Origin of the sequence: Bacillus sp. FSL W8-1202 (assembly GCF_038006165.1) — a bacterium.
In the GTDB taxonomy this organism is placed as follows: Bacteria; Bacillota; Bacilli; order Bacillales; family Bacillaceae; genus Bacillus; species Bacillus subtilis.
Map to the genome: position 1 here is coordinate 1,170,001 of NZ_JBBOUR010000001.1, position 56,054 is coordinate 1,226,054.

Below are 56,054 nucleotides of genomic sequence, written 5' to 3' on the forward strand. Positions count from 1 at the left end.
TTTATTCAGGACGCACTAAGCAGTTGGATGAAGCAGAAAGGACCTGAAAGTGACATTGTACTCAGCAGCCGCATACGTTTAGCAAGGAACTTTGAGCATATTCGGTTCCCTACGCGGTATTCCAATGAAGAAGCCTCATCCATCATACAGCAATTTGAAGATCAGTTTTCAGAGCAAGAAATTCCCGGAATCGGCAAATTTGTTTTGATTAGAATGAATGATGCACAGCCTTTAGAGAAGCGTGTACTTGTTGAAAAACATCTAATCAGTCCTAATCTGACAGAGTCTCCTTTTGGCGGCTGTTTGCTTTCTGAAAATGAGGAAGTAAGCGTCATGTTAAATGAAGAGGACCATATTAGAATTCAGTGTCTTTTCCCTGGATTTCAGCTTTTAGAAGCAATGAAAGCCGCAAACCAGGTCGACGACTGGATTGAAGAAAAAGTTGATTATGCATTCAATGAGCAAAGAGGATACTTAACCAGCTGTCCTACAAACGTAGGTACAGGTTTAAGGGCTTCGGTCATGATGCATCTGCCGGCACTGGTTTTAACTAGGCAAATAAATCGAATTATACCGGCAATTAATCAATTAGGCTTAGTTGTTAGAGGAATTTATGGGGAAGGCAGCGAAGCAGTAGGGAATATCTTTCAAATTTCAAATCAGATCACGCTTGGTAAGTCAGAGCAGGATATTGTAGAGGATCTTAACAGTGTTGCTGCTCAGTTGATTGAACAAGAACGATCTGCCCGAGAAGCGATTTATCAAACTTCTAAAATCGAACTTGAGGATCGGGTATATCGGTCTTATGGGGTCTTGTCTAATTGCCGGATGATAGAATCGAAAGAAACTGCAAAGTGCCTTTCAGATGTTCGGTTAGGCATAGACCTAGGCATTATAAAAGGACTTTCAAGCAACATACTTAACGAACTTATGATTTTGACGCAGCCAGGATTTTTACAGCAATACTCGGGAGGCGCTTTGCGTCCGAACGAAAGGGACATTCGAAGAGCGGCTCTCATCAGAGAACGGCTTCACTTAGAAATGAATGGGAAAAGACAGGAGGATGAATCGATATGATGTTTGGAAGATTTACAGAACGAGCTCAAAAAGTACTGGCGCTAGCACAGGAAGAAGCACTTCGGTTAGGTCATAATAACATTGGCACTGAGCATATTTTATTAGGACTGGTAAGAGAAGGAGAGGGCATTGCTGCTAAAGCTCTTCAAGCGCTTGGACTCGGTTCAGATAAAATTCAGAAAGAAGTAGAAAGTTTGATCGGGCGCGGGCAGGAAATGTCTCAAACGATTCATTATACTCCTAGAGCTAAAAAAGTCATTGAGCTTTCAATGGATGAGGCAAGAAAACTCGGTCATTCTTATGTCGGAACAGAACATATTCTTCTTGGTCTGATTCGTGAAGGAGAAGGTGTTGCTGCGAGAGTTCTGAATAATCTCGGTGTCAGCTTAAATAAAGCAAGACAGCAGGTGCTCCAGCTTCTAGGAAGTAATGAAACAGGATCATCAGCGGCAGGAACAAACAGCAATGCGAATACGCCTACGCTTGACAGCTTGGCAAGAGACTTAACTGCTATTGCGAAGGAAGACAGCCTTGACCCTGTAATCGGCAGAAGCAAGGAGATCCAGCGTGTCATTGAAGTGTTAAGCCGCAGAACGAAAAACAACCCTGTTCTCATTGGGGAACCAGGTGTAGGTAAAACGGCTATCGCAGAAGGTTTGGCACAGCAAATTATCAATAATGAAGTACCCGAAATTTTGCGTGATAAACGTGTGATGACATTAGACATGGGAACAGTTGTTGCCGGCACAAAATACCGCGGAGAATTTGAGGATCGCCTGAAGAAGGTCATGGATGAAATTCGCCAGGCAGGAAATATCATTCTATTCATCGATGAGCTCCATACATTAATCGGGGCAGGCGGAGCAGAAGGTGCTATTGATGCATCTAATATTTTAAAACCTTCACTTGCTCGTGGCGAACTCCAATGTATTGGTGCAACGACTCTTGATGAGTACCGTAAATATATTGAAAAAGATGCAGCCCTGGAACGCCGTTTTCAGCCGATTCAGGTTGATCAGCCATCTGTAGATGAAAGTATTCAAATTTTACAAGGTCTGCGTGACAGATACGAAGCCCACCACCGCGTTTCTATCACTGATGATGCCATTGAAGCTGCGGTTAAGCTTTCTGACAGATATATTTCTGACCGCTTCCTTCCGGATAAAGCAATTGACTTGATCGATGAAGCAGGTTCAAAGGTGAGACTGCGCTCATTTACAACGCCTCCTAACTTAAAAGAGCTTGAGCAGAAGCTTGATGAGGTTCGTAAAGAGAAGGATGCGGCAGTGCAAAGCCAAGAGTTTGAAAAAGCTGCTTCCTTGCGTGATACTGAACAGCGCCTGCGCGAGCAAGTAGAGGATACGAAGAAATCATGGAAAGAGAAGCAAGGGCAGGAAAACTCAGAGGTTACTGTGGATGATATTGCGATGGTTGTATCCAGCTGGACCGGTGTGCCTGTATCTAAAATCGCCCAAACTGAAACTGATAAGCTTCTCAATATGGAAAACATTCTTCACTCCCGTGTCATCGGCCAGGATGAGGCAGTTGTAGCGGTTGCAAAAGCCGTCAGACGTGCAAGAGCAGGATTGAAAGATCCTAAACGCCCAATCGGCTCATTCATTTTCTTAGGCCCTACAGGTGTAGGTAAAACAGAACTTGCACGAGCACTTGCTGAATCCATTTTTGGCGATGAAGAATCCATGATCAGAATTGATATGTCTGAATACATGGAAAAACACTCAACTTCAAGACTTGTCGGTTCACCTCCGGGTTATGTGGGATATGATGAAGGCGGTCAATTGACAGAGAAAGTCAGAAGAAAACCTTACTCTGTCGTGCTTCTTGATGAGATCGAGAAAGCGCACCCTGATGTCTTCAATATCCTTCTGCAAGTTCTTGAAGACGGACGATTGACTGATTCTAAAGGACGCACAGTCGATTTCCGCAATACCATTCTGATCATGACATCAAACGTCGGAGCAAGTGAGCTGAAACGCAATAAATATGTCGGCTTTAACGTTCAGGATGAAACTCAAAATCATAAAGACATGAAAGATAAAGTGATGGGTGAATTGAAACGAGCGTTTAGACCTGAGTTCATCAACCGTATTGATGAAATCATTGTCTTCCATTCACTGGAGAAAAAACATCTTACTGAAATTGTGTCATTAATGTCTGATCAATTAACGAAACGCTTGAAAGAACAAGATCTTTCTATCGAATTGACAGATGCTGCAAAAGCGAAAGTCGCGGAAGAGGGCGTTGACCTGGAATACGGTGCCCGTCCGTTAAGAAGAGCGATCCAAAAACATGTCGAGGATCGTTTATCTGAAGAACTCCTCAGAGGAAATATTCATAAAGGACAGCATATTGTTCTTGATGTAGAAGATGGCGAATTTGTCGTAAAAACGACTGCTAAAACGAATTAATATAGAAGACGGAAATGAGGCATACAGCATGTAAGTGTATGCCTCACTTTCATATCAAGAAATAGAACAAGGGAGAGGTCTTACACTATATATGGCTAAAACAAAATCGAAGTTCATCTGCCAATCCTGCGGCTACGAGTCTCCAAAATGGATGGGGAAATGTCCGGGCTGTGGTGCTTGGAATACAATGGTGGAAGAAATGATTAAAAAAGCACCGGCCAATCGGAGAGCGGCTTTTTCTCATTCTGTTCAAACTGTACAGAAACCTTCACCTATTACATCAATCGAAACATCAGAAGAACCCCGCGTCAAAACCCAGCTTGGCGAGTTTAACAGAGTACTCGGCGGAGGTGTCGTTAAAGGCTCCCTCGTTTTAATTGGCGGTGATCCTGGTATCGGAAAGTCAACGCTATTACTGCAGGTTTCCGCTCAATTATCAGGCTCATCAAACAGTGTCCTGTATATTTCGGGAGAAGAATCTGTAAAGCAAACGAAGCTGCGAGCAGACCGTCTCGGCATTAATAATCCGTCACTGCATGTTTTATCTGAAACCGATATGGAGTATATTTCGTCTGCTATACAAGAGATGAATCCAGCGTTTGTCGTTGTTGACTCTATTCAAACGGTTTACCAAAGCGATATTACATCGGCTCCAGGCAGTGTGTCACAGGTCAGAGAATGTACCGCTGAGCTGATGAAAATTGCAAAAACAAAAGGTATTCCGATTTTTATCGTAGGGCACGTGACGAAAGAAGGGTCTATTGCAGGTCCGAGACTGTTGGAGCATATGGTTGACACTGTTTTATATTTTGAAGGAGAACGCCACCATACTTTCCGTATTTTGCGAGCTGTAAAAAACCGTTTCGGATCTACAAACGAAATGGGCATTTTCGAAATGCGGGAAGAGGGGCTCACTGAGGTTTTGAATCCTTCGGAAATTTTCTTAGAAGAACGCTCTGCTGGTTCCGCAGGCTCGAGTATCACTGCCTCTATGGAGGGCACTAGACCGATTCTCGTTGAAATTCAGGCGCTCATCTCGCCAACAAGCTTTGGCAACCCAAGGCGTATGGCAACGGGAATAGACCATAACAGGGTTTCTCTGTTAATGGCTGTGTTAGAAAAAAGAGTTGGACTGCTGCTGCAAAATCAGGATGCTTATTTGAAAGTGGCTGGCGGCGTTAAGCTTGATGAACCGGCAATTGATCTTGCGATTGTGATTAGTATTGCATCAAGCTTTAGAGACACACCTCCAAATCCTGCAGATTGTTTTATTGGAGAAGTGGGATTAACCGGAGAAGTCCGGCGGGTTTCAAGAATTGAACAGCGTGTGAAAGAAGCGGCAAAGCTTGGTTTTAAACGCATGATCATACCCGCGGCAAATCTGGATGGATGGACAAAACCAAAAGGGATTGAGGTTATCGGAGTAGCAAATGTTGCAGAAGCGCTTCGTACTTCATTAGGAGGATAATAGATGGAAAAAGAGAAAAAAGGGGCGAAACACGAGTTAGACCTGTCATCTATATTGCAGTTTGTTGCTCCGGGTACACCGCTCAGAGCGGGGATGGAAAACGTCTTGAGAGCAAATACAGGCGGACTGATTGTTGTTGGATATAATGATAAAGTAAAAGAAGTAGTGGACGGCGGCTTTCACATAAACACGGCTTTTTCTCCGGCGCATTTATATGAGCTGGCTAAAATGGATGGAGCGATCATTTTAAGTGATTCTGGTCAAAAGATCCTCTACGCGAATACTCAGCTGATGCCAGATGCCACAATTTCTTCATCAGAAACAGGAATGCGGCACAGAACTGCCGAAAGAGTAGCTAAGCAAACTGGCTGTCTTGTAATCGCTATTTCTGAAAGAAGAAATGTCATAACGTTATATCAGGAAAACATGAAGTATACACTAAAAGACATAGGATTTATTTTAACCAAGGCGAACCAAGCCATTCAAACACTTGAAAAATATAAGACAATCCTCGATAAAACGATTAATGCACTGAACGCGTTAGAGTTTGAGGAACTTGTTACCTTCAGTGATGTCTTATCTGTCATGCATCGTTATGAAATGGTACTGAGAATCAAAAACGAAATTAATATGTATATCAAAGAGCTGGGGACAGAAGGGCATCTGATCAAACTGCAAGTCATTGAATTGATTACGGATATGGAAGAAGAGGCCGCTTTATTTATTAAGGACTATGTAAAAGAAAAGATTAAAGATCCGTTTGTTCTCTTGAAGGAGCTGCAGGATATGTCCAGTTATGATCTGCTGGATGATTCCATTGTGTATAAGCTTCTCGGTTACCCTGCTTCTACTAATCTTGATGATTATGTATTGCCGAGAGGATACAGGCTGTTAAATAAGATACCGCGTCTTCCGATGCCGATTGTTGAAAATGTTGTAGAAGCATTTGGAGTCCTGCCAAGGATTATTGAAGCGAGTGCAGAAGAATTAGATGAAGTAGAGGGAATCGGTGAAGTACGAGCCCAAAAAATCAAAAAAGGATTAAAACGCCTGCAAGAGAAGCATTATTTAGACAGACAACTGTGATTTCGGTTAAAACCTTATGAATACGGGTATATTAATGTTGGTTTTTGTTTATTCTGATATTCGTAGGATGCATAAGACTTTGTAAAATTAAAATGTTAAAAAAGGAGGTGGGGGTATGTTAAAACGAATAGTTCAGGCGTTCTTCATTATTTTTGGCGGCGTTGTTGGTATATTTTTGATACCTGAATTGTTTGTACTGTTAAATATACAGGACATACCTTTAATAACAAACGCATATACGTCTGCGGCAATAGGAGCAATTATCTTTTTTCTCATCAGTATATGGGGTACAGAATACGTTGTGAACTGGGTGAAGTGGATAGAGGATTCATTGTTAAAGGCGCCGGTTCCAGATTTGTTATTTGGAAGTCTTGGCTTAGTTTTTGGACTTATAATTGCTTATCTTATCGTAAATGTTATTCCTTTAGACAATATACCTTACCGCATATTCAGCACAATAATTCCTGTATTTTTGGCTTTCTTTCTCGGTTATCTCGGCTTCCAGGTGGGCTTTAAGAAAAAGGATGAATTGATCAGCCTGTTTTCCATTTCCGCCAGAATGCAAAAGAAAAAAGGAACAGCTGATGAAGAACATGAGGTTCAAGACAAGAAGCTGAAAATTTTGGACACTAGTGTTATTATTGATGGGCGAATAGCAGATATTTGTCAGACTGGTTTTTTAGAGGGAGTTATCGTGATTCCGCAGTTTGTCCTTGAGGAATTGCAGCATATTGCAGACTCTTCAGATGTTTTAAAACGAAACAGAGGACGCCGCGGTCTTGATATCCTGAACCGCATTCAGAAAGAATTAGACATTGAAGTTGAAATTTACGAAGGTGACTTTGAAGATATTCAGGAGGTTGACAGCAAGCTCGTCAAACTTGCTAAGCTGACATCCGGGGTCGTTGTGACGAATGATTTTAATTTAAATAAAGTGTGCGAGCTTCAGAAGGTAGCAGTATTAAACATTAATGACCTTGCCAATGCGGTCAAGCCTGTTGTGCTTCCTGGCGAGGAAATGAATGTTCAGGTCATTAAGGACGGGAAAGAGCATAATCAGGGAGTTGCCTACTTGGATGACGGTACGATGATTGTCGTTGAAGAAGGACGGAATTATATCGGCAAGCATATTGATGTACTCGTCACAAGTGTGCTGCAGACAGCAGCGGGACGAATGATTTTTGCGAAGCCTAAGCTGTTGGAGAAGGCGCTGTAAAGGGAGAAGAAACAATGAGTTATGATGTGGTGATTCCTGCAGCCGGACAGGGAAAGCGGATGAAGGCAGGGAGAAATAAACTGTTCATTGAGCTGAAGGGAGACCCGGTGATCATACACACGTTAAGAGTGTTTGACAGCCACCGGCAGTGCGATAAAATCATTTTGGTGATTAACGAGCAGGAGCGGGAGTACTTTCAGCAATTGCTGTCCGATTACCCGTTTCAAACTTCGATTGAGCTTGTTGCAGGCGGAGATGAGCGTCAGCACAGTGTGTATAAGGGGCTGAAAGCCGTAAAGCAGGAAAAGATTGTCCTTGTACATGACGGTGCCCGCCCATTTATAAAACATGAACAAATTGACGAACTGATCGCAGAGGCGGAACAGACAGGAGCGGCCATCCTTGCTGTTCCGGTAAAAGATACGATTAAACGCGTTCAAGATTTACAAGTCAGTGAGACGATTGAACGTTCAAGCTTGTGGGCTGTCCAAACGCCACAAGCTTTTCGTCTTTCTTTATTGATGAAGGCTCACGCTGAGGCCGAGCGCAAGGGATTTTTAGGGACGGATGACGCCAGCCTCGTTGAACAGATGGAGGGCGGTTCGGTCCGTGTTGTAGAAGGCAGCTATACAAATATTAAGCTGACGACGCCAGACGATTTGACGTCAGCTGAAGCTATCATGGAATCAGAAAGTGGGAATAAACATGTTTAGAATTGGACAAGGATTTGATGTGCATCAATTAGTGGAGGGCCGTCCTCTCATTATTGGCGGAATTGAAATCCCGTACGAAAAAGGGCTGCTTGGCCATTCTGATGCAGACGTATTGCTGCATACCGTCGCTGACGCCTGCCTGGGAGCTGTGGGTGAAGGAGACATCGGCAAGCATTTTCCTGACACAGATCCCGAGTTCAAGGACGCAGATTCTTTCAAATTACTTCAGCATGTCTGGGGAATCGTGAAACAGAAGGGGTATGTCCTTGGGAACATTGATTGCACCATCATAGCGCAAAAGCCGAAGATGCTGCCGTACATAGAAGATATGAGAAAAAGAATTGCTGAAGGCCTTGAGGCAGATGTTTCTCAAGTAAATGTAAAAGCAACAACGACAGAAAAGCTTGGATTTACAGGCCGGGCGGAAGGAATAGCGGCTCAGGCGACAGTACTGATACAAAAAGGCTAACTTGTTTTGATGCCGGGTCTATTTGGTGGTAGAATAGATTCATACATTTTTGCCTGAGGCCATACATGACATGAAAGGAAGTATTTGAAAATGGGAAACGAAGTACGCGTCCGTTATGCACCGAGTCCAACCGGACATTTGCATATTGGAAATGCCAGAACGGCGCTTTTTAATTATTTATTTGCCCGCAATCAAGGCGGTAAGTTTATCATTCGAGTTGAGGATACAGATAAAAAGCGCAATATTGAGGGCGGAGAACAAAGCCAGCTGAATTATCTGAAGTGGCTAGGTATTGACTGGGATGAGAGTGTGGATGTCGGAGGAGAGTACGGTCCATACCGTCAGTCAGAGCGTAACGATATCTATAAAGTGTACTATGAAGAGCTTCTTGAAAAAGGGCTTGCTTATAAATGTTACTGTACGGAAGAAGAGCTTGAAAAAGAGCGTGAAGAACAGATTGCCCGCGGAGAAATGCCTCGTTATTCCGGAAAACACAGAGACCTGACTCAGGAAGAACAGGACAAATTTATCGCTGAAGGCAGAAAACCAAGTATTCGTTTCCGCGTGCCGGAAGGAAAAATCATCGCCTTTAACGACATCGTAAAAGGTGAAATTTCTTTTGAATCAGATGGCATCGGCGACTTCGTTATTGTGAAAAAGGACGGAACGCCGACTTACAACTTCGCGGTAGCGATTGATGACTACTTAATGAAAATGACACACGTGCTGCGCGGTGAGGATCATATTTCTAACACACCGAAACAGATTATGATCTATCAAGCATTCGGATGGGATATTCCTCAGTTCGGACACATGACGCTGATCGTAAACGAAAGCCGTAAAAAGCTCAGTAAACGTGATGAATCCATTATTCAATTCATCGAGCAGTACAAAGAGCTTGGGTACCTGCCAGAAGCGCTGTTCAACTTTATCGGCCTGTTAGGCTGGTCACCGGTTGGAGAAGAAGAGCTTTTCACAAAAGAGCAGTTTATTGAAATTTTTGATGTAAATCGTTTATCTAAATCACCAGCTTTGTTTGATATGCATAAGCTAAAATGGGTTAACAACCAATATGTGAAGAAGCTGGATCTTGATCAGGTTGTTGAATTGACGCTTCCGCATTTGCAAAAAGCCGGCAAAGTTGGCACTGAGCTTTCTGCTGAAGAACAAGAATGGGTTCGCAAACTGATTTCCCTGTATCATGAGCAATTAAGCTACGGTGCGGAAATTGTTGAGCTGACTGATTTGTTCTTTACGGATGAGATCGAGTATAATCAAGAAGCGAAAGCTGTTCTGGAAGAAGAACAGGTTCCTGAAGTGCTCAGCACATTCGCAGCGAAGCTTGAAGAGCTTGAGGAGTTCACTCCGGATAACATCAAAGCATCGATCAAAGCAGTGCAGAAAGAAACTGGCCATAAAGGGAAAAAACTGTTTATGCCGATTCGTGTTGCTGTAACAGGGCAAACTCACGGTCCGGAACTGCCGCAATCAATTGAATTGATCGGTAAAGAGACTGCAATTCAGCGTTTAAAGAATATCTAAATAAATGATTGTTGACAGGGAAGAGTATAAAGCTTTAGGCCATTACAGAAAGGATCTCCATTGGCTGAGAGAGATCCATGAGCCGGGTTTTAGAAGTGCGCCCTTAAGACCTTTGAAGAACGTTTTTTGAAATCAGTATTCAAAGGCGGCCGCCGCCGTTACAGGCTGAAGTTGGGAGAGCAGAAGTCTGCTTTTCAAACAGAGTGGAACCGCGCGGTTAAAGCGTCTCTGTCATGTTTACATGCAGAGACGCTTTTTTTATTGGGTAGAGGAAATCAGATAGAGAAACGGGGGGAAGCATGTGTTTTTTAGAATGCTCAAAGAAGACATTGATACTGTGTTCGATCAAGATCCCGCAGCAAGAAGCTATTTTGAAGTGATTTTAACTTATTCCGGTTTACATGCTATATGGGCGCATCGGATTGCACATGCTTTATATAAACGAAAATTTTATTTCCTTGCACGCCTTATATCTCAAGTAAGCCGATTTTTTACCGGGATAGAAATCCACCCCGGCGCTACAATCGGGAGAAGATTTTTCATAGACCACGGCATGGGGGTTGTCATTGGGGAGACATGTGAAATCGGCAATAACGTAACCGTTTTTCAGGGGGTTACCCTCGGGGGAACGGGAAAAGAAAAGGGAAAAAGGCACCCAACGATTAAAGATGACGCATTGATAGCCACAGGCGCTAAAGTGCTCGGTTCTATTACGGTCGGTGAAGGCTCAAAGATTGGCGCTGGTTCAGTAGTGCTGCATGATGTTCCTGATTTTTCAACAGTTGTCGGTATCCCTGGACGGGTCGTTGTACAAAATGGCAAGAAAGTAAGACGCGATTTAAACCATCAGGATTTGCCCGATCCAGTTGCTGACCGCTTTAAGTCTTTGGAACAGCAGATTTTAGAGCTGAAGGCAGAACTTGAAGACAGAAAAGAAAGGATCAATCAAAAATGACAATCACACTTTATAATACATTGACTAGACAGAAGGAAACATTCGTTCCTCTTGAAGATGGAAAAGTGAAAATGTATGTATGCGGACCCACGGTTTACAATTACATTCATATCGGGAACGCGCGTCCGGCAATCGTTTACGATACGGTTCGAAACTATTTAGAGTATAAAGGCTATGATGTGCAGTATGTCTCTAACTTCACAGACGTAGACGATAAATTAATTAAAGCGGCAAATGAACTCGGTGAGGATGTACCCACCATTTCAGAGCGTTTTATTAAAGCATACTTTGAAGACGTAGGTGCGCTCGGCTGCCGAAAAGCCGACCTTCATCCGCGAGTAATGGAGAACATGGATGCCATTATCGAATTCGTAGATCAGCTCGTGAAAAAGGGCTACGCATATGAATCAGAAGGTGACGTATATTTCAAAACCAGAGCGTTTGAAGGGTACGGAAAGCTTTCTCAGCAATCAATCGATGAACTAAGATCAGGTGCACGCATCCGGGTCGGCGAGAAAAAAGAAGATGCTCTTGATTTCGCACTGTGGAAAGCGGCAAAAGAAGGAGAAATCTCTTGGGATAGCCCTTGGGGGAAAGGACGTCCGGGCTGGCACATTGAATGCTCAGCAATGGTGAAAAAGTATCTCGGTGACCAGATTGATATCCATGCGGGCGGACAGGATTTAACATTCCCTCACCATGAAAACGAAATTGCGCAATCTGAGGCGCTAACAGGCAAAACGTTTGCGAAGTATTGGCTTCATAATGGTTATATCAATATTGATAATGAAAAAATGTCAAAATCACTAGGCAACTTTGTGCTTGTGCATGACATCATTAAACAGCATGATCCGCAGCTTTTGAGATTCTTTATGCTATCTGTTCATTATCGCCATCCGATTAACTATTCAGAAGAGCTTCTGGAGAATACGAAAAGCGCGTTCAGCCGTTTAAAAACAGCGTACAGCAATCTTCAGCACCGTCTGAACAGCAGTACGAATTTAACCGAAGATGACGATCAATGGCTTGAAAAAGTTGAAGAACACCGCAAAGCATTCGAAGAAGCGATGGACGATGATTTTAATACGGCGAATGCCATTTCAGTCTTGTTTGACTTAGCGAAACACGCCAATTATTATCTTCAGAAAGATCATACGGCTGATCATGTGATTACGGCGTTTATTGAGATGTTTGACCGCATTGTTTCTGTCCTCGGTTTTTCGTTGGGTGAGCAGGAACTTCTCGATCAAGAGATTGAAGACTTAATCGAAAAGCGAAATGAAGCGCGCCGGAATCGCGATTTTGCATTGTCAGACCAGATCCGCGACCAGCTGAAAAGCATGAATATCATTCTTGAAGATACGGCTCAAGGCACTCGCTGGAAACGGGGAGAATAACAGATGCTTGAATTTGATACGATAAAAGATTCTAAGCAGCTTAACGGTCTTGCGCTTGCTTATATAGGTGATGCCATTTTTGAAGTGTATGTCAGGCATCACCTGCTTAAGCAGGGCTTTACCAAACCAAATGATCTTCATAAGAAATCAAGCAGGATTGTTTCAGCAAAGTCACAGGCTGAGATCCTATTTTTTCTGCAGAATCAATCATTTTTTACGGAAGAAGAGGAAGCGGTGCTGAAAAGAGGCAGAAATGCCAAGTCAGGGACAACACCTAAAAATACAGATGTTCAGACGTACCGCTACAGTACAGCATTTGAAGCGCTTCTGGGCTACCTTTTTCTAGAGAAAAAAGAGGAACGACTTAGTCAGCTCGTAGCCGAAGCTATACAATTCGGGACGTCAGGGAGGAAAACAAATGAGTCAGCAACATGATTACGTCATAGGGAAAAATGCAGTGATCGAGACGTTAAAATCTGATCGGAAGCTGTATAAGCTGTGGATGGCGGAAAACACCGTAAAGGGACAAGCACAGCAAGTGATTGAGCTTGCCAAAAAGCAGGGAATCACGATTCAATACGTCCCGAGAAAAAAACTCGATCAAATGGTGACAGGACAGCATCAGGGCGTAGTGGCACAGGTTGCAGCGTATGAATATGCAGAACTGGACGATTTATATAAAGCAGCCGAAGAAAAAAATGAACAGCCTTTCTTCCTCATTCTGGACGAGCTTGAAGACCCTCATAATCTTGGTTCCATTATGAGGACAGCAGATGCGGTCGGCGCTCATGGCATCGTCATTCCAAAACGGAGAGCTGTCGGGCTGACAACAACAGTGGCAAAAGCTTCAACAGGAGCAATTGAGCACATTCCTGTAGCAAGAGTCACCAATTTGGCACGGACGTTAGAAGAGATGAAAGAGCGGGGAATCTGGGTTGTCGGAACGGATGCGTCCGCGCGTGAGGATTACCGTAATATGGACGGCAATATGCCTTTGGCTCTAGTCATCGGAAGTGAAGGAAAAGGGATGGGCCGTCTTGTAAAGGAAAAGTGCGATTTTCTCATTAAACTCCCGATGGCCGGAAAGGTAACTTCACTAAATGCATCTGTCGCGGCTGGTCTTTTGATGTATGAAGTCTACCGGAAACGAAACCCTCTGGGAGAATAAAGACCCATGGATATCCTGTTAGTAGACGGGTACAACATGATTGGAGCCTGGCCGCAGCTGAAGGATTTAAAAGCGAACAGTTTTGAAGAGGCGAGAGACGTACTGATTCAGAAAATGGCGGAATATCAATCGTATACAGGAAACAGGGTTATTGTTGTTTTTGACGCGCATCTCGTAAAAGGGCTTGAGAAAAAACAGACCAACCATAGAGTTGAAGTAATTTTTACAAAAGAAAATGAGACGGCTGATGAGCGGATAGAAAAGCTCGCTCAGGCTTTGAATAATATTGCGACTCAAATTCACGTTGCGACCTCTGACTATACTGAGCAGTGGGCGATTTTCGGACAGGGGGCATTGCGGAAATCGGCCCGGGAGCTTCTGAGAGAGGTAGAAACGATTGAAAGGCGAATAGAGAGACGGGTAAGAAAAATCACTTCCGAAAAGCCGGCGGGTAAAATTGCTTTATCGGAAGAGGTTTTGAAAACGTTTGAAAAGTGGAGGCGGGGAGACTTAGATTAAGTTGACGCTTTTTTGCCCAATACTGTATAATATTTCTATCTACGTGCGCCGGGGGGATCGGAGTGAATCTACAGAACAACAAGGGAAAATTCAACAAAGAGCAGTTTTGCCAGTTGGAGGACGAGCAGGTCATTGAAAAGGTTCATGTTGGGGACAGTGATGCGTTAGATTACTTGATTACGAAGTACCGAAACTTTGTTCGGGCAAAAGCAAGATCCTATTTCTTAATAGGGGCGGACAGAGAGGATATTGTTCAGGAAGGCATGATAGGCCTCTATAAGTCTATTCGTGACTTCAAAGAGGACAAGCTTACCTCATTCAAAGCTTTCGCAGAATTATGTATTACCCGCCAAATTATTACCGCAATAAAGACAGCTACTCGCCAGAAACACATTCCTTTGAATTCCTACGTCTCATTAGATAAACCGATCTTTGATGAAGAATCAGACCGAACGCTGCTGGATGTCATTTCAGGAGCGAAAACCTTAAATCCTGAGGAAATGATCATTAATCAGGAAGAATTTGATGATATTGAAATGAAAATGGGAGAACTATTAAGTGATTTAGAGAGAAAAGTACTCGTCTTATATCTCGACGGGAGAAGTTACCAAGAGATTTCTGATGAACTGAACCGACATGTGAAATCGATCGACAATGCCCTTCAGCGTGTGAAACGCAAGCTGGAGAAGTACTTGGAAATTCGCGAAATCAGTTTGTAATAGGAATTTATGCTATATTGACAGTATTTTTCTGACTATGATATGTTACTAAAGATAAGAACTAATGTCTATTTAGAAAAAGGTGTAATGACATGAGAAAAAAGATTACGTTAGCATGCAAGACATGCGGAAACCGTAATTATACGACAATGAAGAGCTCTGCATCAGCGGCTGAGCGATTAGAAGTAAAGAAATACTGCAGTACTTGCAATTCACATACAGCTCATCTTGAAACAAAATAGTTTTTGCGCTTTTAAATTGTGGAGGTCTTTTACATGCGTATTATGAAATTCTTTAAAGATGTTGGGAAAGAAATGAAAAAGGTAAGCTGGCCTAAAGGAAAAGAGTTAACGCGTTATACCATTACGGTAATTTCAACAGTTATCTTTTTTGTTATCTTTTTTGCCCTCCTTGACACAGGAATTTCTCAATTAATTCGTTTAATAGTTGAATAATGATCAGCAATACGTGCTATAATAGATCATAATATTACTTGCCAAAACCCGTTCAGCGGGTTTTTTATTGTGGCTTAAAATGATAGTTATCATAGGCTTGCCGCCTATTTTTTGAAGCGTTATGGTAATTCACTAAAACCAAATGCGGGGAGGGAAGGACTGGACAGTCCTGAATAGAATGGAAAAGAATTGGTATGTTGTTCACACGTACTCTGGTTATGAGAATAAAGTAAAAGCCAACTTGGAAAAACGTGTTGAATCAATGGGGATGCAGGATAAAATTTTCCGTGTAGTCGTACCCGAAGAAGAAGAAACGGATATCAAAAACGGCAAGAAAAAAGTCGTGAAAAAGAAAGTGTTCCCTGGTTATGTGCTTGTTGAAATTGTAATGACAGACGACTCTTGGTATGTTGTCCGAAACACGCCGGGCGTTACTGGATTCGTAGGATCTGCCGGGTCAGGTTCAAAACCGACGCCGCTTCTTCCGGGGGAAGCAGAAACCATTCTGAAGAGAATGGGCATGGATGAACGAAAAACTGATATTGACTTTGAACTGAAAGAGACAGTGAAAGTAATAGACGGACCTTTTGCTAACTTTACAGGATCAATTGAAGAGATTGATTATGATAAAAGCAAGGTCAAAGTTTTCGTTAATATGTTCGGCCGGGAAACGCCGGTTGAGCTGGAATTTACCCAAATCGATAAATTGTAATGTGAAAAAACTTGAAATTGCTATATATAAATGATAATATAGCAAAGGTACGTCTTGGACTTATCCAAGGCAACTAGCATGATATTTCGTCATTCATATAAAGAATGAAACCTTGAGTGGGAGGGTTTACCCTATTACCACATCACGGACTTAAGGAGGTGTGTCTCGTGGCTAAAAAAGTAGTTAAAGTTGTAAAATTGCAAATTCCTGCTGGAAAAGCTAACCCAGCACCACCAGTTGGACCTGCACTTGGTCAAGCCGGTGTTAACATCATGGGATTCTGTAAGGAGTTTAACGCTCGTACAGCTGACCAAGCTGGTTTAATCATTCCTGTTGAAATTTCGGTTTACGAAGACCGTTCATTTACATTTATTACAAAAACTCCACCTGCTGCAGTATTGCTTAAAAAAGCAGCTGGAATTGAGTCTGGTTCTGGTGAACCAAACCGTAATAAAGTGGCAACCGTTAAGCGCGATAAAGTACGCGAAATCGCTGAAACGAAAATGCCTGACTTAAACGCAGCAGACGTTGAAGCGGCAATGCGCATGGTTGAAGGTACTGCCCGCAGTATGGGTATTGTAATCGAGGATTAATTTGTTTCTTGTCGGGTTGCGAGTTTTAACAAGTTCGCAACCCTTATTCGTGGGAGGTTATTCCGCTATAACCACATAAGGAGGAAATTTTAAAATGGCTAAAAAAGGTAAAAAGTACGTTGAAGCTGCTAAGCTTGTAGACCGTTCTAAAGCTTACGACGTCTCTGAAGCAGTAGCTCTCGTTAAAAAAACAAACACAGCTAAATTCGACGCTACAGTTGAAGTGGCTTTCCGTTTAGGGGTTGACCCTCGTAAAAACGACCAGCAAATCCGCGGAGCAGTTGTGCTTCCAAACGGAACTGGTAAAACTCAGCGCGTTCTCGTTTTCGCAAAAGGCGAAAAAGCGAAAGAAGCTGAAGCTGCTGGTGCAGATTTCGTAGGCGATACTGACTACATCAACAAAATTCAACAAGGCTGGTTCGATTTCGATGTAATCGTAGCTACACCTGACATGATGGGTGAAGTTGGTAAAATCGGTCGTGTACTTGGACCAAAAGGTTTAATGCCAAACCCTAAAACTGGTACAGTTACTTTCGAAGTTGAAAAAGCGATCGGCGAAATCAAAGCTGGTAAAGTTGAATACCGCGTTGATAAAGCTGGAAACATTCATGTTCCTATCGGTAAAGTTTCTTTCGAGGATGAAAAGCTTGTTGAGAACTTCACAACAATGTACGATACAATCCTTAAAGCTAAACCTGCTGCAGCTAAAGGCGTTTACGTGAAAAACGTTGCTGTAACTTCTACTATGGGACCTGGTGTCAAAGTAGACTCTTCAACTTTTAACGTAAAATAATATTGACATGACATCAACATTCTGATATTATTCAAAATGTTGTAAAATAGAATATCATTTATACCGTAGACAGTAGGGGCCTAACCGCTTAATTATCCTACCGAGGTGTATATTATCACAGCTATTACGTTACGTATGCTTGTATATACAGCCTCCATGTCTCATGGAGGCTTTTTATATGGAATCCGTCGTCTCAGTCGTGATCACCTAACGGTATAAGTGTTACACAAGAATCTACAGGAGGTGTAACCATGAGCAGCGCAATTGAAACAAAAAAAGTTGTTGTTGAAGAAATTGCTTCTAAACTGAAAGAAAGTAAATCAACGATCATCGTTGACTATCGCGGACTTAACGTTTCTGAAGTAACTGAACTTCGTAAACAGCTTCGCGAAGCTAACGTTGAGTTCAAAGTTTACAAAAATACGATGACTCGCCGTGCGGTTGAACAAGCTGAGCTTAATGGTTTGAATGATTTCTTAACTGGACCGAACGCGATCGCATTCAGCACTGAAGATGTTGTTGCTCCGGCTAAAGTTCTTAATGACTTCGCTAAAAATCACGAAGCTCTTGAAATCAAAGCTGGCGTTATCGAAGGTAAAGTTTCTACTGTTGAAGAAGTGAAAGCTCTTGCTGAACTTCCATCACGCGAAGGCTTGCTTTCTATGTTGCTTAGCGTACTTCAAGCTCCAGTTCGCAACCTTGCTTTTGCTGCAAAAGCTGTGGCAGAACAAAAGGAAGAACAAGGCGCTTAATCTAATTAGTTTTTCATAAATTAAAACAAAATGGAGGAATTACAAATGGCTTTAAATATCGAAGAAATCATTGCTTCCGTTAAAGAAGCAACTGTACTTGAATTGAACGACCTAGTAAAAGCAATCGAAGAAGAATTTGGCGTAACTGCTGCTGCTCCTGTAGCTGTAGCTGGCGGAGCTGCTGCAGGCGGAGCTGCTGAAGAGCAAAGCGAATTCGATCTTATCCTTGCTGGTGCAGGATCTCAAAAAATCAAAGTTATCAAAGTTGTACGTGAAATCACTGGTCTTGGCTTGAAAGAAGCTAAAGAACTTGTTGACAACACTCCAAAACCACTTAAAGAAGGTATTGCTAAAGAAGAAGCTGAAGAGCTTAAAGCTAAACTTGAAGAAGTTGGCGCTTCTGTAGAAGTTAAGTAATCTTCACTTACCTGTAGGGGAAGCTCGCTTTTATGAGGCGAGCTTTTTCTTTGCCATTCTTTAAGCCATGAAAAAAGGAGGTTCTAATAATGAGTGAGCACTATTATTCAGAAAAACCTTCAGTGAAAAGCAACAAGCAAACCTGGTCTTTTAGGCTTCGGAATAAAGATTTCACGTTTACCAGCGACAGCGGGGTTTTTTCTAAAAAAGAAGTTGATTTCGGCTCCCGCCTGCTGATTGATTCTTTTGAAGAGCCTGAGGTTGAGGGCAGCTTTTTGGATGTAGGCTGCGGGTACGGCCCGATTGGTTTATCGCTGGCCAGCGACTTTAAAGACCGGACTATCCACATGATTGACGTTAATGAGAGAGCCGTAGAACTATCAAATGAAAATGCGGAACAAAACGGAATAACAAATGTTAAGATTTATCAAAGCGATTTGTTTTCAAACGTTGATTCTGCTCAAACATTTGCTTCTATTCTTACAAATCCCCCAATCCGAGCCGGAAAAAAAGTTGTCCATGCTATCTTTGAGAAAAGCGCTGAACACTTAAAAGCTTCAGGTGAATTGTGGATCGTCATACAGAAAAAGCAGGGCGCGCCTTCTGCTATTGAAAAGCTCGAGGAACTGTTCGATGAGGTTTCCGTCGTTCAAAAAAAGAAAGGCTATTATATCATAAAAGCAAAAAAAGTTTGACTCGGTATTTTAACTATGTTAATATTGTAAAATGCCAATGTATATATTTTGCTTGATATGATGAATTGTCAATATCTATGTATAAATTATACAAGTATGGAAATGCTAATAAAATCGGTATTTGTTTTTGGATGTGGTTTTCTTAATTAGAAACCCTTTTTTCTTTTGTCTTGTAAAAGTATTTTCTTTCTTTGGAAGAAATGCTTATTACACATATAATACGCATGATTTGAGGGGTGAATCAGTTGACAGGTCAACTAGTTCAGTATGGACGACACCGCCAGCGCAGAAGCTATGCTCGCATTAGCGAAGTGTTAGAATTACCAAATCTCATTGAAATTCAAACCTCTTCTTATCAGTGGTTTCTTGATGAGGGTCTTAGAGAGATGTTTCAAGACATATCACCAATTGAGGATTTCACTGGTAACCTCTCTCTTGAGTTCATTGATTATAGTTTAGGTGAGCCTAAATATCCTGTAGAGGAATCAAAAGAACGTGATGTGACTTACTCAGCTCCGCTAAGAGTGAAGGTTCGTTTAATTAACAAAGAAACTGGAGAGGTAAAAGACCAAGATGTCTTCATGGGTGATTTCCCTATTATGACAGATACAGGTACTTTTATCATTAACGGTGCGGAACGCGTTATCGTTTCCCAGCTTGTTCGGTCTCCAAGTGTATATTTCAGTGGTAAAGTAGACAAAAACGGTAAAAAAGGTTTTACCGCAACTGTCATTCCAAACCGTGGCGCATGGTTAGAATACGAAACTGATGCGAAAGATGTTGTTTATGTCCGCATTGATCGCACACGTAAGTTGCCGGTTACGGTTCTTTTGCGTGCTCTCGGCTTCGGCTCCGATCAAGAGATTCTTGATCTCATAGGAGAAAACGAATACCTGCGAAATACGCTTGATAAAGATAACACAGAAAACAGCGACAAAGCGTTGCTGGAAATTTACGAGCGTCTCCGTCCTGGAGAGCCGCCTACAGTAGAAAATGCGAAAAGCTTGCTTGATTCTCGTTTCTTTGACCCGAAACGATACGATCTTGCCAATGTAGGACGCTATAAAATTAATAAAAAACTTCATATTAAGAATCGCCTCTTCAATCAGAGACTTGCTGAAACGCTTGTTGATCCTGAAACAGGAGAAATCCTTGCTGAAAAAGGCCAGATTCTTGATAGAAGAACACTTGATAAAGTACTGCCATACTTAGAAAACGGAATCGGTTTTAGAAAGCTGTATCCGAATGGCGGCGTTGTTGAAGATGAAGTGACTCTTCAATCAATTAAAATCTTTGCTCCGACTGATCAAGAAGGAGAACAGGTTATTAATGTAATCGGCAATGCTTACATCGAAGAAGAGATTAAAAACATCACGCCTGCTGATATTATTTCTTCAATCAGCTACTTCTTCAACCTGCTGCACGGAGTAGGCGACACAGATGATATCGATCATCTTGGAAACCGCCGTTTACGTTCTGTAGGCGAGCTTCTCCAGAACCAATTCCGTATCGGTTTAAGCCGTATGGAGCGTGTGGTTCGTGAGAGAATGTCAATTCAAGATACGAATACAATTACGCCTCAGCAACTGATCAATATTCGTCCTGTTATTGCGTCCATTAAAGAGTTCTTTGGAAGCTCACAGCTTTCTCAATTCATGGATCAGACGAACCCGCTTGCTGAATTAACGCACAAGCGTCGTCTGTCTGCATTAGGACCGGGCGGATTGACACGTGAGCGTGCCGGAATGGAAGTGCGTGACGTTCACTACTCCCACTATGGCCGTATGTGTCCGATTGAAACGCCTGAGGGCCCGAACATCGGTTTGATCAACTCACTATCATCTTATGCAAAAGTAAACCGTTTTGGCTTTATTGAAACGCCATATCGCCGCGTTGACCCTGAAACAGGGAAGGTAACGGGCAGAATCGATTACTTAACTGCTGATGAAGAGGATAACTATGTTGTCGCTCAAGCGAATGCTCGTCTTGATGACGAAGGCGCCTTTATTGATGACAGCATCGTAGCTCGTTTCCGCGGGGAGAACACCGTTGTTTCCAGAAATCGTGTAGACTACATGGATGTATCACCTAAGCAGGTTGTATCTGCTGCGACAGCATGTATCCCGTTCTTAGAAAACGATGACTCCAACCGTGCCCTCATGGGAGCGAACATGCAGCGTCAGGCTGTGCCTTTGATGCAGCCGGAAGCGCCATTTGTTGGAACTGGTATGGAATACGTATCAGGAAAAGACTCTGGTGCCGCTGTTATTTGTAAACACCCTGGTATCGTTGAACGCGTAGAAGCGAAAAACGTTTGGGTTCGCCGTTATGAAGAAGTAGACGGTCAAAAAGTAAAAGGAAACCTGGATAAATACAGCCTGCTGAAATTTGTCCGCTCTAACCAAGGTACGTGCTACAACCAGCGTCCGATCGTAAGTGTCGGCGATGAAGTGGTAAAAGGAGAAATCCTTGCTGACGGTCCTTCTATGGAGCTTGGTGAACTTGCACTTGGCCGTAACGTAATGGTCGGCTTCATGACATGGGATGGCTACAACTATGAGGATGCCATCATCATGAGTGAACGCCTAGTGAAGGATGATGTTTATACATCTATCCACATTGAAGAATACGAATCAGAAGCACGTGATACGAAACTTGGACCTGAAGAAATCACTCGCGATATTCCAAACGTCGGTGAAGATGCGCTTCGCAATCTTGATGACCGCGGAATCATCCGTATTGGGGCAGAAGTAAAAGACGGAGATCTTCTTGTTGGTAAAGTAACGCCTAAAGGCGTAACTGAACTGACCGCAGAAGAACGCCTTCTTCACGCCATCTTTGGCGAGAAAGCCCGCGAGGTTCGTGATACTTCTCTTCGTGTGCCTCATGGCGGCGGCGGAATTATCCATGACGTTAAAGTCTTCAACCGTGAAGACGGAGACGAACTTCCTCCAGGTGTTAACCAGTTAGTACGCGTATATATCGTTCAGAAACGTAAGATTTCTGAAGGAGATAAAATGGCCGGTCGTCACGGTAACAAAGGTGTTATCTCTAAGATTCTTCCTGAAGAGGATATGCCTTACCTTCCTGACGGCACACCAATTGATATCATGCTTAACCCGCTGGGCGTACCATCACGTATGAACATCGGGCAGGTATTAGAACTTCACATGGGTATGGCCGCTCGTTACCTTGGCATTCACATTGCATCTCCTGTATTTGACGGAGCGCGAGAAGAGGATGTCTGGGAAACACTTGAAGAAGCCGGCATGTCTCGTGACGCCAAAACAGTGCTTTACGACGGACGTACTGGAGAGCCGTTTGATAACCGTGTATCTGTCGGTATCATGTACATGATCAAACTGGCTCACATGGTTGACGATAAACTTCATGCACGCTCTACAGGTCCTTACTCACTTGTTACGCAGCAGCCTCTTGGCGGTAAAGCGCAATTTGGCGGACAGCGTTTTGGTGAGATGGAGGTTTGGGCACTTGAAGCTTACGGTGCGGCTTACACTCTTCAAGAAATTCTGACTGTTAAGTCTGATGACGTAGTTGGACGTGTGAAAACATACGAAGCCATCGTTAAAGGCGACAATGTTCCTGAACCAGGTGTTCCGGAATCATTCAAAGTATTAATCAAAGAACTTCAAAGCTTAGGTATGGATGTCAAAATCCTTTCTGGTGATGAAGAAGAAATAGAAATGAGAGATTTAGAAGACGAAGAAGATGCGAAACAAGCTGACGGCCTGGCATTATCAGGTGATGAAGAGCCGGAAGAAACAGCATCTGCAGACGTTGAACGCGATGTAGTAACAAAAGAATAATCTCTAGTTATAAAGGCAAGTGACATCGGTTAATCCGAAGATAAAAAGGGAGGTAGGCCCCTTGCTAGATGTGAACAATTTTGAGTATATGAACATCGGTCTTGCTTCACCAGATAAAATCCGTTCATGGTCTTTTGGTGAAGTGAAAAAGCCTGAAACGATAAACTATCGTACGTTAAAACCTGAAAAGGACGGTCTATTCTGCGAACGCATTTTCGGACCTACTAAGGACTGGGAATGTCATTGCGGGAAGTACAAGCGAGTTCGTTATAAAGGCGTAGTTTGTGACCGCTGCGGAGTCGAAGTAACACGGGCTAAAGTCCGTCGTGAGAGAATGGGGCACATTGAACTGGCTGCCCCAGTTTCCCACATTTGGTATTTCAAAGGTATTCCAAGCCGTATGGGTCTTGTGCTGGATATGTCACCTCGTGCTTTAGAAGAAGTCATTTACTTTGCTTCTTACGTTGTAACTGATCCAGCGAATACACCGCTTGAAAAGAAACAGCTTCTGTCTGAGAAAGAATATCGTGCTTATCTTGATAAATACGGTAATAAATTCCAAGCATCTATGGGTGCTGAAGCAATTCATAAACTTCTTCAAGATATCGATCTTGTAAAAGAAGTTGATATGTTAAAAGAAGAGCTAAAAACTTCACAAGGACAACGCCGTACTCGTGCGATCAAACGTCTTGAAGTTTTAGAAGCCTTCCGTAACTCAGGAAACAAGCCTTCTTGGATGATCCTTGATGTGCTTCCTGTTATTCCTCCGGAGCTTAGACCGATGGTTCAGCTAGATGGCGGACGTTTTGCGACTTCTGATTTGAATGACCTTTATCGTCGTGTCATCAACCGTAACAATCGTTTGAAACGCCTTTTGGACCTTGGTGCGCCTAGCATCATCGTTCAAAACGAAAAGCGTATGCTTCAAGAGGCTGTCGATGCCCTAATTGACAACGGCCGCCGCGGACGCCCTGTAACAGGTCCTGGTAACAGACCGTTAAAATCTCTTTCTCACATGCTGAAAGGGAAGCAAGGCCGTTTCCGTCAAAACCTTCTTGGTAAACGTGTCGATTACTCCGGACGTTCTGTAATCGTTGTTGGTCCTCATTTGAAAATGTACCAATGCGGATTACCGAAGGAAATGGCGCTTGAACTTTTCAAACCTTTCGTTATGAAAGAACTTGTTGAAAAAGGTCTTGCTCATAACATTAAGAGTGCGAAACGCAAAATTGAGCGCGTGCAGCCTGAAGTTTGGGATGTACTAGAATCAGTTATTAAGGAGCACCCGGTACTGCTGAACCGTGCCCCTACACTTCACAGATTAGGTATCCAGGCGTTTGAACCAACGCTTGTTGAAGGACGCGCAATCCGTCTTCACCCGCTCGTATGTACAGCTTACAACGCTGACTTTGACGGTGACCAAATGGCGGTTCACGTACCATTATCTGCTGAAGCACAAGCTGAAGCACGCATCTTGATGCTTGCTGCTCAAAACATCTTGAACCCTAAAGATGGTAAACCGGTTGTAACACCGTCTCAGGATATGGTACTAGGTAACTATTACCTGACACTTGAGCGTGCAGGTGCTGTCGGTGAAGGTATGGTCTTCAAGAATACAGACGAAGCGCTTCTTGCTTATCAAAACGGATATGTTCACCTTCATACGAGAGTAGCTGTTGCAGCTAACTCACTTAAGAATGTGACATTTACCGAAGAACAGCGCTCAAAATTGTTAATTACAACTGTCGGTAAGCTTGTTTTCAATGAAATTCTTCCGGAATCATTCCCTTACATGAATGAACCAACGAAGAGCAACATTGAAGAGAAAACACCTGACCGTTTCTTCTTAGAAAAAGGTGCTGACGTTAAAGCTGTTATCGCACAGCAGCCAATCAATGCGCCGTTTAAAAAAGGCATTCTGGGAAAAATCATCGCGGAAATCTTTAAACGATTCCATATTACGGAAACGTCTAAAATGCTTGACCGCATGAAAAACCTAGGTTTCAAATATTCAACAAAAGCTGGTATTACAGTTGGGGTTTCTGACATCGTCGTACTCGATGATAAACAAGAAATTCTTGAAGAAGCGCAAAGCAAAGTTGACAACGTTATGAAGCAGTTCCGCCGCGGTCTTATCACTGAAGAAGAACGCTATGAGAGAGTCATCTCTATCTGGAGTGCTGCAAAAGACGTTATCCAAGGCAAACTGATGAAATCACTTGATGAACTCAACCCGATCTACATGATGAGTGATTCTGGTGCCCGTGGTAACGCATCTAACTTTACGCAGCTTGCCGGAATGCGCGGCCTGATGGCCAACCCGGCTGGACGTATCATTGAGTTGCCGATCAAATCAAGTTTCCGTGAAGGTCTGACAGTATTGGAGTACTTTATCTCCACACACGGTGCGCGTAAAGGTCTTGCCGATACCGCTCTTAAAACTGCTGACTCAGGTTACCTTACACGCCGTCTCGTTGACGTTGCGCAGGATGTTATCATCCGTGAAACTGATTGCGGAACTGACCGAGGCATTCTTGCTAAGCCTCTTAAAGAAGGAACTGAAACAATTGAGCGCTTAGAAGAACGCTTAATCGGACGTTTTGCAAGAAAACAAGTGAAGCACCCTGAAACAGGTGAAGTGCTTGTGAATGAAAACGAACTGATCGATGAAGATAAAGCACTGGAGATTGTCGAAGCCGGCATTGAAGAAGTGTGGATCCGTTCTGCCTTCACATGTAATACGCCTCATGGTGTATGTAAACGATGCTATGGCCGAAATCTTGCAACTGGCTCCGATGTTGAAGTCGGTGAAGCTGTCGGAATCATTGCTGCCCAATCAATCGGTGAGCCTGGTACACAGTTAACAATGCGTACATTCCATACAGGCGGGGTTGCCGGAGACGATATCACACAGGGTCTTCCGCGTATCCAAGAGCTTTTCGAAGCGCGTAATCCGAAAGGTCAGGCAACAATTACAGAAATCGACGGTACTGTCGTTGAGATCAATGAAGTTCGTGATAAGCAACAGGAAATTGTGGTTCAAGGCGCAGTGGAAACACGTTCTTATACGGCACCTTACAACTCCCGCCTGAAAGTAGCGGAAGGAGATAAAATTACTCGAGGCCAAGTACTGACAGAAGGTTCAATCGATCCGAAAGAACTTCTTAAAGTGACTGACCTGACGACTGTTCAAGAGTATCTTCTCCATGAGGTTCAAAAGGTTTACCGTATGCAGGGTGTTGAAATCGGTGATAAACACGTAGAAGTAATGGTTCGCCAGATGCTTCGCAAAGTACGCGTAATTGATGCCGGTGACACTGATGTGCTTCCTGGTACATTGCTTGATATTCACCAATTTACTGAAGCGAACAAAAAGGTATTGCTTGAAGGCAATCGACCTGCTACAGGCCGTCCTGTCTTACTCGGTATTACAAAAGCATCTCTTGAAACTGATTCATTCTTATCTGCTGCTTCCTTCCAGGAAACAACACGTGTCCTTACAGATGCAGCGATCAAAGGTAAGCGTGACGAGCTTCTCGGCTTGAAAGAGAATGTTATCATCGGTAAGCTTGTTCCAGCTGGTACAGGAATGATGAAATACCGTAAAGTAAAACCAGTATCAAATGTTCAGCCGACTGACGATATGGTCCCGGTTGAATAACTGATTTCATTCTGCTGAAAGACTGCAAAAACAGTCTTTCAGCAGATATATTTATGAAAAAGTCACTCTATGAGAAGAACAAATCTAAAAAATGTCATACCTTGTTGACATTCGTCTCCTAGAATGATAATATAACCAAGGTGCTCGAAATAAACCTGTTACTTTGGAGGATATGTTTATGTCTTATGATAAAGTATCACAGGCCAAATCAATTATTATTGGTACGAAGCAAACAGTGAAAGCTCTAAAGCGAGGTTCAGTAAAGGAAGTAGTCGTTGCAAAAGACGCAGATCCGATACTCACGTCAAGTGTTGTTTCACTTGCTGAAGATCAAGGTATCTCTGTCTCAATGGTTGAATCCATGAAAAAGCTCGGCAAAGCCTGCGGAATTGAGGTAGGAGCAGCCGCTGTTGCCATTATTTTATAACGTACTTTTGTTTTTGCGTAAGATTCCATCTTGTGTAAAGACATTGTTTTTTTGCCTTTTGATGAACCACCTGGGTATGTGGGTTATAAAACGTAATGAAGGGAGGAAAAATTCATGCCTACAATTAATCAGCTAATTCGCAAAGGACGCGTGAGTAAAGTAGAAAACTCAAAGTCTCCTGCACTTAACAAAGGATACAACAGCTTTAAAAAAGAGCACACTAACGTATCTTCTCCACAAAAACGCGGGGTATGTACTCGTGTTGGTACAATGACACCGAAAAAACCGAACTCAGCACTTCGTAAATATGCTCGTGTTCGTTTGACTAACGGAATCGAGGTTACTGCTTACATTCCTGGTATCGGTCACAACCTGCAAGAGCACAGTGTTGTACTTATCCGCGGCGGACGTGTAAAAGACTTACCAGGGGTACGTTACCACATCGTTCGTGGTGCGCTTGATACTGCTGGAGTTGAAAACCGTGCACAAGGCCGTTCTAAATACGGTACGAAAAAACCTAAAGCAAAATAATATACGAAAATACGCATAATTGATGAAGGGAGGATATTCAGATGCCACGTAAAGGTCCTGTAGCAAAAAGAGATGTTTTACCAGATCCGATTTACAACTCTAAGCTTGTATCTCGTCTAATCAACAAAATGATGATCGATGGTAAAAAAGGTAAGTCTCAAACAATCCTATACAAGTCATTCGATATCATTAAAGAACGTACTGGCAATGATGCAATGGAGGTTTTCGAACAAGCATTGAAAAACATCATGCCTGTACTTGAAGTAAAAGCACGCCGTGTAGGTGGTGCGAACTACCAAGTTCCTGTAGAAGTTCGCCCTGAACGTCGTACGACTCTTGGACTTCGCTGGTTAGTTAACTACGCTCGTCTTCGCGGAGAAAAAACGATGGAAGAGCGTTTAGCTAACGAAATCCTTGACGCAGCTAACAACACTGGTGCTGCTGTTAAGAAACGTGAAGACACTCATAAGATGGCTGAAGCAAACAAAGCATTTGCTCACTATCGCTGGTAGTATTTATAGATTAACAAAACACAATTTCCTAATAAGGAAGGAGAAATTACCCAATGGCAAGAGAGTTCTCCTTAGAAAAAACTCGTAATATCGGTATCATGGCTCACATTGATGCCGGTAAAACGACTACTACAGAACGTATCTTGTTCTATACTGGTCGTATCCACAAAATTGGTGAAACTCATGAAGGAGCTTCACAAATGGACTGGATGGAGCAGGAACAAGAACGTGGTATCACAATCACTTCCGCTGCGACAACTGCACAGTGGAAAGGATACCGCGTAAACATCATCGACACTCCAGGACACGTAGACTTCACAGTTGAAGTTGAACGTTCTCTTCGTGTACTTGATGGTGCTGTTGCTGTACTTGACGCGCAATCAGGCGTTGAGCCTCAAACAGAAACTGTTTGGCGTCAGGCAACAACTTATGGAGTACCGCGTATCGTTTTTGTTAACAAAATGGACAAAATCGGTGCAGACTTCCTTTACTCTGTAGGAACTTTAAGAGACCGTCTTCAAGCAAACGCTCATGCAATTCAATTGCCGATCGGTGCTGAAGATAACTTCGAAGGTATCATCGACCTTGTAGAAAACGTTGCGTATTTCTACGAAGATGACCTCGGAACTCGTTCTGATGCAAAAGAGATCCCTGAAGAGTACAAAGAGCAAGCTGAAGAGCTTCGCAACAGCCTTATTGAAGCTGTATGTGAGCTTGATGAAGAGCTTATGGATAAGTACCTTGAGGGTGAAGAAATCACAATTGACGAGTTAAAAGCAGGAATTCGTAAAGGTACATTAAATGTTGAATTCTACCCTGTTCTTGTTGGTTCTGCCTTCAAAAACAAAGGTGTTCAACTAGTACTTGATGCTGTTCTTGACTACCTTCCTGCACCAACTGACGTTGCTGCAATCAAAGGTACACGTCCTGATACAAATGAAGAGATTGAGCGTCATTCTTCTGACGAAGAGCCATTCTCTGCATTAGCATTTAAAGTTATGACTGACCCTTACGTTGGTAAGTTGACGTTCTTCCGTGTGTACTCTGGAACACTTGATTCTGGTTCATACGTGAAAAACTCTACTAAAGGCAAACGTGAGCGTGTTGGACGTATTCTTCAAATGCACGCTAACAGCCGTGAAGAAATCTCTACTGTATACGCAGGGGATATCGCAGCTGCTGTAGGTCTAAAAGATACAACTACTGGAGATACTCTATGTGATGAGAAGGATCTTGTTATCCTTGAGTCAATGGAATTCCCAGAACCAGTTATCGACGTTGCTATTGAGCCTAAATCAAAAGCTGACCAAGATAAAATGGGTATCGCTTTAGCGAAACTTGCTGAAGAAGATCCTACATTCCGTACTCAAACAAACCCAGAAACTGGCCAAACGATCATCTCTGGTATGGGTGAACTTCACCTTGATATCATTGTTGACCGTATGAAACGCGAATTTAAAGTAGAAGCCAATGTTGGTGCTCCTCAAGTTGCGTACCGTGAAACATTCCGTACCGGTGCAAAAGTTGAAGGTAAATTCGTACGTCAGTCTGGTGGACGCGGTCAGTTCGGACACGTTTGGATCGAATTCGAACCAAACGAAGAAGGCGCTGGCTTTGAATTTGAAAATGCGATTGTCGGTGGGGTCGTTCCTCGTGAATATATCCCAGCTGTTCAAGCAGGTCTGGAAGAGGCACTTGAAAATGGTGTACTAGCAGGCTTCCCGCTTATCGACATTAAAGCTAAACTTTTCGACGGTTCTTACCATGATGTTGACTCAAACGAAATGGCATTTAAAGTTGCTGCTTCTATGGCATTGAAAAATGCAGTCAGCAAATGTAACCCAGTTCTTCTTGAACCAATCATGAAAGTGGAAGTGGTTATTCCAGAAGAATACATGGGAGATATCATGGGTGATATCACTTCACGTCGCGGACGCGTAGAAGGTATGGAAGCACGCGGTAACGCTCAAGTTGTTCGCGCTATGGTTCCTCTTGCTGAAATGTTCGGTTACGCTACTGCACTTCGTTCTAATACGCAAGGTCGCGGTACGTTCACTATGCACATGGATCACTACGAAGAAGTGCCGAAGAGCGTCGCAGAAGAAATTATCAAAAAAAATAAAGGCGAATAATTGATTTTGCCTCTTAACTCAAGTATAACTACTATTGTAAGATGAGGAAGTGAAAGCTTTCTTTCACTTCCTATCACTCTATACATTACTAATTAAAAGCTCTTAAGGAGGATTTTAGAATGGCTAAAGAAAAATTCGACCGTTCCAAATCACATGCCAATATTGGTACAATTGGACACGTTGACCATGGTAAAACAACTTTAACTGCTGCTATCACAACAGTACTTCATAAGAAATCTGGTAAAGGTACAGCTATGGCGTACGATCAAATTGATGGTGCTCCAGAAGAACGCGAGCGTGGTATCACAATCTCTACTGCACACGTTGAGTACGAAACTGAAACTCGTCACTATGCACACGTTGACTGCCCAGGACACGCTGACTATGTTAAAAACATGATCACTGGTGCTGCGCAAATGGACGGAGCTATCCTTGTAGTATCTGCTGCTGATGGCCCAATGCCACAAACTCGTGAGCACATCCTTCTTTCTAAAAACGTTGGTGTACCATACATCGTTGTATTCTTAAACAAATGCGACATGGTAGACGACGAAGAGCTTCTTGAACTAGTTGAAATGGAAGTTCGCGATCTTCTTAGCGAATACGACTTCCCTGGTGATGATGTACCAGTAATCAAAGGTTCTGCTCTTAAAGCTCTTGAAGGTGACGCTGAGTACGAAGCGAAAATCTTCGAACTTATGGATGCGGTTGATGAGTACATCCCAACTCCAGAACGCGACACTGAAAAACCATTCATGATGCCAGTTGAGGACGTATTCTCAATCACTGGTCGTGGTACAGTTGCTACTGGCCGTGTAGAACGCGGACAAGTTAAAGTCGGTGACGAAGTTGAAATCATCGGTCTTCAAGATGAGAACAAGAAAACAACTGTTACAGGTGTTGAAATGTTCCGTAAGCTTCTTGATTACGCTGAAGCTGGTGATAACATTGGTGCCCTTCTTCGCGGAGTATCTCGTGAAGAAATCCAACGTGGTCAAGTACTTGCTAAACCAGGTACAATCACTCCACACAGCAAATTCAAAGCTGAAGTTTACGTTCTTTCTAAAGAAGAGGGTGGACGTCATACTCCATTCTTCTCTAACTACCGTCCTCAGTTCTACTTCCGTACAACTGACGTAACTGGTATCATCCATCTTCCAGAAGGCGTAGAAATGGTTATGCCTGGAGATAACACTGAAATGAACGTTGAACTTATTTCTACAATCGCTATCGAAGAAGGAACTCGTTTCTCTATTCGTGAAGGCGGACGTACTGTTGGTTCAGGCGTTGTTTCTACAATCACTGAGTAATAGTATGATTTTAAACGAGACCCCTGCGGGTCTCGTTTTTTGTTTGCTTATCTTTTTCTTGTATAATAGGATCTATCATATTCGAGGGGTTAATATTTATGATTCCTGAAAAGAAATCAATCGCAATCATGAAAGAACTAAGCATTGGAAATACAAAGCAAATGCTGATGATTAATGGAGTTGACGTAAAAAATCCATTGCTGCTTTTTTTACATGGCGGGCCGGGAACGCCGCAAATCGGATATGTTAGACATTATCAAAAAGAGCTGGAACGGTATTTTACAGTAGTTCATTGGGATCAGAGAGGATCTGGGCTTTCTTATTCTAAGCGAATTTCGCATCACTCTATGACAATAAATCACTTCATTAAAGATACAATCCAAGTCACTCAATGGCTTTTAGCTCATTTTTCAAAATCAAAACTTTACCTAGCCGGTCATTCTTGGGGGTCAATACTGGCGCTTCATGTTCTGCAGCAGTGTCCTGATTTATTTTACGCGTATTATGGAATCAGCCAGGTTGTTAACCCTCACGATGAAGGATCAACTGCTTATCAACATATTCGTGAAATTTCTGTATCAAAAAAAGCCAGCATATTATCTTTCCTCATACGTTTCATTGGTGCTCCGCCATGGAAGCAGGATATCCAGCACCTTATCTATCGGTTTTGTGTCGAGCTAAGCAGGGGAGGATTCACTCGCCGTCATCGTCAATCTCTAGCTGTAATATTTCAAATGCTTACTGGCAATGAGTATGGAGTGCGGAACATGCACAGCTTCCTTAATGGATTGCGCTTCAGTAAAAAACATTTAACTGATGAGTTGTACCGGTTTAATGCTTTTACATCAGTTCCTTCTATTAAAGTACCGTGTGTTTTCATTTCAGGGAAACATGACTTAATTGTTCCTGCTGAAATATCGAAACAGTATTATCAAGAACTTGAGGCACCCGAAAAGCGCTGGTTTCAATTTGAGAACTCAGCTCACACCCCGCATATTGAGGAGCCGTCATTATTCGCGAACACATTAAGTCGGCATGCACGACACCATTTATGATAGATCCTTGATAAATAAGAAAAACCCCTGTATAATAAAAAAAGTGTGCAAACCATGCATATTTTAAATAAGTCTTGCAACATGCGCCTATTTTCTGTATAATGGTGTATGTTGGTCTTTGACTGCGATGAAGTGAGAGGTTGCTGACACACCCGGCCGCTTTGCCATGGCAAGGTGTTCAGGTTTTTCTCACGGAGAACTGTCTAACGTGATGTAGGCGAAAAGGAGGGAAAATAATGGCAAAACAAAAAATTCGTATTCGTTTGAAAGCATATGATCATAGAATCCTTGATCAATCTGCAGAGAAGATTGTTGAAACGGCAAAACGTTCTGGTGCCAGCGTATCTGGTCCGATTCCGTTGCCAACTGAAAAATCAGTTTACACAATCCTTCGTGCGGTGCACAAATACAAAGATTCTCGTGAGCAATTTGAAATGCGTACACATAAACGTTTAATCGACATTGTGAACCCAACACCACAAACTGTTGATGCTCTTATGCGATTAGACTTACCATCTGGTGTCGATATCGAAATTAAACTTTAATTCTAAAATATAGAATGATCTTAATAGGAGGTGTGACGAATGACCAAAGGAATCTTAGGAAGAAAAATTGGTATGACGCAAGTATTCGCTGAGAATGGTGATCTTATTCCGGTAACTGTTATCGAGGCTGCTCCAAACGTTGTTCTTCAAAAGAAAACAGCTGAAAACGACGGTTACGAAGCAATCCAGCTTGGTTTTGACGACAAGCGTGAAAAGCTTTCTAACAAACCTGAAAAAGGGCACGTTGCAAAAGCGGAAACTGCTCCTAAGCGCTTCGTTAAAGAATTACGCGGAGTGGAAATGGATGCGTATGAAGTTGGTCAGGAAGTCAAGGTTGAAATTTTCTCTGCTGGAGAAATCGTAGATGTAACAGGAGTATCTAAAGGTAAAGGTTTCCAAGGTGCGATCAAGCGCCACGGACAATCTCGCGGACCTATGTCTCACGGTTCACGCTACCACCGTCGTCCTGGTTCAATGGGACCTGTAGATCCTAACCGTGTATTCAAAGGTAAATTATTACCTGGACGTATGGGCGGAGAGCAAATCACTGTTCAAAACCTTGAAATCGTAAAAGTTGATGCAGAACGCAATCTTCTTTTGATCAAAGGTAACGTACCTGGTGCGAAGAAATCTTTAATCACTGTTAAAAGTGCTGTTAAATCTAAATAATTCTCTTAGGAAAGGAGGAAATTGATTATGCCAAAAGTAGCATTATACAACCAAAACGGTTCTACTGCTGGTGACATCGAATTAAACGCTTCTGTATTTGGTATCGAACCAAATGAGAGTGTTGTATTCGACGCTATTCTTATGCAAAGAGCTTCCTTACGTCAAGGAACTCACAAAGTAAAAAATCGTTCTGAAGTACGCGGCGGAGGTCGTAAACCATGGCGTCAAAAAGGTACTGGACGTGCCCGTCAAGGTTCAATCCGTTCACCGCAATGGCGCGGAGGTGGTGTCGTATTCGGCCCAACACCACGCAGCTATTCTTATAAATTACCTAAAAAAGTTCGCCGCTTGGCAATCAAATCAGTATTGTCTTCTAAAGTGATCGACAACAACATCATCGTTCTTGAAGATCTTACTCTTGATACGGCTAAAACAAAAGAAATGGCAGCTATCCTTAAAGGATTATCTGTTGAGAAAAAAGCTTTAATCGTAACTGCGGATGCAAACGAAGCAGTAGCATTATCTGCTCGTAACATTCCTGGAGTTACTGTTGTTGAAGCTAATGGAATCAACGTTTTAGACGTTGTCAACCACGAGAAGCTTCTGATTACAAAAGCAGCGGTTGAAAAAGTAGAGGAGGTGCTTGCATAATGAAAGATCCTCGTGATGTTCTAAAGCGCCCCGTCATTACTGAACGTTCTGCCGATTTAATGACTGAAAAAAAATATACTTTTGAAGTTGATGTAAGAGCTAACAAAACAGAAGTGAAAGACGCGGTTGAAAGCATCTTTGGAGTGAAAGTTGACAAAGTCAACATCATGAACTACAAAGGCAAATCAAAACGTGTTGGACGCTACACTGGTATGACTAGCCGTCGCAGAAAAGCGATCGTAAAACTTACTGCAGACAGCAAAGAAATCGAAATTTTTGAAGCTTAATTATCTGTAAAAAGAAGGAGGGAAATTCAAAATGGCGATTAAAAAGTATAAACCGACTTCTAATGGACGTCGTGGCATGACAACTTCAGATTTTGCTGAAATCACGACTGACAAGCCGGAAAAATCCTTGCTTGCTCCCCTTCACAAAAAAGGCGGACGTAACAACCAAGGTAAATTGACTGTACGTCACCAAGGTGGCGGACATAAACGCCAATACCGTGTTATCGACTTCAAACGCGATAAAGATGGTATACCTGGACGCGTTGCTACAGTTGAATACGATCCAAACCGTTCAGCTAACATCGCTCTAATCAACTATGCAGACGGAGAAAAACGTTACATTCTTGCTCCTAAAGGAATTCAAGTAGGTACTGAAATCATGTCAGGTCCTGAAGCTGACATTAAAGTAGGTAATGCACTTCCACTTATCAACATCCCTGTTGGTACAGTTGTGCATAACATTGAATTAAAACCTGGTAAAGGCGGACAGCTTGTACGTTCAGCTGGTACATCTGCTCAGGTTCTTGGTAAAGAAGGTAAATACGTTCTTGTACGTCTTAACTCTGGTGAAGTTCGCATGATCCTTTCTGCTTGCCGTGCTTCTATCGGTCAAGTAGGTAACGAACAGCATGAACTTATCAACATTGGTAAAGCTGGACGTTCTCGCTGGAAAGGCATCCGTCCTACAGTTCGTGGTTCTGTAATGAACCCTAACGATCACCCACACGGTGGTGGTGAAGGACGTGCGCCAATCGGACGTAAATCACCAATGTCTCCATGGGGCAAACCAACTCTTGGATTCAAGACTCGTAAGAAAAAGAACAAATCCGATAAATTTATCGTACGTCGTCGTAAAAATAAATAACGGGGTTGTCTACGGTTCTTTTCGGACCGTAGTGCAATCACGAAGGGAGGTTCCAAAATGGCTCGCAGCTTAAAAAAAGGACCATTTGTCGATGGACACTTGATGACTAAAATCGAGAAATTAAATGAAACAGACAAGAAACAAGTCGTAAAAACTTGGTCTCGTCGTTCTACTATTTTCCCACAGTTTATTGGTCACACAATCGCAGTCTATGACGGACGTAAACACGTGCCTGTATTCATCTCTGAAGATATGGTAGGGCACAAGTTGGGTGAATTCGCTCCAACTCGTACGTACAAAGGTCATGCTAGTGATGACAAAAAAACAAGACGCTAAGAGAGGAGGCTTTTAAATGCAAGCTAAAGCTGTTGCAAGAACAGTCCGTATTGCTCCTCGTAAAGCACGTCTAGTAATGGACCTGATTCGAGGCAAGCAAGTAGGTGAGGCAGTATCAATCTTGAACCTTACACCAAGAGCTGCTTCTCCAATTATCGAGAAAGTATTAAAATCCGCTATTGCAAATGCTGAGCATAACTATGAAATGGACGCTAACAACCTGGTTATTTCTCAAGCATTCGTTGACGAAGGCCCTACGTTAAAAAGATTCCGCCCACGTGCTATGGGACGTGCGAGCCAAATCAACAAACGTACGAGCCACATTACAATCGTTGTATCAGAAAAGAAGGAGGGATAAGTAGTGGGTCAAAAGGTAAATCCAGTCGGTCTTCGTATCGGAGTCATTCGTGATTGGGAATCTAAGTGGTACGCTGGTAAAGATTACGCTGACTTCCTGCACGAAGATTTAAAAATTCGTGAATACATTAGCAAACGCCTTTCTGACGCTTCTGTTTCTAAAGTAGAAATCGAGCGTGCAGCAAACCGCGTTAACATTACGATCCACACAGCTAAGCCTGGTATGGTTATCGGTAAAGGCGGTTCTGAAGTCGAAGCACTTCGCAAAGCCCTTAACAGCCTTACTGGCAAGCGTGTACACATTAACATTCTTGAAATCAAAAGAGCAGATCTTGATGCACAGCTAGTTGCTGACAACATCGCTCGTCAATTAGAAAACCGTGTTTCTTTCCGCCGTGCGCAGAAACAACAAATCCAACGTACTATGCGTGCTGGAGCACAAGGTGTGAAAACAATGGTTTCTGGTCGTCTTGGCGGTGCAGATATCGCTCGTTCTGAATACTACAGTGAAGGAACTGTTCCATTGCACACATTACGTGCGGACATTGACTATGCAACATCTGAAGCTGATACTACTTACGGTAAGCTTGGTGTAAAAGTCTGGATCTATCGTGGAGAGGTTCTTCCTACTAAGAAGAAAAATGAGGAAGGAGGAAAATAATATGTTATTACCAAAACGCGTTAAATATCGCAGAGAGCATCGCGGAAAAATGCGTGGCCGTGCGAAAGGCGGTACTGAAGTACATTTCGGAGAATTCGGTATCCAAGCTCTTGAAGCTTCTTGGATTACTAACCGTCAAATCGAAGCTGCACGTATTGCGATGACTCGTTACATGAAACGTGGCGGTAAAGTTTGGATCAAAATTTTCCCTTCTAAACCTTACACTGCTAAACCACTTGAGGTACGTATGGGATCCGGTAAAGGGGCTCCAGAAGGTTGGGTAGCTGTTGTAAAACCGGGCAAAGTTTTATTTGAAATTTCTGGTGTGTCTGAAGAGGTTGCTCGTGAAGCGCTTCGCCTTGCATCTCACAAATTGCCAATTAAAACGAAGTTCGTAAAACGTGAAGAAATTGGTGGTGAATCAAATGAAAGCTAATGAAATTCGTGACCTTACCACTGCTGAAATTGAACAAAAAGTAAAGTCTCTTAAAGAAGAACTTTTCAATCTTCGCTTTCAATTAGCGACAGGACAACTTGAAAATACTGCTCGCATTCGTGAAGTGCGCAAAGCTATCGCGCGCATGAAAACTGTGATTCGTGAAAGAGAAATTGCTGCTAATAAATAATCACTGAGGGGAGGTCGTGAGCATGAGCGAACGTAACCAACGCAAAGTTTACCAAGGCCGTGTTGTTTCTGACAAAATGGATAAAACCATTACTGTTGTTGTTGAGACATACAAAAAACATACACTTTACGGTAAACGCGTAAAATACTCAAAAAAATTCAAAGCACATGATGAAAATAATCAAGCTAAAATCGGTGACATCGTTAAGATCATGGAAACTCGTCCATTGTCTGCAACTAAGCGTTTCCGTCTAGTTGAAGTTGTCGAAGAAGCTGTTATTATCTAATAAAGTTCGGAATTCTTTTTCCGAAGGGAGGTAACAAATAATGATTCAACAAGAGACTCGTTTAAAAGTAGCTGACAACTCTGGCGCACGTGAAGTACTTACTATTAAAGTTCTTGGTGGTTCTGGACGTAAAACAGCTAACATTGGTGATGTAATTGTTTGCACGGTTAAACAAGCAACACCAGGAGGCGTTGTCAAAAAAGGTGAAGTCGTAAAAGCTGTTATCGTTCGCACTAAAAGCGGAGCGCGCAGAAGTGACGGTTCATACATCAGCTTCGATGAGAATGCATGTGTTATCATCCGTGACGACAAGAGCCCACGCGGAACTCGTATCTTCGGACCAGTTGCTCGTGAATTGCGTGAAAACAACTTTATGAAAATTGTTTCTCTAGCTCCAGAAGTTATCTAATGAAATAAATGCCTTACTCAAGGAGGTGCGATCAGGATGCATGTAAAAAAAGGCGATAAAGTTATGGTTATCTCTGGTAAAGATAAAGGCAAACAAGGAACAATCCTTGCTGCTTTCCCTAAAAAGGACCGCGTTTTAGTTGAAGGTGTTAACATGGTAAAGAAACACTCTAAACCAACTCAAGCTAACCCTCAAGGCGGTATTTCTAATCAAGAGGCGCCAATTCATGTATCAAACGTTATGCCGCTCGATCCTAAAACAGGTGAAGTGACTCGCGTAGGATACAAAGTGGAAGATGGCAAAAAAGTTCGTGTAGCAAAAAAATCTGGGCAAGTTCTAGATAAATAGTATTAAAAGGAAGGGAGGTCTATCTCATGAACCGCCTTAAAGAAAAGTACAATAAAGAAATTGCACCTGCTTTAATGACTAAGTTCAACTATGATTCAGTCATGCAAGTGCCTAAAATCGAAAAAATCGTAATCAACATGGGTGTTGGTGACGCTGTTCAAAACGCCAAAGCAATCGACAGTGCTGTTGAAGAATTAACGTTTATCGCAGGTCAAAAACCTGTCGTTACTCGTGCGAAGAAATCAATTGCTGGATTCCGTCTTCGTGAGGGAATGCCTATCGGTGCGAAAGTAACTCTTCGCGGAGAGCGCATGTATGATTTCCTTGATAAACTTATTTCTGTATCTTTACCGCGTGTACGTGACTTCCGCGGGGTTTCTAAAAAATCTTTCGACGGTCGCGGTAACTACACACTTGGTATCAAAGAACAGTTAATCTTCCCTGAAATTGACTACGATAAAGTAACAAAGGTTCGCGGAATGGACATCGTTATCGTAACAACTGCTAATACTGACGAAGAAGCTCGTGAGCTATTAACTCAAGTAGGTATGCCGTTCCAGAAATAATCAATGAAAGGGAGGCGAAATCGTGGCTAAAAAGTCTATGATTGCGAAACAACAACGTACACCAAAGTTTAAAGTACAAGAGTACACACGCTGTGAACGCTGCGGACGTCCGCATTCAGTCATTCGTAAATTTAAACTTTGCCGTATTTGTTTCCGTGAGCTTGCATATAAAGGACAAATTCCTGGCGTGAAAAAAGCCAGCTGGTAATCCCCAAGAAAGGGAAGGAGGTAATTATATAATGGTTATGACAGATCCAATTGCAGATATGCTAACTCGTATTCGCAATGCAAACATGGTACGTCATGAGAAGCTTGAAATTCCTGCTTCTAAATTGAAAAGAGAAATTGCTGAAATTTTAAAGCGTGAAGGTTTCATTCGTGACGTTGAGTTCGTAGAAGACAGCAAACAAGGTATTATCCGCGTTTTCTTGAAATACGGACAAAACAACGAGCGCGTTATCACTGGTCTTAAAAGAATCAGCAAGCCTGGTTTGCGTGTTTATGCTAAATCAAATGAAGTACCTCGCGTACTTAACGGTCTTGGAATCGCGATTATTTCTACATCACAAGGTGTTTTAACGGACAAAGAAGCCCGTGCAAAACAAGCTGGTGGAGAAGTTCTAGCATACGTTTGGTAAGAAGTTTAACATGAATGGAGGTGTTTGGTATGTCTCGTGTAGGTAAGAAGCTACTTGAGATTCCTTCTGATGTTACAGTAACGTTAAATGATAACAACACTGTAGCTGTGAAAGGACCAAAAGGAGAATTAACTCGTACGTTTCACCCTGATATGGAGATTAAAGTAGAGGACAATGTGCTTACAGTCGCTCGTCCTTCTGATCAAAAAGAGCACCGTGCCCTGCATGGTACGACTCGTAGTCTGCTTGGCAACATGGTTGAAGGTGTATCTAAAGGATTTGAAAGAGGTTTGGAATTAGTCGGTGTCGGTTACCGTGCTTCTAAATCCGGAAATAAACTTGTTTTAAACGTTGGATACTCTCATCCTGTTGAGATCGTTCCTGAAGAAGGCATCGAAATCGAAGTTCCTTCTCAAACAAAAGTAGTTGTAAAAGGTACAGACAAAGAACGCGTAGGAGCTATTGCTGCTAACATCCGCGCTGTACGTTCTCCAGAGCCTTACAAAGGTAAAGGAATCCGCTACGAAGGTGAAGTTGTTCGCCGTAAAGAAGGTAAATCTGCTAAGTAAGATCGCTTAAAGTGAAGAAAGGAGTGACCTAGATGATTACGAAAACTAGCAAAAATGCTGCTCGTCTTAAAAGACACGCTCGTGTTCGCGCTAAACTTTCCGGTACTGCTGAAAGACCGCGCCTGAACGTTTTCCGTTCTAACAAGCACATTTACGCTCAAATCATCGATGATGTAAATGGTGTAACACTTGCTAGTGCATCTACTCTCGATAAAGACTTGAACGTTGAAAGCACTGGAGATACTTCTGCTGCTACTAAAGTTGGAGAATTAGTTGCAAAACGCGCTGCTGAAAAAGGCATTTCTGACGTAGTATTTGACCGTGGCGGATACTTATACCATGGACGTGTAAAAGCTTTGGCTGATGCCGCTCGTGAAGCTGGACTTAAATTTTAATAAAAGAAGGAGGGACACATGATTATGCGTCGTATTGACCCAAGCAAATTAGAGTTAGAAGAACGCTTAGTTACGGTTAACCGCGTAGCGAAAGTTGTTAAAGGTGGTCGTCGTTTCCGCTTCGCAGCTCTAGTCGTTGTCGGTGACAAAAACGGACACGTAGGATTCGGTACTGGTAAAGCACAAGAAGTACCAGAAGCGATCCGCAAAGCTGTTGAAGATGCGAAAAAGAATTTGATTGAAGTACCAATGGTTGGAACTACAATTCCACACGAAATCATCGGACGTTTCGGTGCAGGTAACATCTTGTTAAAACCTGCTTCTGAAGGTACTGGAGTTATCGCTGGAGGCCCTGTACGTGCGGTACTTGAGCTAGCTGGTGTAGCTGATATCCTTTCTAAGTCTTTAGGTTCTAACACACCGATCAACATGATTCGTGCAACACTTCAAGGTTTAAGTGAACTTAAACGTGCTGAAGACGTTGCGAAGCTTCGTGGAAAATCTGTAGAAGAACTGTTAGGATAAGGAGGGAACATTAATGGCTAAATTAGAAATTACCCTCAAACGAAGTGTAATCGGTCGCCCGGAAGACCAACGCGTTACTGTAAGAACACTTGGTTTAAAGAAAACAAACCAAACTGTTGTTCATGAAGACAACGCTGCGATCCGTGGTATGATTAATAAAGTATCTCATTTAGTTTCTGTTAAAGAACAATAAAAATATTTGATCGGATAAGGAGGTGTCCTAATGAAACTTCATGAATTAAAACCTTCAGAAGGTTCACGCAAAACGCGTAATCGCGTAGGTCGTGGTATTGGTTCTGGCAACGGTAAAACAGCTGGTAAAGGTCACAAAGGTCAAAACGCTCGTTCTGGCGGCGGTGTACGCCCTGGATTCGAGGGGGGACAAATGCCTTTATTCCAACGTCTTCCTAAACGCGGTTTCACTAACATCAACCGCAAGGAATACGCTGTAGTCAACCTAGACAAATTGAACGGTTTTGCAGAAGGAACGGAAGTCACTCCTGAACTTCTTCTAGAGACTGGTGTTATTAGCAAACTTAATGCAGGAGTAAAGATTCTTGGCAACGGTAAATTAGAGAAAAAATTAACTGTAAAAGCCAATAAATTCTCTGCTTCTGCGAAAGAAGCTGTTGAAGCTGCTGGCGGTACAGCTGAGGTGATCTAACTTGTTTAAAACAATCTCCAACTTTATGCGTGTGAGTGATATCAGGAATAAAATCATATTCACTTTACTCATGCTTATCGTCTTTCGCATAGGTGCGTTTATTCCTGTGCCTTACGTTAACGCTGAAGCGTTACAGGCGCAGTCTCAAATGGGTGTTTTTGATCTCCTTAATACATTTGGCGGCGGTGCGCTTTACCAATTTTCCATTTTCGCAATGGGAATTACTCCTTATATCACGGCTTCGATCATCATTCAGCTGCTTCAGATGGATGTTGTACCGAAGTTTACCGAGTGGTCTAAGCAAGGTGAAGTTGGCCGCCGTAAATTAGCTCAGTTCACAAGGTACTTTACGATTGTGCTTGGTTTCATCCAAGCGTTAGGTATGTCATATGGATTCAACAATCTGGCAAACGGTATGCTGATCGAAAAATCCGGTGTATCGACATATCTTATCATTGCTTTAGTACTCACTGGCGGAACTGCCTTTTTAATGTGGCTTGGGGAACAAATTACTTCTCATGGAGTAGGCAACGGAATATCGATCATTATCTTCGCGGGGATTGTGTCTAGTATTCCAAAAACAATTGGGCAAATATATGAGACTCAATTTGTCGGTAGCAACGATCAGTTGTTTATTCATATTGTGAAAGTCGCACTTCTTGTGATTGCGATTTTAGCAGTTATTGTTGGAGTTATTTTCATTCAGCAAGCCGTACGGAAAATTGCGATTCAATATGCTAAAGGCACAGGTCGTTCACCTGCTGGCGGGGGTCAGTCTACACACCTTCCATTGAAAGTGAATCCTGCAGGGGTTATTCCGGTAATCTTTGCGGTTGCGTTTTTGATAACGCCGCGGACGATCGCGTCATTCTTTGGAACAAACGATGTGACAAAGTGGATTCAAAACAACTTTGATAATACGCATCCGGTGGGTATGGCGATATATGTTGCGTTGATTATTGCCTTTACGTACTTTTATGCTTTTGTACAGGTAAACCCTGAACAAATGGCTGATAACCTTAAAAAACAGGGTGGCTATATCCCGGGGGTTCGTCCAGGGAAAATGACTCAAGATAGAATTACGAGCATTTTGTATCGACTTACGTTTGTGGGTTCTATATTCTTAGCCGTGATTTCCATTCTTCCTATCTTTTTCATTCAATTCGCTGGATTGCCTCAAAGTGCACAAATTGGCGGAACATCTTTGTTAATTGTTGTCGGGGTAGCCTTGGAGACAATGAAACAACTAGAAAGCCAGTTGGTGAAACGAAACTACCGTGGATTTATGAAAAACTAGAGGAAATGGATTTATCCATTCCCTCTTAATAAAGAGAGGACGGGGGAAATCCGAATGAACTTAGTCTTAATGGGGCTTCCTGGTGCCGGTAAAGGTACACAGGGCGAACGAATTGTTGAGGATTATGGGATTCCTCATATCTCAACAGGAGATATGTTCCGTGCTGCTATGAAAGAAGAAACACCACTCGGACTCGAAGCAAAATCTTATATTGATAAGGGAGAGCTCGTACCTGACGAAGTCACAATCGGAATTGTAAAAGAGAGACTTGGCAAAGATGATTGTGAAAGAGGTTTTCTTCTGGACGGATTTCCGCGAACAGTCGCTCAAGCCGAAGCTCTTGAAGAAATTCTTGAGGAATACGGCAAGCCGATTGATTATGTCATTAACATTGAAGTCGACAAAGACGCTCTTATGGAACGTCTGACTGGACGCAGAATTTGCAGTGTTTGCGGCACAACCTATCATTTAGTCTTTAATCCGCCGAAAACGCCGGGTATTTGTGATAAAGACGGAGGCGAACTCTATCAACGGGCAGATGATAATGAGGAAACCGTCTCTAAACGGCTTGAGGTAAACATGAAGCAAACTCAGCCTTTACTTGATTTCTATTCAGAGAAAGGTTATCTTGCAAACGTGAATGGCCAACAGGACATTCAAGACGTTTATGCAGATGTGAAGGATCTTCTTGGAGGATTAAAAAAATGATTATCTGTAAAACCCCACGTGAACTTGGTATCATGCGGGAAGCAGGGCGAATCGTGGCTTTAACTCATGAAGAGTTAAAAAAGCACATTAAACCAGGAATCTCGACAAAAGAATTGGATCAAATTGCCGAACGTTTTATTAAGAAGCAGGGTGCAATCCCATCTTTTAAGGGGTATAATGGGTTTCGCGGGAGCATTTGCGTATCAGTTAATGAAGAACTCGTTCACGGCATACCTGGCAGCAGGGTGCTGAAGGACGGTGACATCATCAGTATTGATATCGGTGCTAAATTAAATGGTTATCATGGTGACTCTGCATGGACATATCCGGTAGGAAACATCAGCGATGATGACAAAAAACTTCTGGAAGTGACAGAGGAGTCTTTATATAAAGGCTTGCAGGAAGCAAAACCAGGTGAACGTTTGTCGAATATTTCCCACGCAATACAAACGTATGTCGAAAATGAGCAGTTTTCAGTTGTTAGGGAGTATGTCGGACATGGTGTTGGTCAAGACTTGCATGAGGACCCGCAAATTCCTCATTACGGTCCGCCCAACAAAGGACCACGGCTTAAACCTGGCATGGTTCTCGCTATTGAACCTATGGTGAACGCTGGCAGCCGCTACGTGAAAACATTGGCTGATAACTGGACGGTTGTAACGGTAGATGGGAAAAAGTGTGCTCATTTTGAACATACGATTGCGATTACGGAAACGGGTTTTGATATACTGACAAGAGTCTAGATGATGAAAATAATTCCGAAGACAGATGTTTTTCAAGCTTGATAGGGCAGAAAGCTTGGGTGAACATTGGCAAGACCGAATTCATCTTGCTGCTTGTCGTTGGAATTTTAACCATCATCAATGTACTAACAGCAGACGGAGAAAAGCGTACATTTCATTCTCCTAAGAAAAAGAATATCAATCATTTAACCCTTTATGATTGCGTATCTCCGGAAGTTCAGAACAGTATAAACGAAACAGGGCGTGTGACAAACTTCTTTTGAAATTTGTCAGAAAGCAAGTTACTGATTTGAAGAAGGGAGAACACTTGAATGGCGAAAGACGATGTAATTGAAGTGGAAGGTACTATAGTCGAAACACTGCCAAACGCGATGTTCAAAGTTGAACTTGAAAATGGCCACACTGTTTTGGCTCATGTATCTGGTAAAATCCGCATGCACTTCATTCGCATTTTACCTGGAGACAAAGTTACGGTAGAATTATCTCCATATGACTTAACTCGTGGCAGGATTACGTACCGTTACAAATAAAGCACTCCGGAAACTGAAGGAGGTTGGAAACACATGAAAGTGAGACCATCAGTTAAACCAATCTGCGAAAAATGTAAAGTTATTCGCAGAAAAGGAAAAGTAATGGTGATCTGTGAAAATCCAAAGCATAAACAAAAACAAGGATAATTTATAAGGAGGTGCCCAGAGAATGGCTCGTATTGCTGGTGTAGATATCCCACGTGACAAACGTGTTGTTATTTCTTTAACATACATCTTCGGAATTGGCCGCACAACGGCTCAGCAAGTTTTAAAAGAAGCTGGAGTTTCAGAAGATACTCGTGTGCGCGATCTTACTGAAGAAGAACTTGGTAAAATCCGTGATATTATTGACAAACTGAAAGTAGAAGGTGACCTTCGCCGTGAAGTTTCTCTTAATATCAAACGTCTGATCGAAATCGGAAGCTACCGCGGAATCCGTCATCGCAGAGGATTACCTGTTCGCGGACAAAACTCTAAAAACAACGCGCGTACTCGTAAAGGTCCGCGTCGTACTGTAGCTAACAAGAAAAAATAAGTAAGGGAGGTTCTTAAACAATGGCTGCTGCTCGTAAATCTAACACGCGTAAACGTCGCGTGAAAAAGAATATTGAGTCTGGAATTGCTCATATTCGTTCAACTTTCAATAACACGATCGTTACGATCACTGACACTCATGGTAATGCTATTTCTTGGTCTAGTGCCGGAGCTTTAGGATTCAGAGGTTCTCGTAAATCTACTCCTTTTGCTGCGCAAATGGCTGCAGAAACAGCTGCTAAAGGTTCAATCGAACATGGTCTTAAAACTCTAGAGGTTACTGTTAAAGGACCTGGTTCAGGCCGTGAAGCTGCAATCCGTGCACTTCAAGCTGCTGGACTAGAAGTCACTGCTATCAGAGACGTAACTCCTGTTCCTCATAACGGATGCCGTCCACCAAAACGTCGCCGCGTGTAATTTGTTTGTATAGATTTTGTGTCCCTGTCAATAATGGGTTATGATACAGTTATTTATGAAACGAATGCACCGACTCGTTGCCTGAGCACATACGGGACTAAACAATGGGGAATTTCGGATGGAATCTCATATGATTCTATTCGAGGTTTCGACGTTTTGAAGGAGGGTTTTAAGTAATGATCGAGATTGAAAAACCAAAAATCGAAACGGTTGAAATCAGCGACGATGCCAAATTTGGTAAGTTTGTCGTAGAGCCACTTGAGCGTGGATATGGTACAACTCTGGGTAACTCCTTACGTCGTATCCTCTTATCCTCACTCCCTGGTGCCGCTGTAACATCAATCCAGATAGATGGTGTACTGCACGAATTCTCGACAATTGAAGGCGTTGTGGAAGATGTTACAACGATTATCTTACACATTAAAAAGCTTGCATTGAAAATCTACTCTGATGAAGAGAAGACGCTAGAAATTGATGTACAGGGTGAAGGAACTGTAACGGCAGCTGATATTACACACGATAGTGATGTAGAGATCTTAAATCCTGATCTTCATATCGCGACTCTTGGTGAGAATGCGAGTTTCCGAGTTCGCCTTACTGCTCAAAGAGGACGTGGGTATACGCCTGCTGACGCAAACAAGAGAGACGATCAGCCAATCGGCGTGATTCCGATCGATTCTATCTATACGCCAGTTTCTCGTGTATCTTATCAGGTAGAGAACACTCGTGTAGGCCAAGTTGCAAACTATGATAAACTTACACTTGATGTTTGGACTGATGGAAGCACTGGACCGAAAGAAGCAATTGCGCTTGGTTCAAAGATTTTAACTGAACACCTTAATATATTCGTTGGTTTAACTGACGAAGCTCAACATGCTGAAATCATGGTTGAAAAAGAAGAAGATCAAAAAGAGAAAGTTCTTGAAATGACAATTGAAGAATTGGATCTTTCTGTTCGTTCTTACAACTGCTTAAAGCGTGCGGGTATTAACACGGTTCAAGAGCTTGCGAACAAGACGGAAGAAGATATGATGAAAGTTCGAAATCTAGGACGCAAATCACTTGAAGAAGTGAAAGCGAAACTAGAAGAACTTGGACTCGGACTTCGCAAAGACGATTGACTAGTTTCCCTTGTGAACTAGGATTTTCGTGTGTTTATTATTCAGAAACAGAATTCCAATAAAGGAGGGGACATCACATGTCATACAGAAAACTAGGACGTACGAGTGCACAGCGTAAAGCTATGCTTCGTGATCTTACAACTGATTTGATCATCAACGAAAGAATCGAAACAACTGAAACACGTGCGAAAGAACTTCGCTCTGTAGTTGAAAAAATGATCACGCTTGGCAAACGCGGTGATCTTCACGCTCGCCGTCAAGTTGCTGCATACATCCGCAACGAGGTTGCAAACGAAGAAAATAACCAAGATGCACTTCAAAAATTATTCTCTGACATTGCAACTCGTTACGAGGAGCGCCAAGGCGGATACACACGTATTATGAAGCTTGGTCCTCGCCGTGGTGACGGAGCACCAATGGCAATTATCGAATTGGTTTAATCACATATTTTTGTGTATCTAAAGAAGGGCGGGACAGTTTCTAACTGGATCTATGCCCTTTTTTTAGATACTGCAACTTTTAATATAGAGAGAAAAGCAGAGCATTAGCTGAGAGGAGGCCGGTTTTCCATGAATCAGAATCAGTTGATATCGGTAGAGGATATCGTATTTCGATATCGGAAGGACGCAGAAAGACGAGCACTAGACGGCGTCTCCCTGCAGGTGTATGAGGGTGAATGGCTTGCAATCGTAGGTCATAACGGTTCAGGGAAATCAACACTGGCCCGGGCATTGAATGGTTTAATTCTTCCTGAATCAGGCGACATTGAGGTTGCCGGGATTCAATTGACAGGGGAATCTGTTTGGGAAGTGCGTAAGAAGATAGGTATGGTCTTTCAAAATCCGGATAACCAATTTGTCGGAACGACTGTTCGCGATGATGTGGCTTTTGGTTTAGAAAACAATGGTGTACCGCGGGAAGAAATGATTGAGAGAGTAGACTGGGCAGTAAAACAGGTGAATATGCAAGATTTTCTCGATCAAGAGCCGCACCATCTCTCCGGAGGCCAAAAGCAGAGAGTTGCGATTGCGGGGGTTATTGCCGCACGTCCTGATATTATTATCTTAGATGAAGCAACATCCATGCTTGATCCGATCGGGCGAGAAGAAGTGCTTGAAACGGTAAGACATTTAAAAGAGCAGGGCATGGCGACTGTCATATCCATTACACATGATCTGGATGAGGCAGCAAAAGCAGACAGGATCATTGTCATGAATGGCGGTAAAAAATATGCTGAAGGGCCGCCTGAAGAGATTTTTAAATTGAATAAAGAACTTGTGCGAATCGGGCTTGATTTACCCTTCTCATTCCAGCTTAGCCAGCTTTTAAGAGAAAATGGACTGGCTTTGGAAGAAAACCATTTGACTCAGGAAGGGCTGGTGAAAGAGCTGTGGACATTACAATCAAAGATGTAGAGCATCGCTATCAGATGAAGACGCCGTTTGAGCGCCTAGCACTGTATGATATCAATGCATCGATTAAAGAAGGAAGCTACGTAGCCGTTATCGGGCATACAGGCTCTGGCAAGTCCACTCTTCTTCAGCACCTAAATGGTCTCCTGAAGCCGACGAAGGGACAGATATCACTAGGCAGCACTGTCATTCAGGCAGGGAAAAAGAATAAAGATCTGAAAAAACTTCGTAAAAAAGTCGGAATCGTTTTCCAATTTCCTGAGCATCAATTATTCGAAGAAACAGTTCTTAAAGATATTTCATTCGGACCGATGAACTTTGGTGTTAAAAAAGAAGATGCGGAACAAAAAGCGAGAGAGATGCTGCAGCTTGTAGGTTTATCAGAAGAGCTTTTGGACAGGTCACCCTTTGAATTAAGCGGGGGACAAATGCGCAGAGTTGCAATTGCCGGTGTACTTGCAATGGACCCTGAAGTGCTTGTTCTGGATGAACCGACTGCAGGATTGGACCCAAGAGGGCGAAAAGAGATTATGGACATGTTTTATGAGCTTCATCAACGTGGGAACCTGACGACGATCCTTGTGACACACAGCATGGAGGATGCAGCTGCATACGCTGATGAAATGATTGTTATGCATAAAGGAACGATACAAGCATCAGGCAGTCCGCGTGATCTGTTTTTAAAGGGTGAAGAGATGGCCGGCTGGGGGCTGGATCTTCCAGAAACAATAAAATTCCAAAGACACCTTGAAGCTGCACTGGGTGTGAGATTTAATGAGCCTATGCTCACAATCGAAGATGCCGCTGCCGAAATCCGTGCTCTTTTTCAGGGGGAGAAGACTTTATGATGGACAGCATGATTATCGGCAAGTATGTACCGGGTACTTCACTTGTGCACCGGCTTGACCCCAGAACAAAACTGATCACGATCTTTTTATTTGTCTGCATCGTATTCTTAGCCAATAATGTTCAGACATACGCGTTGCTTGGTTTATTTACAGTTGGCGTCGTTTCTTTAACAAGAGTTCCATTCTCTTTTTTAATGAAAGGGCTGAAGCCAATCATCTGGATTGTCCTTTTTACGTTCCTTCTTCACATCCTTATGACACATGAAGGATGGGTTATCTTTCAAATAGGTTTTTTCAAAGTCTATGAGGGCGGTCTGGTTCAGGGGATATTCATTTCTCTTAGATTCGTCTATTTGATTTTAATCACAACCTTATTAACGCTTACGACCACACCGATTGAGATTACCGATGGAATGGAGCAGCTGCTGAACCCATTGAAAAAATTAAAGCTTCCTGTTCATGAGCTGGCTCTTATGATGTCAATTTCTTTACGGTTTATTCCGACACTGATGGAGGAGACAGATAAGATCATGAAGGCTCAGATGGCGCGAGGCGTTGATTTTACAAGCGGGCCTGTCAAAGAAAGAGTGAAGGCTATTGTCCCGCTTCTTGTCCCGCTCTTCGTCAGCGCATTTAAACGCGCCGAAGAGCTTGCGGTGGCAATGGAAGCAAGAGGCTATCAAGGCGGAGAAGGACGTACGAAATATAGAAAGCTTGTATGGACAGGAAAAGACACTTCTGTCATTGTCAGCTTAATTGTATTAGCTGCTTTGTTATTTTTCTTAAGGGCTTAGAGGTGCTGTATGAGACTGAAATGCACGATTTCTTATGACGGACATTTGTTTAACGGTTATCAGGTTCAGCCGGGCAAAAGAACGGTTCAGGATGAACTGGAGAAGGCTTTGGCTGTCCTGCATAAGTCAAAAGACAGAATTCCAGTAGTTTCGTCTGGAAGAACAGACAGCGGGGTTCATGCAGCCGGACAGGTGATTCATTTTGACACTCCGCTGTCTATCCCGGCTGAGAGATGGCCATATGCCTTAAATGCACTGCTTCCGGACGATATCGCAGTCAAACAGGCAGAAATTGCGGATGATGGGTTCCATGCACGATTTAGCGCAGTTAAAAAAGAATATCGCTACTTTGTATACACGGAGAAACACCCGGACGTATTTAAACGGCATTACGCTTACCATTTTTCATATCGCCTTAATGTGCAGGACATGAGAGAAGCGGCAAAGCATCTTATAGGGACACATGATTTTACGAGCTTTTGCGCGGCTAAAACAGAAGTGCAGGACAAGGTAAGAACGATATACGAACTTGATTGGACTGAGACGGCTGACGGCCTGCAAATGCGGATCACAGGCAGCGGTTTCTTATATAATATGGTCAGAATTATTGCGGGTACTTTGCTTGATGCAGGTATTGGAAAAATTTCTCCCGATGAGGTGAAATCCATGCTGGAAGCGAAGGATCGCGAAGCGGCAGGGCGCACAGCGCCGGGGCACGGGCTATATTTATGGAACGTTTACTATGACAACTAAACCAGGTGTATAATATTTTCTTGACAGAGTCTGCATAAAGTTATAAGATATCATATGGTATGTATTTCAACCCCACGATAAGCCCCGGAACTTATTGTGTTGTGAAATAGAACGTAATCGAAGTTTATTGAAAATGACAGATCATTTAGGAGGGAAATTCAATGCGTACAACACCTATGGCTAACGCAAGTACTATTGAACGCAAGTGGTTAGTTGTTGATGCTGCTGGCAAGACTTTAGGTCGTCTTTCTTCAGAAGTTGCAGCTATCCTTCGCGGAAAACACAAACCAACTTACACACCACACGTTGATACTGGAGATCATGTGATCATCATCAACGCTGAAAAAATCGAGTTAACTGGTAAAAAGTTAACTGACAAAATCTACTACCGTCACACTCAACATCCAGGCGGATTAAAATCAAGAACTGCTCTTGAAATGCGTACAAACTACCCTGAGAAAATGCTTGAGCTTGCTATCAAAGGCATGCTTCCAAAAGGTTCTCTAGGTCGTCAAATGTTCAAAAAATTGAACGTATACCGTGGTTCTGAGCATCCACACGAAGCACAAAAACCTGAAGTTTACGAACTTCGCGGTTAATTAAAAAGGAGGTTACCAATTTGGCACAGGTTCAATATTACGGTACTGGCCGTCGTAAAAGCTCTGTAGCGCGTGTGCGTTTAGTTCCAGGAGAAGGCCGTATCGTCGTTAATAATCGTGAAATCAGCGAACACATCCCATCTGCAGCTTTAATCGAAGATATCAAACAACCATTAACTTTGACTGAAACAGCTGGCACTTATGATGTTTTAGTAAACGTACATGGAGGCGGCTTATCTGGTCAAGCTGGAGCAATCCGTCACGGTATCGCTCGTGCTTTGCTTGAAGCAGATCCAGAATACCGTACAACTCTTAAACGTGCAGGTCTTCTGACTCGTGACGCTCGTATGAAAGAACGTAAAAAATACGGTCTTAAAGGCGCTCGTCGTGCACCTCAGTTCTCAAAACGTTAATTTTGCGTTTTCAAAAAGCTCTCGACCTTGGGTTGGGAGCTTTTTTCTTTAATAAAACGTGGCAGCCCCGCATAAAAATAACAACTGAATGGACGCTTGACGGGGTTAATTGTTTGTTTATAAACGGTCTCTTTGTAATAATCATGATAGCTTTCATTCTTATTCAATTGGAACTTCGGTCAATGTTTATTATCGTTATGTGATCAGCCCAGCTTCATCTAACCACTGTATCTCATCCGTTAAAGTTCACTGCTGATTCCTAACCCGGAGAAACAATAGCTCTCATTGCTAATGGCTTTATGTAACGAAGTAAAAGTAAATCTGATGATATAAATCACATATCTCCTTTGTGGTTTTTTTGCGTTTTTATGAACTTTTTTCTAAATATGCAAAGGGAAAGCGATATTAATCTAGAAATATTTGTTATACTCTATACATTAAAGTAAGGAGAAGATTCATGAATGCGTTAGTAGCTCATAATAGCAAAGCCTGGGATAAAAAAGTAGAAACAGGCAATGAATGGACTGTTGCTGTTGAGCAGCAGGTGATCGAACAAGCAAAAAAAGGCAATTGGGATATAAGGGTAACACCAATGAAAGATGTACCGAAGGATTGGTTTCCGCCTGTCAAAGGTCTGAAAGTACTCTGTTTAGCATCAGGCGGCGGCCAGCAGGGCCCAGTTTTGGCAGCCGCAGGCGCGGATGTCACCGTACTAGATAACTCAGAAAAACAGCTGAATCAGGATAAAATGATTGCTGAGCGAGATGGTCTCACAATACACACTGTCAAAGGAAGCATGGACGATTTAAGTGTATTTAATGATGAATCATTTGATGTCATTGTACATCCTGTTGCCAATGTTTTTGTTGAGAATGTCCTCCCGGTATGGAAGGAAGCGCACCGTGTGTTGAAAAGGAACGGCATTCTAATCTCGGGTTTTGTCAATCCTGTTGTATTTCTGTTTGATACTGAATTAGAACAGCAAGGTGTTTTAAAAGTAAAACACTCCATTCCATACGCTGACCCAGAAGATCTTCCGAAACATAAAGTGAAAAAACTGATCGAAAATAATGAGGCTCTGGAATTCGGCCATTCCTTAGAAGACCAAATCAAAGGCCAAATTGATGCCGGTTTTATCGTTACTGGTTTTTATGAAGATAAAGGCGGGTTTGTATTAGACCAATATATCCATACATATTCTGCAACAAGAAGCGTGAAAGTATGAAAAGCAGCGACCTGTTAGAGGGGCTGCTTTTTTCATAACTAATTATAGAACGTTTGTTCCAGACCCTGCAGAAAGGTGATTTTTTATCAATTTTACACCTTCATTTGGGCGAATTTCCAACCGAATTCGGGCATTGTTTCATCATCCAAACCTCAAAATAATCGATAAAAGGAGAGTGAATTTATATGGCAGAAGTACTGTCTTTTATGGATGTGAAACGCCAAAAGGATTTTGAATTAGAAAAGAACTTGCTCAAAGAACTCTCTCTGAGACAAATTATCCAGTCTGTTAAGGATTGTTTAGAACCATTATTTCCATTTTTACATGATGAACGAGATATTATTACCGAAGGCTGTATTGATTTTGCTATAGAAGCCTATTTGTTAGGCGGGCGTTTTGGGATATTCGGCTATTACGGAGAATCCATGCATAGTATCAGTGCCCGCTCTGCAAGAGAAGAAGAAGAGCTGCGTATGGAGTTTTTTGATTATCTCTATAATTGGATACACGAGCAATACGCAACATTTGATAAAAACACTGTTTATGAAGCGGCACGCAAGTTCATTAAAGATTGGTGGACAGCAGGGTTTGTTCAAAGAGAAAAACAGTGTAAGCTTCGCATGCGGTAATCATATTTCCCGGCCCTGTCCCATAGTTATGTAATAACGGACAAGCGGGAGGGGAAGGGATGAGGAAAAAGCTTAAATGGCTCAGTTTTTTGCTAGGCTTCATCATATTACTATTTCTGTTCAAGTATCAGTTCAGCAATAACGACTCTTGGAAGCCGTGGAGCCTGCCCTTGAGCGGTAAAATCATTTATCTAGATCCAGGTCATGGCGGGCCTGACGGCGGAGCAGTCGGCGGAAAGCTGTTAGAGAAGGATGTTACCCTGGAAGTGGCCTTTAGAGTCAGGGATTATCTTCAAGAACAAGGAGCGCTTGTTATCATGACCAGAGAAAGTGATACTGATCTCGCTCCAGAAGGAACTAAAGGCTATAGCCGACGAAAAGCTGAGGATCTAAGACAACGAGTCAAATTAATAAACCATTCAGAGGCGGAGCTCTATATCAGCATTCATCTTAATGCGATTCCGTCACAAAAATGGAGCGGAGCCCAAAGCTTTTATTACGGGAAATATGCGGAAAATGAGAAAGTCGCAAAATACATTCAGGATGAGCTGAGAAGAAATCTGGAAAACACAACCCGGAAAGCAAAGCGGATTCATGGTATCTACTTAATGCAAAACGTCACCAAACCGGGGGCGCTTATAGAAGTCGGATTTTTATCCAATCCAAACGAAGCAACGCTGCTCGGTAAACCGAAATATCAAGACAAGGTGGCATCTTCCATATATAAAGGCATTTTGCGATATTTCACAGAAAAAGGAGACCCTCTGGAGTAAAGGAGGGTTTTCTTGCGGTTCTAAGCATAAGACACCCGCCATTTATGTATGATATAATAATAATTGTAAACGAATACACAAAAGGGTGAGGTTCGATGATAAGAGAAGATGAAGTAAGAAAACTAGTCGGAGAAATGCGCGAACCTTTTCTTCAAAGACCTCTGGGAGAATTGGATGCCGTTAAGGAAATTAAAATAAAGCCTGAAAAACGGCATATCAGTGTAAAAGTCGCTCTTGCAAAAACAGGAACTGCAGAACAAATGCAGATTCAGCAAGAGATCGTAAACGTATTAAAAGGGGCAGGAGCTGAGACAGTCGGCCTTCGATTTGAAGAGCTGCCTGAAGAAACGGTTGCTAAATTCCGGGCGCCGTCAGCTGAGAAAAAAACATTATTAAATATGGATAACCCGCCAGTCTTTCTTGCTGTAGCAAGCGGAAAAGGCGGCGTAGGCAAGTCAACTGTGTCGGTAAACCTAGCTATTTCTCTGGCTCGTCTAGGGAAAAAGGTTGGTTTAATTGATGCGGATATTTATGGGTTCAGTGTGCCGGACATGATGGGTATCACTGTGCGTCCAACAATTGAAGGAGAGAAACTTCTTCCTGTTGAACGCTTTGGAGTAAAGGTCATGTCAATGGGCTTTTTCGTAGAAGAAAATGCTCCGGTCGTATGGAGAGGGCCGATGCTCGGCAAAATGCTGAATAACTTTTTCCACGAAGTAGAGTGGGGAGAAGTAGACTATATCGTTCTTGATCTTCCGCCTGGTACAGGGGACGTTGCTCTCGATGTACATACAATGCTTCCGAGCTGCAAAGAAATTATCGTATCTACGCCGCATCCGACAGCTGCTTTTGTCGCGGCCAGAGCGGGCTCTATGGCGATTAAAACCGATCATGAGGTCGTGGGGGTCATAGAGAACATGGCTTATTATGAAAGTGCAAAGACAGGGGAAAGAGAATATGTCTTTGGAAAAGGCGGAGGAGATAAACTGGCTGAGGAACTAAACGTGCCTTTACTCGGCAGAATCCCATTGAAACAGCCCGATTGGGATAAGGACCAATTTGCTCCGTCTGTTTATGACGAAAATCATCCAATCGGAGAAATATATCAGGACATCGCAAAAAAAATAGATGTAAAAATGTCAGTGCAGGTATAAAAGGTGAACCGGGATTCCAGATCCCGGCTTTCCCTTTATTCACTTTCTTTTGCTGTGTCTTTTGCTGCTTTTTTCAG

General features: G+C 42.6%; 70 protein-coding genes, 2 pseudogenes and 2 other annotated features (2 of these 74 only partly in view). Of the genes and pseudogenes, 71 read left to right on the forward strand and 1 reads right to left on the reverse strand.

Features of this window, described 5'->3' with window-relative positions; translation table 11 throughout:
• The 71 genes and pseudogenes from NSQ09_RS06055 to salA all read left to right on the forward strand — a co-directional run.
• On the forward strand, positions 1-1,077 hold the 3' portion of the coding sequence (locus NSQ09_RS06055) for a protein arginine kinase (RefSeq protein WP_003235007.1). It extends 15 nt beyond the left edge of the window; the window shows 1,077 of its 1,092 coding nt (coding positions 16-1,092); its start codon lies off the left edge, out of view; its stop codon occupies positions 1,075-1,077.
• The gene (gene clpC, locus NSQ09_RS06060; RefSeq protein WP_014475592.1) at positions 1,074-3,506 is read left to right on the forward strand and encodes an ATP-dependent protease ATP-binding subunit ClpC; all 2,433 of its coding nucleotides are present in this window, start codon (positions 1,074-1,076) and stop codon (positions 3,504-3,506) included. Before NSQ09_RS06055 ends, clpC begins: the two co-directional genes overlap by 4 nt.
• Before the next feature lie 91 nt (positions 3,507-3,597).
• Entirely contained in the window at positions 3,598-4,974 is a 1,377-nt protein-coding gene (gene radA / locus NSQ09_RS06065) for a DNA repair protein RadA (protein ID WP_014475593.1), read from the forward strand.
• Positions 4,975-4,977: 3 nt separating this feature from the next.
• A complete protein-coding gene (gene disA / locus NSQ09_RS06070) occupies positions 4,978-6,060 on the forward strand; it encodes a DNA integrity scanning diadenylate cyclase DisA (RefSeq protein ID WP_003225736.1) in 1,083 nt (360 codons plus the stop codon).
• A gap of 115 nt (positions 6,061-6,175) precedes the next feature.
• Positions 6,176-7,276, forward strand: a complete 1,101-nt coding sequence (locus NSQ09_RS06075) for a PIN/TRAM domain-containing protein (protein ID WP_003235014.1) — start codon at positions 6,176-6,178, stop codon at positions 7,274-7,276.
• 14 nt (positions 7,277-7,290) lie between these two features.
• Positions 7,291-7,989 (forward strand): 2-C-methyl-D-erythritol 4-phosphate cytidylyltransferase, encoded by a 699-nt coding sequence (gene ispD, locus NSQ09_RS06080; protein WP_106074229.1) that lies wholly within the window; start codon positions 7,291-7,293, stop codon positions 7,987-7,989.
• Positions 7,982-8,458: a 2-C-methyl-D-erythritol 2,4-cyclodiphosphate synthase gene (gene ispF / locus NSQ09_RS06085; RefSeq protein WP_003225745.1), complete on the forward strand. Its 477-nt coding sequence runs from the start codon at positions 7,982-7,984 to the stop codon at positions 8,456-8,458. The genes ispD and ispF overlap by 8 nt, the downstream gene beginning before the upstream one ends.
• 90 nt (positions 8,459-8,548) lie before the next feature.
• Positions 8,549-10,000 (forward strand): glutamate--tRNA ligase, encoded by a 1,452-nt coding sequence (gene gltX, locus NSQ09_RS06090; protein WP_029727023.1) that lies wholly within the window; start codon positions 8,549-8,551, stop codon positions 9,998-10,000.
• 2 nt (positions 10,001-10,002) lie between these two features.
• Positions 10,003-10,233, forward strand: a binding site (T-box leader).
• 68 nt (positions 10,234-10,301) lie between these two features.
• Positions 10,302-10,955, forward strand: coding sequence for a serine O-acetyltransferase (gene cysE / locus NSQ09_RS06095; protein WP_003225749.1), 654 nt, complete (start codon positions 10,302-10,304; stop codon positions 10,953-10,955).
• Entirely contained in the window at positions 10,952-12,352 is a 1,401-nt protein-coding gene (gene cysS, locus NSQ09_RS06100; RefSeq protein ID WP_017695825.1) for a cysteine--tRNA ligase, read from the forward strand. Before cysE ends, cysS begins: the two co-directional genes overlap by 4 nt.
• Positions 12,353-12,355: 3 nt before the next feature.
• On the forward strand, positions 12,356-12,787 hold the full coding sequence (locus NSQ09_RS06105) for a mini-ribonuclease 3 (protein ID WP_004399685.1): 432 nt from the start codon (positions 12,356-12,358) through the stop codon (positions 12,785-12,787).
• On the forward strand, positions 12,771-13,520 hold the full coding sequence (rlmB, locus tag NSQ09_RS06110; protein WP_014475598.1) for a 23S rRNA (guanosine(2251)-2'-O)-methyltransferase RlmB: 750 nt from the start codon (positions 12,771-12,773) through the stop codon (positions 13,518-13,520). Before NSQ09_RS06105 ends, rlmB begins: the two co-directional genes overlap by 17 nt.
• 6 nt (positions 13,521-13,526) lie before the next feature.
• Complete coding sequence (rae1, locus tag NSQ09_RS06115; protein WP_003235032.1) at positions 13,527-14,039, forward strand: ribosome-dependent mRNA decay endonuclease Rae1/YacP; 513 nt, start codon at positions 13,527-13,529, stop codon at positions 14,037-14,039.
• A 62-nt stretch (positions 14,040-14,101) separates the two neighbouring features.
• Positions 14,102-14,758 (forward strand): RNA polymerase sporulation sigma factor SigH, encoded by a 657-nt coding sequence (gene sigH / locus NSQ09_RS06120; RefSeq protein ID WP_003225758.1) that lies wholly within the window; start codon positions 14,102-14,104, stop codon positions 14,756-14,758.
• Positions 14,759-14,850: 92 nt separating this feature from the next.
• A complete protein-coding gene (gene rpmG / locus NSQ09_RS06125) occupies positions 14,851-15,000 on the forward strand; it encodes a 50S ribosomal protein L33 (protein ID WP_003156421.1) in 150 nt (49 codons plus the stop codon).
• Positions 15,001-15,033: 33 nt separating this feature from the next.
• On the forward strand, positions 15,034-15,213 hold the full coding sequence (gene secE / locus NSQ09_RS06130; protein ID WP_004399676.1) for a preprotein translocase subunit SecE: 180 nt from the start codon (positions 15,034-15,036) through the stop codon (positions 15,211-15,213).
• 178 nt (positions 15,214-15,391) lie between these two features.
• Positions 15,392-15,925, forward strand: coding sequence for a transcription termination/antitermination protein NusG (gene nusG / locus NSQ09_RS06135; protein ID WP_003225764.1), 534 nt, complete (start codon positions 15,392-15,394; stop codon positions 15,923-15,925).
• A gap of 167 nt (positions 15,926-16,092) precedes the next feature.
• Positions 16,093-16,518: a 50S ribosomal protein L11 gene (gene rplK, locus NSQ09_RS06140; protein WP_003156430.1), complete on the forward strand. Its 426-nt coding sequence runs from the start codon at positions 16,093-16,095 to the stop codon at positions 16,516-16,518.
• Positions 16,519-16,612: 94 nt separating this feature from the next.
• Positions 16,613-17,311, forward strand: coding sequence for a 50S ribosomal protein L1 (gene rplA / locus NSQ09_RS06145; RefSeq protein ID WP_003235040.1), 699 nt, complete (start codon positions 16,613-16,615; stop codon positions 17,309-17,311).
• A gap of 45 nt (positions 17,312-17,356) precedes the next feature.
• Positions 17,357-17,497: a sequence feature (ribosomal protein L10 leader region), on the forward strand.
• Between the two features lie 65 nt (positions 17,498-17,562).
• On the forward strand, positions 17,563-18,063 hold the full coding sequence (rplJ, locus tag NSQ09_RS06150) for a 50S ribosomal protein L10 (RefSeq protein ID WP_014478622.1): 501 nt from the start codon (positions 17,563-17,565) through the stop codon (positions 18,061-18,063).
• Positions 18,064-18,108: 45 nt separating this feature from the next.
• Positions 18,109-18,480: a 50S ribosomal protein L7/L12 gene (gene rplL, locus NSQ09_RS06155; protein WP_003156436.1), complete on the forward strand. Its 372-nt coding sequence runs from the start codon at positions 18,109-18,111 to the stop codon at positions 18,478-18,480.
• Positions 18,481-18,569: 89 nt separating this feature from the next.
• On the forward strand, positions 18,570-19,175 hold the full coding sequence (locus tag NSQ09_RS06160) for a class I SAM-dependent methyltransferase (RefSeq protein WP_041337888.1): 606 nt from the start codon (positions 18,570-18,572) through the stop codon (positions 19,173-19,175).
• A 245-nt stretch (positions 19,176-19,420) separates the two neighbouring features.
• Positions 19,421-23,002, forward strand: coding sequence for a DNA-directed RNA polymerase subunit beta (gene rpoB / locus NSQ09_RS06165; protein ID WP_009966326.1), 3,582 nt, complete (start codon positions 19,421-19,423; stop codon positions 23,000-23,002).
• Positions 23,003-23,063: 61 nt separating this feature from the next.
• Positions 23,064-26,663, forward strand: coding sequence for a DNA-directed RNA polymerase subunit beta' (gene rpoC, locus NSQ09_RS06170; protein ID WP_004399688.1), 3,600 nt, complete (start codon positions 23,064-23,066; stop codon positions 26,661-26,663).
• A 178-nt stretch (positions 26,664-26,841) separates the two neighbouring features.
• Positions 26,842-27,090 carry a 50S ribosomal protein L7ae-like protein gene (locus NSQ09_RS06175; RefSeq protein ID WP_003225778.1) on the forward strand — a complete coding sequence of 83 codons (249 nt, stop codon included), beginning with the start codon at positions 26,842-26,844 and terminating at the stop codon, positions 27,088-27,090.
• A gap of 114 nt (positions 27,091-27,204) precedes the next feature.
• Positions 27,205-27,621, forward strand: coding sequence for a 30S ribosomal protein S12 (rpsL, locus tag NSQ09_RS06180; protein ID WP_003225781.1), 417 nt, complete (start codon positions 27,205-27,207; stop codon positions 27,619-27,621).
• Between the two features lie 41 nt (positions 27,622-27,662).
• The gene (gene rpsG, locus NSQ09_RS06185) at positions 27,663-28,133 is read left to right on the forward strand and encodes a 30S ribosomal protein S7 (RefSeq protein ID WP_003225784.1); all 471 of its coding nucleotides are present in this window, start codon (positions 27,663-27,665) and stop codon (positions 28,131-28,133) included.
• Between the two features lie 53 nt (positions 28,134-28,186).
• Positions 28,187-30,265 (forward strand): elongation factor G, encoded by a 2,079-nt coding sequence (fusA, locus tag NSQ09_RS06190; RefSeq protein ID WP_017695826.1) that lies wholly within the window; start codon positions 28,187-28,189, stop codon positions 30,263-30,265.
• 119 nt (positions 30,266-30,384) lie between these two features.
• Positions 30,385-31,575: an elongation factor Tu gene (tuf, locus tag NSQ09_RS06195; RefSeq protein ID WP_017695827.1), complete on the forward strand. Its 1,191-nt coding sequence runs from the start codon at positions 30,385-30,387 to the stop codon at positions 31,573-31,575.
• 98 nt (positions 31,576-31,673) lie between these two features.
• Positions 31,674-32,630: an alpha/beta fold hydrolase gene (locus NSQ09_RS06200; protein ID WP_237983828.1), complete on the forward strand. Its 957-nt coding sequence runs from the start codon at positions 31,674-31,676 to the stop codon at positions 32,628-32,630.
• A 236-nt stretch (positions 32,631-32,866) separates the two neighbouring features.
• Positions 32,867-33,175: a 30S ribosomal protein S10 gene (gene rpsJ, locus NSQ09_RS06205; protein WP_003156464.1), complete on the forward strand. Its 309-nt coding sequence runs from the start codon at positions 32,867-32,869 to the stop codon at positions 33,173-33,175.
• Between the two features lie 39 nt (positions 33,176-33,214).
• Positions 33,215-33,844, forward strand: coding sequence for a 50S ribosomal protein L3 (gene rplC / locus NSQ09_RS06210; RefSeq protein WP_004399671.1), 630 nt, complete (start codon positions 33,215-33,217; stop codon positions 33,842-33,844).
• A 27-nt stretch (positions 33,845-33,871) separates the two neighbouring features.
• Positions 33,872-34,495, forward strand: a complete 624-nt coding sequence (gene rplD, locus NSQ09_RS06215) for a 50S ribosomal protein L4 (protein WP_004399658.1) — start codon at positions 33,872-33,874, stop codon at positions 34,493-34,495.
• Entirely contained in the window at positions 34,495-34,782 is a 288-nt protein-coding gene (rplW, locus tag NSQ09_RS06220) for a 50S ribosomal protein L23 (RefSeq protein ID WP_003156467.1), read from the forward strand. The genes rplD and rplW overlap by 1 nt, the downstream gene beginning before the upstream one ends.
• A 31-nt stretch (positions 34,783-34,813) precedes the next feature.
• Complete coding sequence (gene rplB, locus NSQ09_RS06225; protein WP_003225795.1) at positions 34,814-35,647, forward strand: 50S ribosomal protein L2; 834 nt, start codon at positions 34,814-34,816, stop codon at positions 35,645-35,647.
• A gap of 57 nt (positions 35,648-35,704) precedes the next feature.
• Entirely contained in the window at positions 35,705-35,983 is a 279-nt protein-coding gene (rpsS, locus tag NSQ09_RS06230; protein ID WP_003156472.1) for a 30S ribosomal protein S19, read from the forward strand.
• Positions 35,984-35,999: 16 nt separating this feature from the next.
• Positions 36,000-36,341 carry a 50S ribosomal protein L22 gene (rplV, locus tag NSQ09_RS06235; protein ID WP_003156475.1) on the forward strand — a complete coding sequence of 114 codons (342 nt, stop codon included), beginning with the start codon at positions 36,000-36,002 and terminating at the stop codon, positions 36,339-36,341.
• 3 nt (positions 36,342-36,344) lie between these two features.
• Positions 36,345-37,001 (forward strand): 30S ribosomal protein S3, encoded by a 657-nt coding sequence (rpsC, locus tag NSQ09_RS06240; protein WP_003235068.1) that lies wholly within the window; start codon positions 36,345-36,347, stop codon positions 36,999-37,001.
• Between the two features lies 1 nt (position 37,002).
• Positions 37,003-37,437 carry a 50S ribosomal protein L16 gene (rplP, locus tag NSQ09_RS06245; protein ID WP_003225801.1) on the forward strand — a complete coding sequence of 145 codons (435 nt, stop codon included), beginning with the start codon at positions 37,003-37,005 and terminating at the stop codon, positions 37,435-37,437.
• Positions 37,427-37,627, forward strand: coding sequence for a 50S ribosomal protein L29 (gene rpmC / locus NSQ09_RS06250; RefSeq protein ID WP_003156482.1), 201 nt, complete (start codon positions 37,427-37,429; stop codon positions 37,625-37,627). Before rplP ends, rpmC begins: the two co-directional genes overlap by 11 nt.
• Before the next feature lie 22 nt (positions 37,628-37,649).
• A complete protein-coding gene (rpsQ, locus tag NSQ09_RS06255; protein WP_003225804.1) occupies positions 37,650-37,913 on the forward strand; it encodes a 30S ribosomal protein S17 in 264 nt (87 codons plus the stop codon).
• Positions 37,914-37,953: 40 nt separating this feature from the next.
• Positions 37,954-38,322, forward strand: a complete 369-nt coding sequence (gene rplN, locus NSQ09_RS06260) for a 50S ribosomal protein L14 (RefSeq protein WP_003225805.1) — start codon at positions 37,954-37,956, stop codon at positions 38,320-38,322.
• Positions 38,323-38,358: 36 nt separating this feature from the next.
• Entirely contained in the window at positions 38,359-38,670 is a 312-nt protein-coding gene (gene rplX, locus NSQ09_RS06265; protein WP_003156486.1) for a 50S ribosomal protein L24, read from the forward strand.
• A gap of 26 nt (positions 38,671-38,696) precedes the next feature.
• Positions 38,697-39,236 (forward strand): 50S ribosomal protein L5, encoded by a 540-nt coding sequence (gene rplE, locus NSQ09_RS06270; RefSeq protein ID WP_003225809.1) that lies wholly within the window; start codon positions 38,697-38,699, stop codon positions 39,234-39,236.
• 22 nt (positions 39,237-39,258) lie between these two features.
• The gene (gene rpsN / locus NSQ09_RS06275) at positions 39,259-39,444 is read left to right on the forward strand and encodes a 30S ribosomal protein S14 (RefSeq protein ID WP_003156488.1); all 186 of its coding nucleotides are present in this window, start codon (positions 39,259-39,261) and stop codon (positions 39,442-39,444) included.
• A 31-nt stretch (positions 39,445-39,475) separates the two neighbouring features.
• Entirely contained in the window at positions 39,476-39,874 is a 399-nt protein-coding gene (gene rpsH, locus NSQ09_RS06280; protein ID WP_003241998.1) for a 30S ribosomal protein S8, read from the forward strand.
• Between the two features lie 29 nt (positions 39,875-39,903).
• Entirely contained in the window at positions 39,904-40,443 is a 540-nt protein-coding gene (gene rplF / locus NSQ09_RS06285) for a 50S ribosomal protein L6 (RefSeq protein ID WP_004399690.1), read from the forward strand.
• A 32-nt stretch (positions 40,444-40,475) separates the two neighbouring features.
• Positions 40,476-40,838, forward strand: coding sequence for a 50S ribosomal protein L18 (gene rplR / locus NSQ09_RS06290; RefSeq protein ID WP_003225816.1), 363 nt, complete (start codon positions 40,476-40,478; stop codon positions 40,836-40,838).
• Between the two features lie 24 nt (positions 40,839-40,862).
• Positions 40,863-41,363 carry a 30S ribosomal protein S5 gene (rpsE, locus tag NSQ09_RS06295; RefSeq protein ID WP_003328273.1) on the forward strand — a complete coding sequence of 167 codons (501 nt, stop codon included), beginning with the start codon at positions 40,863-40,865 and terminating at the stop codon, positions 41,361-41,363.
• A 13-nt stretch (positions 41,364-41,376) separates the two neighbouring features.
• Complete coding sequence (gene rpmD / locus NSQ09_RS06300) at positions 41,377-41,556, forward strand: 50S ribosomal protein L30 (RefSeq protein WP_003156497.1); 180 nt, start codon at positions 41,377-41,379, stop codon at positions 41,554-41,556.
• Between the two features lie 30 nt (positions 41,557-41,586).
• A complete protein-coding gene (gene rplO, locus NSQ09_RS06305; protein ID WP_003225819.1) occupies positions 41,587-42,027 on the forward strand; it encodes a 50S ribosomal protein L15 in 441 nt (146 codons plus the stop codon).
• A gap of 1 nt (position 42,028) precedes the next feature.
• On the forward strand, positions 42,029-43,324 hold the full coding sequence (secY, locus tag NSQ09_RS06310) for a preprotein translocase subunit SecY (protein WP_004399662.1): 1,296 nt from the start codon (positions 42,029-42,031) through the stop codon (positions 43,322-43,324).
• A gap of 54 nt (positions 43,325-43,378) precedes the next feature.
• Positions 43,379-44,032, forward strand: a complete 654-nt coding sequence (locus tag NSQ09_RS06315; RefSeq protein WP_003241987.1) for an adenylate kinase — start codon at positions 43,379-43,381, stop codon at positions 44,030-44,032.
• Positions 44,029-44,775: a type I methionyl aminopeptidase gene (map, locus tag NSQ09_RS06320; protein WP_003225828.1), complete on the forward strand. Its 747-nt coding sequence runs from the start codon at positions 44,029-44,031 to the stop codon at positions 44,773-44,775. The genes NSQ09_RS06315 and map overlap by 4 nt, the downstream gene beginning before the upstream one ends.
• A 65-nt stretch (positions 44,776-44,840) precedes the next feature.
• Positions 44,841-45,109: pseudogene (locus NSQ09_RS06325) on the forward strand (ribosome-binding protein ybzG).
• Positions 45,087-45,305, forward strand: a complete 219-nt coding sequence (gene infA / locus NSQ09_RS06330; protein WP_003156508.1) for a translation initiation factor IF-1 — start codon at positions 45,087-45,089, stop codon at positions 45,303-45,305. Before NSQ09_RS06325 ends, infA begins: the two are co-directional and overlap by 23 nt.
• A 33-nt stretch (positions 45,306-45,338) precedes the next feature.
• Positions 45,339-45,452, forward strand: a complete 114-nt coding sequence (gene rpmJ, locus NSQ09_RS06335; RefSeq protein ID WP_003156543.1) for a 50S ribosomal protein L36 — start codon at positions 45,339-45,341, stop codon at positions 45,450-45,452.
• Between the two features lie 22 nt (positions 45,453-45,474).
• Positions 45,475-45,840, forward strand: a complete 366-nt coding sequence (gene rpsM, locus NSQ09_RS06340) for a 30S ribosomal protein S13 (protein WP_003235095.1) — start codon at positions 45,475-45,477, stop codon at positions 45,838-45,840.
• Between the two features lie 20 nt (positions 45,841-45,860).
• Positions 45,861-46,256 carry a 30S ribosomal protein S11 gene (rpsK, locus tag NSQ09_RS06345; protein ID WP_009966385.1) on the forward strand — a complete coding sequence of 132 codons (396 nt, stop codon included), beginning with the start codon at positions 45,861-45,863 and terminating at the stop codon, positions 46,254-46,256.
• 176 nt (positions 46,257-46,432) lie between these two features.
• Positions 46,433-47,377, forward strand: a complete 945-nt coding sequence (locus NSQ09_RS06350) for a DNA-directed RNA polymerase subunit alpha (protein ID WP_003225835.1) — start codon at positions 46,433-46,435, stop codon at positions 47,375-47,377.
• Positions 47,378-47,454: 77 nt separating this feature from the next.
• Positions 47,455-47,817, forward strand: coding sequence for a 50S ribosomal protein L17 (gene rplQ, locus NSQ09_RS06355; RefSeq protein ID WP_341030648.1), 363 nt, complete (start codon positions 47,455-47,457; stop codon positions 47,815-47,817).
• 129 nt (positions 47,818-47,946) lie between these two features.
• A complete protein-coding gene (locus tag NSQ09_RS06360; protein WP_341030649.1) occupies positions 47,947-48,792 on the forward strand; it encodes an energy-coupling factor ABC transporter ATP-binding protein in 846 nt (281 codons plus the stop codon).
• The gene (locus NSQ09_RS06365; RefSeq protein ID WP_003235106.1) at positions 48,768-49,637 is read left to right on the forward strand and encodes an energy-coupling factor ABC transporter ATP-binding protein; all 870 of its coding nucleotides are present in this window, start codon (positions 48,768-48,770) and stop codon (positions 49,635-49,637) included. The genes NSQ09_RS06360 and NSQ09_RS06365 overlap by 25 nt, the downstream gene beginning before the upstream one ends.
• Positions 49,634-50,431, forward strand: coding sequence for an energy-coupling factor transporter transmembrane component T family protein (locus tag NSQ09_RS06370; protein WP_017695831.1), 798 nt, complete (start codon positions 49,634-49,636; stop codon positions 50,429-50,431). The genes NSQ09_RS06365 and NSQ09_RS06370 overlap by 4 nt, the downstream gene beginning before the upstream one ends.
• 9 nt (positions 50,432-50,440) lie before the next feature.
• The gene (gene truA / locus NSQ09_RS06375) at positions 50,441-51,184 is read left to right on the forward strand and encodes a tRNA pseudouridine(38-40) synthase TruA (protein ID WP_004399657.1); all 744 of its coding nucleotides are present in this window, start codon (positions 50,441-50,443) and stop codon (positions 51,182-51,184) included.
• A gap of 161 nt (positions 51,185-51,345) precedes the next feature.
• Entirely contained in the window at positions 51,346-51,783 is a 438-nt protein-coding gene (gene rplM / locus NSQ09_RS06380) for a 50S ribosomal protein L13 (protein ID WP_003241966.1), read from the forward strand.
• Between the two features lie 20 nt (positions 51,784-51,803).
• A complete protein-coding gene (rpsI, locus tag NSQ09_RS06385; RefSeq protein ID WP_004399691.1) occupies positions 51,804-52,196 on the forward strand; it encodes a 30S ribosomal protein S9 in 393 nt (130 codons plus the stop codon).
• A gap of 457 nt (positions 52,197-52,653) precedes the next feature.
• Entirely contained in the window at positions 52,654-53,421 is a 768-nt protein-coding gene (locus NSQ09_RS06390) for a class I SAM-dependent methyltransferase (RefSeq protein ID WP_017695888.1), read from the forward strand.
• A gap of 185 nt (positions 53,422-53,606) precedes the next feature.
• Positions 53,607-54,050: a YbaK family protein gene (locus NSQ09_RS06395; protein WP_017695889.1), complete on the forward strand. Its 444-nt coding sequence runs from the start codon at positions 53,607-53,609 to the stop codon at positions 54,048-54,050.
• Positions 54,051-54,109: 59 nt separating this feature from the next.
• Positions 54,110-54,823, forward strand: coding sequence for an N-acetylmuramoyl-L-alanine amidase CwlD (gene cwlD / locus NSQ09_RS06400; protein ID WP_017695890.1), 714 nt, complete (start codon positions 54,110-54,112; stop codon positions 54,821-54,823).
• Between the two features lie 95 nt (positions 54,824-54,918).
• A complete protein-coding gene (gene salA, locus NSQ09_RS06405) occupies positions 54,919-55,977 on the forward strand; it encodes an iron-sulfur carrier protein/transcriptional regulator SalA (protein WP_095843389.1) in 1,059 nt (352 codons plus the stop codon).
• A gap of 35 nt (positions 55,978-56,012) precedes the next feature.
• Here the strand turns inward: salA and gerD are convergent.
• Positions 56,013-56,054 (reverse strand): annotated as a pseudogene (gene gerD, locus NSQ09_RS06410) (spore germination lipoprotein GerD); it runs 517 nt beyond the window's last position.

Bases quoted from the DNA above. Each gene is read 5' to 3' on its own strand.
- NSQ09_RS06105 (WP_004399685.1), top strand. From the start codon at position 12,356: ATGCTTGAATTTGATACGATAAAAGATTCTAAGCAGCTTAACGGTCTT.
- rplQ (WP_341030648.1), top strand. From the start codon at position 47,455: ATGTCATACAGAAAACTAGGACGTACGAGTGCACAGCGTAAAGCTATG.
- map (WP_003225828.1), top strand. From the start codon at position 44,029: ATGATTATCTGTAAAACCCCACGTGAACTTGGTATCATGCGGGAAGCA.
- rpsK (WP_009966385.1), top strand. From the start codon at position 45,861: ATGGCTGCTGCTCGTAAATCTAACACGCGTAAACGTCGCGTGAAAAAG.
- rlmB (WP_014475598.1), top strand. From the start codon at position 12,771: ATGAGTCAGCAACATGATTACGTCATAGGGAAAAATGCAGTGATCGAG.
- NSQ09_RS06395 (WP_017695889.1), top strand. From the start codon at position 53,607: ATGGCAGAAGTACTGTCTTTTATGGATGTGAAACGCCAAAAGGATTTT.
- rpsG (WP_003225784.1), top strand. From the start codon at position 27,663: ATGCCACGTAAAGGTCCTGTAGCAAAAAGAGATGTTTTACCAGATCCG.
- rae1 (WP_003235032.1), top strand. From the start codon at position 13,527: ATGGATATCCTGTTAGTAGACGGGTACAACATGATTGGAGCCTGGCCG.
- rpsE (WP_003328273.1), top strand. From the start codon at position 40,863: ATGCGTCGTATTGACCCAAGCAAATTAGAGTTAGAAGAACGCTTAGTT.
- cysS (WP_017695825.1), top strand. From the start codon at position 10,952: ATGACAATCACACTTTATAATACATTGACTAGACAGAAGGAAACATTC.
- rplO (WP_003225819.1), top strand. From the start codon at position 41,587: ATGAAACTTCATGAATTAAAACCTTCAGAAGGTTCACGCAAAACGCGT.
- NSQ09_RS06370 (WP_017695831.1), top strand. From the start codon at position 49,634: ATGATGGACAGCATGATTATCGGCAAGTATGTACCGGGTACTTCACTT.
- rpsL (WP_003225781.1), top strand. From the start codon at position 27,205: ATGCCTACAATTAATCAGCTAATTCGCAAAGGACGCGTGAGTAAAGTA.
- disA (WP_003225736.1), top strand. From the start codon at position 4,978: ATGGAAAAAGAGAAAAAAGGGGCGAAACACGAGTTAGACCTGTCATCT.
- NSQ09_RS06390 (WP_017695888.1), top strand. From the start codon at position 52,654: ATGAATGCGTTAGTAGCTCATAATAGCAAAGCCTGGGATAAAAAAGTA.
- NSQ09_RS06350 (WP_003225835.1), top strand. From the start codon at position 46,433: ATGATCGAGATTGAAAAACCAAAAATCGAAACGGTTGAAATCAGCGAC.
- salA (WP_095843389.1), top strand. From the start codon at position 54,919: ATGATAAGAGAAGATGAAGTAAGAAAACTAGTCGGAGAAATGCGCGAA.
- rpsH (WP_003241998.1), top strand. From the start codon at position 39,476: ATGGTTATGACAGATCCAATTGCAGATATGCTAACTCGTATTCGCAAT.
- gltX (WP_029727023.1), top strand. From the start codon at position 8,549: ATGGGAAACGAAGTACGCGTCCGTTATGCACCGAGTCCAACCGGACAT.
- infA (WP_003156508.1), top strand. From the start codon at position 45,087: ATGGCGAAAGACGATGTAATTGAAGTGGAAGGTACTATAGTCGAAACA.
- ispF (WP_003225745.1), top strand. From the start codon at position 7,982: ATGTTTAGAATTGGACAAGGATTTGATGTGCATCAATTAGTGGAGGGC.
- tuf (WP_017695827.1), top strand. From the start codon at position 30,385: ATGGCTAAAGAAAAATTCGACCGTTCCAAATCACATGCCAATATTGGT.
- NSQ09_RS06315 (WP_003241987.1), top strand. From the start codon at position 43,379: ATGAACTTAGTCTTAATGGGGCTTCCTGGTGCCGGTAAAGGTACACAG.
- rpsM (WP_003235095.1), top strand. From the start codon at position 45,475: ATGGCTCGTATTGCTGGTGTAGATATCCCACGTGACAAACGTGTTGTT.
- fusA (WP_017695826.1), top strand. From the start codon at position 28,187: ATGGCAAGAGAGTTCTCCTTAGAAAAAACTCGTAATATCGGTATCATG.
- cwlD (WP_017695890.1), top strand. From the start codon at position 54,110: ATGAGGAAAAAGCTTAAATGGCTCAGTTTTTTGCTAGGCTTCATCATA.
- rplR (WP_003225816.1), top strand. From the start codon at position 40,476: ATGATTACGAAAACTAGCAAAAATGCTGCTCGTCTTAAAAGACACGCT.
- rpsJ (WP_003156464.1), top strand. From the start codon at position 32,867: ATGGCAAAACAAAAAATTCGTATTCGTTTGAAAGCATATGATCATAGA.
- truA (WP_004399657.1), top strand. From the start codon at position 50,441: ATGAGACTGAAATGCACGATTTCTTATGACGGACATTTGTTTAACGGT.
- rplC (WP_004399671.1), top strand. From the start codon at position 33,215: ATGACCAAAGGAATCTTAGGAAGAAAAATTGGTATGACGCAAGTATTC.
- nusG (WP_003225764.1), top strand. From the start codon at position 15,392: ATGGAAAAGAATTGGTATGTTGTTCACACGTACTCTGGTTATGAGAAT.
- rplE (WP_003225809.1), top strand. From the start codon at position 38,697: ATGAACCGCCTTAAAGAAAAGTACAATAAAGAAATTGCACCTGCTTTA.
- secE (WP_004399676.1), top strand. From the start codon at position 15,034: ATGCGTATTATGAAATTCTTTAAAGATGTTGGGAAAGAAATGAAAAAG.
- rplN (WP_003225805.1), top strand. From the start codon at position 37,954: ATGATTCAACAAGAGACTCGTTTAAAAGTAGCTGACAACTCTGGCGCA.
- ispD (WP_106074229.1), top strand. From the start codon at position 7,291: ATGAGTTATGATGTGGTGATTCCTGCAGCCGGACAGGGAAAGCGGATG.
- rplW (WP_003156467.1), top strand. From the start codon at position 34,495: ATGAAAGATCCTCGTGATGTTCTAAAGCGCCCCGTCATTACTGAACGT.
- clpC (WP_014475592.1), top strand. From the start codon at position 1,074: ATGATGTTTGGAAGATTTACAGAACGAGCTCAAAAAGTACTGGCGCTA.
- NSQ09_RS06160 (WP_041337888.1), top strand. From the start codon at position 18,570: ATGAGTGAGCACTATTATTCAGAAAAACCTTCAGTGAAAAGCAACAAG.
- rplF (WP_004399690.1), top strand. From the start codon at position 39,904: ATGTCTCGTGTAGGTAAGAAGCTACTTGAGATTCCTTCTGATGTTACA.
- NSQ09_RS06360 (WP_341030649.1), top strand. From the start codon at position 47,947: ATGAATCAGAATCAGTTGATATCGGTAGAGGATATCGTATTTCGATAT.
- rplD (WP_004399658.1), top strand. From the start codon at position 33,872: ATGCCAAAAGTAGCATTATACAACCAAAACGGTTCTACTGCTGGTGAC.
- NSQ09_RS06200 (WP_237983828.1), top strand. From the start codon at position 31,674: ATGATTCCTGAAAAGAAATCAATCGCAATCATGAAAGAACTAAGCATT.
- rpsS (WP_003156472.1), top strand. From the start codon at position 35,705: ATGGCTCGCAGCTTAAAAAAAGGACCATTTGTCGATGGACACTTGATG.
- rplX (WP_003156486.1), top strand. From the start codon at position 38,359: ATGCATGTAAAAAAAGGCGATAAAGTTATGGTTATCTCTGGTAAAGAT.
- radA (WP_014475593.1), top strand. From the start codon at position 3,598: ATGGCTAAAACAAAATCGAAGTTCATCTGCCAATCCTGCGGCTACGAG.
- rpmD (WP_003156497.1), top strand. From the start codon at position 41,377: ATGGCTAAATTAGAAATTACCCTCAAACGAAGTGTAATCGGTCGCCCG.
- rpmC (WP_003156482.1), top strand. From the start codon at position 37,427: ATGAAAGCTAATGAAATTCGTGACCTTACCACTGCTGAAATTGAACAA.
- rplV (WP_003156475.1), top strand. From the start codon at position 36,000: ATGCAAGCTAAAGCTGTTGCAAGAACAGTCCGTATTGCTCCTCGTAAA.
- rpsQ (WP_003225804.1), top strand. From the start codon at position 37,650: ATGAGCGAACGTAACCAACGCAAAGTTTACCAAGGCCGTGTTGTTTCT.
- rpmG (WP_003156421.1), top strand. From the start codon at position 14,851: ATGAGAAAAAAGATTACGTTAGCATGCAAGACATGCGGAAACCGTAAT.
- rpmJ (WP_003156543.1), top strand. From the start codon at position 45,339: ATGAAAGTGAGACCATCAGTTAAACCAATCTGCGAAAAATGTAAAGTT.
- NSQ09_RS06175 (WP_003225778.1), top strand. From the start codon at position 26,842: ATGTCTTATGATAAAGTATCACAGGCCAAATCAATTATTATTGGTACG.
- rplM (WP_003241966.1), top strand. From the start codon at position 51,346: ATGCGTACAACACCTATGGCTAACGCAAGTACTATTGAACGCAAGTGG.
- rplL (WP_003156436.1), top strand. From the start codon at position 18,109: ATGGCTTTAAATATCGAAGAAATCATTGCTTCCGTTAAAGAAGCAACT.
- rplP (WP_003225801.1), top strand. From the start codon at position 37,003: ATGTTATTACCAAAACGCGTTAAATATCGCAGAGAGCATCGCGGAAAA.
- rplJ (WP_014478622.1), top strand. From the start codon at position 17,563: ATGAGCAGCGCAATTGAAACAAAAAAAGTTGTTGTTGAAGAAATTGCT.
- NSQ09_RS06075 (WP_003235014.1), top strand. From the start codon at position 6,176: ATGTTAAAACGAATAGTTCAGGCGTTCTTCATTATTTTTGGCGGCGTT.
- rplB (WP_003225795.1), top strand. From the start codon at position 34,814: ATGGCGATTAAAAAGTATAAACCGACTTCTAATGGACGTCGTGGCATG.
- rplA (WP_003235040.1), top strand. From the start codon at position 16,613: ATGGCTAAAAAAGGTAAAAAGTACGTTGAAGCTGCTAAGCTTGTAGAC.